Below are 56,032 nucleotides of genomic sequence, written 5' to 3' on the forward strand. Positions count from 1 at the left end.
CGCGCGGCGTGTGGGGGGTGGGGGGGGCGGGCGCGGGCGGCGGGGGGGGCGCAGGCCCCCGGGCTGCTGCCCGCTCGGGCGGGGCGGGCAGCGTCGCTGCGGGCAGGGGGCCCGGATCCGGCAGGGTGATCCTGGCCAGCCCGCAGAGCTGGTCCTCCGTCGCGTACGGCAGACGGAGCTCGCCGGAGGCGGTCCACAAGGCGGTGCCCGGGACCCAGCCCAGCGGCGGTGGCAGATGGCGAAGTTCGCGGTCCCCGGGCCGCCAGACGCCGAGCCACATGCCCGCCGGTCCGTCCAGCCGCAGGGCCACCCCGCAGCGTTCGGGGGTCAGCACCTGGCCGGGCTGGACGGCGAGCGGGGTGAGCGTCGCGCCGGGCACCCTCAGCGAGAACCGCACCGGGCGCAGACTGCCCAGCACACCCCAGCCGAGACGGTCCTCGCCGGGCGCGTCCGAGCGGACGAGCAGCAGACCGCTGTCCGGATCCGCCAGCAGCAGGCGGTCGTTGCTGTCGTCCGTGATCTGCAGCAGAGGGGTGACGTCTCCGGCGCGCGAAAGGTCGACGGCCACGGTCTTCGTACGGCCGTCGAGTTCGCGGTCCAGTGCCAGCAGCGCCCCGCCGCGGTCCAGCCAGCGGCCGCCCGTGCACCGGCCGGGCACCTCGGCGGCCAGGGCCGGGCCCGGCCCGCCGCCGTGCACCAGCCACACCTTCGTCGAGGCGTCGCCCGGGGCCAGCGCGTACACCTCGCCCCGGTCCACGGCCGGCGGGACGAGTAGCAGCTCCTCCGCCTCGACCGCCCCGCACTGCTGCTCGCCCGTGGCCGGTCCCGAGGGGTAGAGCAGGGAGAGCTGATGCCTGCCGTCGGTGAGCCGGCGGATCAGCACCCGGCCGTCCGGCAGCGGCAGGACCGTGCTCTGCGAGTCCTCGGGCTGCGCACAGGGCAGCGGCACGGTGTACGGCTCGGGGCCGCCCAGCGTCCACCGCTCCGGGTACCAGTTCTCGGCGCGGTCCGTGGCCAGACAGGCGGCGTACGAACCGTCCGCCGCGATCGTGAACCCCGTACGCCGTGCCGTCGTGCCGTCGTCAGCTGTCGTCTCCAGGGCTGCCGTCGTCGTCATGCCGGCTCCACCTCCCGGTGCCCGAACGTAGGGTTCGCACTTCCAGACGAACAACGCGAGTCGGTGACCTTCACACATAAGGGTGGCGGTTGGAGCGTTTGGGCTGCGGGGGTTCGGAAGGGTGTGCTTCGGCAGAGGGCGGTTGTGAATCCGCGTGTCCCGTGTGATTAGGTAAGGCTCACCTAAAGAGCCTTGATCTGGAGAGTTCCCGATGTCCGTACGCCGCCGAGGCATACCCGCCGTCGCCGTGGCCGTCGCAGCCGCCCTGTCCCTCGCCGCCTGCGGGTCCTCCGGATCCGACAGCGGTACGGAGGGCAAGCCGGCGCACGACAAGAAGTCGGTCGCCCAGGGCGGCGAGGACTTCTCCTCCGCCGCGAAGGAGACCGCCGCCCTCGGCACCGACGCGAAGCCGGGCGAGTGGCCGCGCACCATCAAGCACCGGATGGGCGAGACCGTCCTCGAGTCGGAGCCGAAGCGGGTCGTCGTCCTCGACGTCGGCGAGCTGGACAACGTCGTCTCCCTCGGCGTGCAGCCCGTCGGCTACAGCCCCACCGAGGGCGACGACGGCATCCCCGGCTACCTCGCCGCCAAGGCGGGCGAGCCGAAGTCCGTCGGCACGATCAACAACCTCAACCTCGAGGCGATCGCGGGCCTGAAGCCCGATCTGATCCTGGGCAGCGAGCTGCGGGCCGCGGACAAGTACGACGCGCTGTCGAAGATCGCGCCGACCGTCTTCTCCATCCGCCCCGGCTTCACCTGGAAGGAGAACTTCCTGCTGAACGCCGCCGCCCTCGACAAGACCGCGGAGGCGGAGCAGCAGCTGGCCGCGTACCAGGCCGAGGCGGAGAAGCTCGGCGCGGACCTCGGCGCGGACAAGCCGACCATCACCATGCTCCGCTTCATGCCGGGCAAGATCCGGCTGTACGCGAAGGCGTCCTTCATCGGCACGATCCTCGAGGACGTCGGGCTGCCGCGGCCGAAGAACCAGCAGATCAACGATCTGGCGGCGGAGATCAGCCCGGAGCGGATCGACGAGGCCGACGCGGACTGGATCTTCACCGGCGTCTACGGCGACCCGAAGGCCACGGCCCGCACCCAGGCCCAGGGCAACCCCCTGTGGAAGAACCTCGGCGCGGTCAAGGCCGGCCAGGCGAAGGACGTCCCGGACGAGACGTGGTACCTCGGCCTCGGCGTGACCGCGGCCCACGAGGTCCTCGCGGACCTGCGCGAGCAGCTGGTCAAGTAGCCGGCGCCGGGGCCGCGGCCCCGGACCCCACCCCCGCCCGCCCTGGTTGTCCACAGGTGGGCGGGGGTGTCGGCGGTGGGGGCGGTAGCCTTGGGCCGTGCCCGTTCTGCAGGAAGTCATCGCCGCCCTCGAAGCACTCTGGCCCCCCGACCGGGCCGAGTCCTGGGATGCCGTCGGCACCGTCTGCGGTGACCCGGAGGCGGCCGTCACGCGCGTCCTGTTCGCCGTGGATCCCGTCCAGGAGGTCGTCGACGAGGCCGTGAAGCTGGGCGCGGACCTGCTGGTCACGCACCACCCGCTCTATCTGCGCGGCACGTCCACCGTGTCGGCGGCGACCTTCAAGGGCCGCGTCGTCCACACGCTTATCAAGAACGACATCGCGCTGCACGTCGCCCACACCAACGCCGACCGCGCCGACCCCGGCGTCTCCGACGCCCTCGCGGGCGCGCTCGGTCTGCGGATCACCGGGCCGCTCGTCCCCGACGAGACCGATCCCGGCGGCAGGCGCGGCCTCGGCCGCGTCTGCGAGCTCGACACCCCGATGACCCTCGCCGCCTTCGCCGACCTCGCCGCCGCCCGGCTGCCGCGCACCGCGCAGGGCATCCGCGTCGCCGGCGACCCGCACCGCGAGGTGCGCACGGTCGCCGTCTGCGGCGGCTCCGGCGACAGCCTCTTCGCCGATGTACGACGTGCGGGCGCCGACGTCTATCTGACGGCCGACCTGCGCCACCACCCGGTGTCCGAGGCCCAGCAGCAGGGCCTCTCCGGCGACGGCCGCCCGTTCCTGGTGGACGCCGCGCACTGGGCCACCGAATGGCCCTGGTGCGAGCAGGCCGCCGCCCAGCTCGACCAGATCTCCGACCGGAAGGGCTGGGACCTGCGCGTGCATGTCTCGTCCCTGGTCACCGATCCCTGGACGGCTCTCTCCGTCCCGCCCTCCAGCCCTCCTCACTCCACGGAGCATCTCGCTTGAACGCCGCGCCCGCCGACCAGATCCGCCTCCTGGACGTCCAGGCCCTCGACGTCCGGCTGACCCAGCTCGCGCACAAGCGCAAGAACCTGCCCGAGCACGCAGAGATCACCGGCCTCGAGGCCGACCTCAAGCAGCAGCGCGACCTGCTGATCGCCGCCCAGACCGAGGACTCCGACACGGCCCGCGAGCAGACCAAGGCCGAGCAGGACGTCGACCAGGTCCGCCAGCGCGCCGCCCGCGACCAGAAGCGCCTCGACTCCGGCGCCGTCACGTCCCCCAAGGACCTCGAGAACCTGCAGCGCGAGATCGTCTCCCTCGCCCGCCGCCAGAGCGATCTGGAGGACGTCGTCCTGGAGGTCATGGAGCGCCGCGAGTCCGCCCAGGAGCGCGTCACCGAGCTGACCGAGCGGGTGAGCTCCGTCGAGGCGAAGGTCGCCGACGCGACCACCCGCCGCGACACCGTGGTGTCCGAGATCGACGCCGAGGCCGGCACGGTCGGCAAGGAGCGCGAGGTCATCGCGGGCTCGGTGCCCGCAGATCTGCTGAAGCTCTACGACAGGCTGCGCCAGCAGCAGGGCGGTGTCGGCGCGGCCCGGCTCTTCCAGAAGCGCTGCGAGGGCTGCCGCCAGGAGCTGGCGATCACCGAGCTCAACGAGATCCGCGCCGCCGCCCCCGACACGGTGGTGCGGTGCGAGAACTGCAGCCGCATCCTGGTCCGTACGCCCGAGTCCGGCATCTGAGCGCTCGCGTCATGGGCAGGCGTTTCATCGTGGAGGCGGACGGCGGCTCCCGGGGCAACCCGGGGCCCGCGGGCTACGGCGCCCTGGTCCGTGACGCCGCGACCGGCGGCGTACTGGCGGAGGCCGCCGAGTACATCGGGGTCGCGACGAACAACGTCGCCGAGTACCGCGGGCTGGTCGCCGGTCTGCGGGCCGCGCGCGAGCTGGACCCGTCCGCGTCCGTACAGGTGCGGATGGACTCCAAGCTGGTCGTGGAGCAGATGTCGGGCCGCTGGAAGATCAAGCACCCCGACATGAAGCCGCTCGCCGCCGAGGCGCGGGAGGTCCTCCCCGCCGGGCAGGTGTCGTACGAGTGGATCCCGCGCGAGAAGAACAAGCACGCGGACCGGCTCGCCAACGAGGCCATGGACGCGGGCAAGCGGGGCGAGCAGTGGTCACCGCGGGCCTCCTCGGCCGCGCTGCAGGTCGCCGAGGAACCCGAGGCGGAGGAGGCGGAACCCGCGCCCCGGCCCGTCGGCTGGGCGGCGGACCTCGGGACGCCGACGACGCTCGTCCTGCTGCGGCACGGGGAGACCCCGCTGACCCCGCAGAAGCGGTTCTCCGGTACGGGCGATCCGTCGCTGTCCGACGCCGGCCGCCGGCAGGCCGCCTCGGTCGCGTCCCTCCTTGCGTCGCGCGGCACGGTGCAGGCGATCGTCAGCTCGCCGCTGGCCCGGTGCCGGGAGACGGCCTCGGTGGTCGCGGGCCGGCTCGGACTCCAGGTGCGGGTCGAGGACGCGCTGCGGGAGACGGACTTCGGCGCGTGGGAGGGGCTGACGTTCGCGGAGGTCCAGGAGCGCCATCCGGACGATCTGGCGGCGTGGCTGAAGTCCTCGCAGGCCCAGCCGACGGGCGGCGGCGAGTCCTTCGCCGCGGTCGCGCGGCGGGTGGCGGTGGCCCGGGACAAGCTGCTCGCGCGGTACGCGGGCAAGACGGTGCTCGTCGTCACGCATGTGACGCCGGTGAAGACGCTGGTGCGGCTGGCGCTGGGGGCGCCGCCGGAGTCGATGTTCCGGATGGAGCTCGCGGCCGCGTCGCTGTCGGCTGTCGCGTACTACGGGGACGGCAACGCGTCGGTGCGGCTGCTGAACGACACGGCACACCTGCGCTGAGGCGGGTGGCGCCCCCGCGCCCCCGCCCGGTCAGCCCAGGGACGCCGCCTCCGCGGCCAGCTTCTCCACCCGGGCCCAGTCCCCGGCCGCCAGGGCGTCCGCCGGGACCATCCACGAGCCGCCCACGCAGGCGACGTTGGGGAGGGCGAGGTAGGACGGCGCCGAGGCCGGGGTGATGCCGCCCGTGGGGCAGAAACGGGCCTGGGGGAGGGGGGACGCCAGGGACTTCAGGTATGCCGTGCCGCCCGCGGCCTCCGCCGGGAAGAACTTCAGCTCGTCCACCCCCAGCTCCAGCAGCCGCACGACCTCCGACACGGTCGACACCCCGGGCAGGAACGGCACTCCCGTCGCGCGCATCGCGTCCAGCAGCCCCTCGCTCCAGCCGGGGCTGACCAGGAACCGCGCACCAGCCTCGACCGCCCGCGCCGGGTCCCCGGCCCGCACCACGGTGCCGGCGCCGACCACGGCGTCCGGCACCTCGTCCCGTACCGCCCGGATCGCGTCCAGGCCGGCCGCCGTCCGCAGCGTGATCTCGATCGCCGTCAGCCCGCCCCGTACCAGCGCACGCGCCATCGGGACGGCCTGCACGGCGTCGTCGATGACGACGACGGGGATGACGGGGGCGATGGTGAGGACGGAGGTGGGGGCGGTGGCGCTCATGCCGGTCATCCTGCCCGGGTGGGAAACGCCGTGCAACGCGCGTTGCGCGGGGTGCAACGCGTCAGGGGCGGTCCGGTACGGCGCTCACCGGCGGCCCAGCGTGGTGGTCCCCGGTGCCGCTCGGTGGCCGAGGCCCGTGCGGTACGCGTCGAGCGCCGCCTCCGTACGGCCCGCGCGGCGGAAGAGGTCGCCCAGCAGCCGGCAGAGGTCGGCGAGGTCGCCGGCCGCGCCCGCGTTCTCCAGCAGGGACAGGGCGAGGACGTAGTGCTCCTCCGCCGTCTCGTCCGCGCCCCGGTCCTCCGCCATCAGGCCCAGCAGCCGGTGCGCGGCGGCGGCGTGCACGGCGCCGAAGTCCTGGCGGGCCGGGTCCAGCAGGCTGGTGAGCAGCTCCTCGGCCTCGTCCGCCTTGTCGCGGCGGCGCAGTACGTCGGCCAGCTCCACCTCCACCTGCGTGGTGTACAGCACGGCGCGCTTCTCCGCGAGCATGGCGCGGGCCGTACGCAGCTCCTGCTCGGCCAGTTCGAGGTTGTCGTGCTGGGCGTGGACGTAACCGCGCATCCAGTGGCAGTGGGCCAGCTCGGTCCGGATGTGCAGCTGCTGGTACAGGTCGGCGGCCTTGGCGAGTGAGGCGTCGGCCTCCGCTATCCGGCCCTCGGCGATCAGCGTGCGGGCCACCGCGCGGTGCAGGGACGCGATCGCGGCGGGGTCGGAGACCTTCGGGGCCAGGGCGAGGGCCAGTTCGGCGGCCTGGGCGGCGCGGGCGTGGGAGCCGAGGTCCATGTACGGGCCGATGGACGCGGAATGGAGCAGGAGCAGGGCGTCGGGGTCGTTGAGACCGGCGACGTTCAGCTCCTCCAGGGCGGTCTCCAGGAGGTAGATGGAGTAGCGGAGTTCACCGGCGAGCAGATGCGCGACCGCGCGCCCGCGTACGGCGCGTGCGCGCTGGGCGGGCGGGGCGTCGGCGAGGAGGCGCTGCGCCTCCTCGAAGTGCGTGCGGGCGTCCCGCAGCTCGCCCATCTCCATCGCGCAGTGCCCCAGCCCCATCAGGGCGGTGGCCCGTTCGTCGTCCAGGCCGAGTTCGGTGGCCTCCGCGAGCAGCTGCGCGTAGCTCTTCGACGCCTCCGCCGGGTCGCCCGTCGCCAGGGCTCGCTGCGCGTCGGTGAGCTTGGCGCGCAGCACGGTCGCCAGCTGGGCGGGGCGGCCGGTGGCCAGCTCCTCCGCGGAGACGCCGAGGCGTTCGGCGAGATGGCGCAGGGCGGCGGGGGAGGGGTTCACCTTGCCGGCCTCGAGTGTGGAGACGTAGGCCGCGCTGTACGCCGGCTCGGCCAGCTGGCGCTGGGTGAGGCCGAGTTCCGTACGCAGGCGCAGGACGCGTCTGCCGATTTCGGCGGGGGTGTCGCCGCCCAGGGCCGGCAGCTGCTGTTCGGCGGTCATGGCGCCGTCCTTCCTTCCTTCCATCCGTCCGCGCGTCGCGCTGCGCGCTTTAGCGTCCGGGCGGTTGTGTGCCCCGCGGCCCCCCGTGGCCGGTGCGCGTGAGGGCAACTCTATGCAGCGCGGCTCCGTGTGGCACGGGGCCGGAGCGGATCAGTTGGCGAAATCGGCGCACGTGTCGGTACGCGTCCCGCCTTCGGCGGTTGCGGGTGGGCGGGTTGCGTCCGCGGCCGGCGCCGCCCCGCGCCTTCGGCGCCTCGTCCGGCCTTTGCCGGGTGGGCGGTTTGCGTTTGCCGCCGGCGCCGCCCCGCGCCTTCGGCGCGGGGATTGCCCCCACCCACACGCCACCCGTCACCGTTCCGCCAGGTCACCGTCGGCGCCTGGGAGGCCAGGTCGCCCTCGGCGTCTGGGGAGGCGTGCGGTCCCCTCTTGCCTGGTCGCCCTCGGGTGCCTGGGGAGGCGTGCAAGTTCCTTGTCCGGTCGCGCCCGGCGTCGCGGGTGGACCGCAGGTCCCGTGCCCGGGCGCCCCCGGCGCCGCGGGCGGGCCGCAAGTCCCGTGCCCGGCCGCCCCCGGCGCCGCGGCAGGGCCGCAAGTCTCCCCGTATCTCCGGGGATTGACATGTGCATAGGGCGGGCCTAGCTTCTAGTGCGCGCTTAAGTGGCAGTTAAGTGTATTTACTTGGCCGTTTAAGCGTCCGCGGCAGCAAGCCGCAGCCACCCCGCCCGCCCCCCCGGAGGACCCCCGTGCACATACGCCTGGGAAGGCCCGCCTCCGCGGGTCTTGTCGCCGTTGCCCTCGCCCTGATCGGTGCCGCCCTCGCCCCCACAGCGACCGGCGCCGTCTCCGGCGACCGTACCGCCCGCGTCGAGTACTTCACCGACGGCGGGCACGGCCGTACCAAGGACGTGCCCGTCCGGGCGCCGCACCGCGACAGCGCGCGGCCGCTCTCCGCCGTCGAGGCCGCGGCCGACGGGGCCGTGACGCCCCTGTCGCAGACCGGGTCCACCGGCGAGCGGCTCGACGTCGCCGTCATCGGCGACGGCTACACGCTTGCCGAGCAGGACGGCTTCCTGGCGGACGCCCGCGCCCGCTGGGCCGAGGTCAGCGCGATCGAGCCGTACCGCAGCTATACCGGCCTGATGAACGTCTGGGCCGTCGGCGCCGTCTCCAACCAGTCCGGCATCTCCGGCGACCCGACCTCCGACGTCGTACGCGACACCGCCCTCGGCAGCTACTTCTGGTGCGACGGCATCGAGCGCCTGATCTGCGCCGACCTGGACAAGGTCAAGTCCTACGCCGATCTCGCCCCTGCGGCCGACCTGGTGGTCGTCATCTCCAACTCCGCCAAGTACGGCGGCGCCGGCTACCAGGAGCTGCAGGACGACTACGGCTACGCGGGCGTCTCAACCCTCTCCTCCGACAACGCCCGCTCCAGCCTGATCGCCGCGCACGAGATCGGCCACTCCATCGGCTTCCTGGCCGACGAGTACACGTACCCGACCTACGGCACGTACCACGGCGGCGAGGTCCCGTACCCCAACTCCTCCGTGCTCACCGCCGACCGGATGGCCGCCCGGCAGACGAAGTGGCACCGCTGGCTGGGCGAGGCCGATCCGTCGGGCGGCACCGTGGGCACGTACGAGGGAGCCTTCTACCACCCGCTGGGCATCTACCGCCCCACCCAGACCTCGATCATGCTCACGCTCGCGAGCACGGAGTTCAACCTCCCCAGCCGCGAGGCACTGATCGCCGGCTTCTACGACTACGCCGTCCCCCTCAGCGGCGCCTCCGGCGGCGCCACCGCGACGGACCGCGACACCCCGGTCTCCGTCACCCTCGCCCCGCTCACCCCCGGGCTGTCGGACCTGCAGGTCCGCTGGTACGTCGACGGCCGCGAGGCGACCGCGGCCCGCGGCGCCACCCAGGTCGTGCCGGGCGACCTCGGCGTCCCAGCCGGCGACGGCCGCACCCACGCGGTGCAGGCCCGGGTCACCGACATGACGGCGTCGCTCCGCGACCCGGACCTGCGCGCCGGTACGACGGCGACGCGGACGTGGCTGGTGACCGGCTGACCCCGGGCGGGGTACGCGGAACGATCCGACGCGGTACCCCGCCCGCGACCGCTCACCGGCCCCACACCGGCGGCTCACCCCAGACGCCGCTCCAGGAACGCCAGCGTCGCCCGCATCGACGCCGGCCACTGGGGGCCGAACGTGTGCCCCTCGCCCCGGTAGACGCGCAGCTCCACGTCCTTGCCGGCGCGTTCGAGGGCCGCCACCGTCTGCCGTGTCCAGCGGATGGGGCAGCTGGTGTCCTGTGTGCCGTGGTGGATCAGCAGCGGTTCGGTGATCCGGTCGAAGTACGTGGCGGGGGAGACCTGCCGCCAGAACTCCGGGTCCGACCGGGGCGTTCCGTGCTTGCGCTCGATGCGGCCCACGACCGGGTCGTCGTTCGGGCGCTGGAACCGGTCGATGTTCTCCTCCGGCCGGGAGCTCACCGGCGCGAACACCACCGCCGCGTCCACCAGTCCGGGCGCCGCGACCAGCGTGTTGTACACCACGCCGCCGCCCATGGAGCGGCCCAGCAGGCCGATCCGCCCGCCGTCGATCTCCGGGCGGCCGGAGGCGCGCAGCGCCAGGACCGCGCCGATCACGTCCTTCGTGTAACCGAGGCGCAGGTCGACGTCGTTGTCCGGATCCTTGTCGGAGCCGGCGTGGTTGCGGTAGTCGGTGTGCAGGACGACGTAGCCGTTGCGGGCCAGCAGGTCCTGTTCGCGGGCGAGTCCGCGGCCGGTGGTGTAGATGTCCGGGTCGATGTGCCCGTGGGTGAGCACGAGCGCGGGGAACGGGCCGTCGCCGCGCGGGATGTTCATGATGCCCGAGATCGTCAGGCCGTCGGTCCGGTACGTGACCTCGTAGCCCGTGTACGAGCCGGTGCGCACCCGTACGCGGCCCAGCCGCAGGTCCGAGCCGTCGTGCTCGTGCTCGATCAGGGCCGGGATCGACACCGGGTCCACGGGACCCGGCGACGGCGAGGGAGACGGAGACGTAGACGGTGACGCGGACCGGCTGGGCGGTGCCGTGGTGGGCGCCGCGTCCGTCCCGCCGCCGTCCGTGCAGCCGGTGGCGACCGCCAGGGCCAGCCCGGCGGCGGTGTGGGCCACGGTCCGCAACCGCATACTCCCAGTATCGCCTTCGGGCTCGGCACGCCCGAAGGGGGCGAGGCCGAATGTCACCGAACGTACATCCACCCCCGTCCCCCAGGCCTCAGAGCTCCCTGACCACCACGTCCAGCTGCCAGGCCCGCCCGCCCCGCGCGGGCGCCTGCGCCTCCACGACGTACCCCAGATCCCGCAGCGCCTCGACGAGCTCCGCCGGGCGGCGCGGGCGGATGCCCTCGGTGAGCAGGGAGCGGACGATGCGGCCCTTCGTCGCCTTGTTGAAGTGGCTGACCACCGACCGCTTCTCCACGCCGTCCACCAGCTGCGCGTGCAGCACCCGCACCGTCGCCGTCCGCTCCGCCGGCGCGCCCTGCGGCTTCCACGCCGCCGCGTACGCCGAGGAGCGCAGGTCCAGCACCAGACCGCCGCCCGCCGCCTCGGGCAGGACGTCGGCCATCGCCGTACGCCAGTACGTGCCCAGCGCGCCCGTCCCGGGCAGGCTGACGCCCATCGAGCAGCGGTAGGCCGGGATGCGGTCGCCCACCCGGACCGCGCCCCACAGGCCGGAGAAGATGAGCAGCTGGGCGCCCGCCCGGCGCTTGGCCGCCGGGCTGAGGGACGCCAGGTCCAGCGCGTCGTACAGCACCCCGCTGTAGATCTGGCCCGCCGGGCGGGTGGGTGCGGTGCGCAGCGCGGCGTTCTTCGCGACCTCGCCGCGCAGCCCCTCGCTGAGACTGAGCGCCTGCACGGCCTTGTCCTCGTCCCCGCGGCACAGCGTCACCAGGGCGTCCAGCACGGCCTCCCGCGCGGGCGCCAGCCCGGGCAGGGACAGCGAGCCGGGGTCGAGCGGCGCGCCGCGGCGGCCGGCGGCCTTGCCCTCCGAGGGCGGGAGGAGCACTAGCACGGGGTTCTCCTTGAGGTGTTCGGTGTCGCGCGCCGGGACGAGTCTGCCGTACCGGGGCATGCGTACGCGCACCTGGGTCAGCCGGGGAGCCAGGTCCACCGGTCCCGTTTAGGGTGATATGCGTGCCCCATCGTTTGATGCGCTGCAGCGCTGCCGCCGCCGACACAGCGCTCACCCGCGCCCTGCGTGAGCTGCGCGTCCAGGCGCAGGTGCCGTCCGGTTTCCCGCCGGACGTGCTCGACGAGGCGGAGGCCGTCGCCAAGGCCCCCGCCCTGCCGGAGCGGGACGCCACCGACATCCCCTTCTTCACCATCGACCCGGCCGGCTCGATGGACCTCGACCAGGCCATGTACCTAACACGCGCCTCCTCCGGCGGCTACCGCGTGCTGTACGCCATCGCCGACATCGCCGCCTGGGTGCGGCCGGGCGGGGCCCTGGACACCGAGGCGCACAAGCGGGTGACCACGCTCTACTTCCCCGACGAGCGCGTCCCCCTGCACCCCCCGTCCCTCTCCGAGGGCGCCGCCAGCCTGCTGCCCGACCAGACCGCGCCCGCCCTGCTCTGGCAGATCGACCTGGACTCCACCGGCGAGGTCAAGACCGCGAGCGTCGAGCGCGCGCTGGTGCGCAGCCGCGCCCGGCTGGACTACGACGGCGTGCAGAAGGACATCGACGAGGGCACCGCCGAGGAGCCCCTGGCCCTGCTGCGCGACATCGGCGTGCTGCGCGAGGAGCAGGAGCGCGCCCGCGGCGGCATCTCGCTCGGCGTACCGGAGCAGGAGATCATCGCCCGGGACGGCGGCCGGTACGACCTGGAGTACCGCGCGCCGCTCCCCGCCGACGGCTGGAACGCCCAGATCTCCCTGCTGACGGGCATGGTCGCCGCCGACATGATGCTCCGCGCCGGCACCGGCGTGCTGCGTACGCTGCCGCCCGCCGCGCCCGCCGCGCTGGCCTATCTGCGCCGCGTGGCCCGCGCTCTGGACGTCGACTGGCCCAAGGACCGCGACTACACCGACGTCATCCGCTCCCTCAACCCGCAGCGCGCCAACCACGCCGCGTTCCTCCAGGAGTGCACCGGCCTGCTGCGCGGCGCCGGCTACACCGTGTTCGACGGGGCGCCCCCCGAGGCCCGCGAGCACACGGCCGTCGCCGACGAGTACGCCCACGCCACCGCGCCCCTGCGCCGCCTCGTCGACCGCTACACCGGCGAGCTGTGCCTGGCCGCCTGCGCCGGACAGGAGCCGCCCGACTGGGTGCGCGAGGCGCTGCCCGCCCTCCCGGAGGAGATGGCGCAGGGCACGACGCGGGCGAACAAGCTGGAGCGCGGCTGCGTCGACCTCGTCGAGGCCGCGCTGATGAGCGACCGGATCGGGGAGGAGTTCGACAGCCGGGTCGTCGACGTCGACGAGCGCAGACCGACGCGCGGGACGGTCCAGTTGTACGAGCCCGCGGTCATCGGCCGCGTCGACGGGCCCGAGCTGCCGCTGGGTCACCGGCTGCGGGTGCGGCTGGTCTCCGCCGAACCGGGGGTCACGCCCGTGCGCTTCGCGCCGGCGGAGAGCGCCGACACGGCGGACCTCGGGTCGTCGGCGTAGAACCGGAAGGCGCTCGCCTCGCCCCGCTGCCCCAGCGCCCGGGTGAAGGGGACGGGTCCGGTGAGCCGGACGGTGACGTTCGTCTGGCTCGCCACCGCGAGGTCGGCGGTGCCGTCCTCGGCCGCGGAGAGCAGCGGGCGTTCGGGGTAGCGGCGGTCGAGGTGCGCGGAGGCGATCAGCTCCGCCGGTATCCGCACGTCCACCAGCGCCCCGTACCGCAGCCGCAGTGAGCCGTCCGCGCCGATGACGTGCGGCCGTACGACGCAGGAGGCGTGCAGGGCGACGATGAAGTACAGCCCCCACACGTCGAGCACCGTCACGACGAGGTGCACCGCCGGCCACCGCAGCAGCGCGAAGTACAGCGCCACGGTCTCGACGACGGAGACGAACAGGAAGCCGAAGACCACCATCGCCTGGCCGGCGGTGTACTTCACCGTCGTGCCGCCCGCCGGCACGCCGTGCGGCCCCCGCCTGGCCAGCCACCGCAGGCAGCTCGTCCCCAGGTTCACCTCGTGCACGGTCAGCTTGACGACGGCCGCCGGCACGGTGTCGGCGACGGCCGCTCGCAGCGCGGAACGGCTGTCGGTTCCGGCGGCGCGGTGCCGGCGGTAGTCGAGCGTGAGAAGGGTGCCGCCGCCCGCCAGGAGGGCGAGCATCGCCAACTCGACGCCCGCTCGCAGCGGCGAAGGGACGTCGATCCGCCCGACGAGGCAGACGATGACGACCAGCTCGAGGGGGAGCAGGGCCACGCACCCCCAGCGCACGGACCTGCGGAGGGCGGTGACCTGGCGCCGATCCGCAGTACCGGGGGCGGTCACCGGTCCGCCTTCCGCGGCAGGGGGGCCGGGGGCGGTCATCGGGCACGCTCCCGCAGCAGCTCGATGGTGCGGCGTACGGCGGCCTCCTGCGCGGGTGCGAAGTCCGCGAAGAACGCCTCCGCGAAAGCGCCGCCGACCTCTTCCTCGTCCTCCGGAACGGACAGCACCTCCGGCGGGATGGTCGCGACGATCGCCCGCGCCGTCCGCTCCACGCGCGGATCGTCCACGGCGGCGTCCGCCAGCTCGTCGAGCCGGTGGTAGACGTCGTACGCCCGCCGCATCGCGTCGGGGTCGGAGTCCAGGGCCCGCATCATGCCGTGCAGCCAGTCGCCGCCGCCGTGCCCGGTCGTCTCCAGGAAGGCCAGCAGCTCCCGCTCCTTGGCCGCCATGGCCGGCTCGGGGCCGGGCAACTCGGCGGAGGCGCGGGCCATGGTGCCGAAGAGGGCGGCGAGTTCCGGGGAGACCGGTGCCTCGGCGGGCAGCCGCCCGTCCGCCTCCGCCTGCTTCAGCAACAGCGCCAGCCGCTCGCGCCGCTGCCGGATGGCCTTCTCCTGCCGGGCCAGATCGGCGTCCAGCTCGGCCAGCACCTCCACGAGGTCCTTCCCGGCGTCGTCGGCGAGTACGTCCCGTACCTCGTCGAGGCTCAGCCCCAGCTCGGAGAGCCGCCGGATCCGGGCGAGCTCGACGGCGTCGCGCAGCGCGTACTCGCGGTAGCCGTTGGGCTGCCGCGGGGGCTCGGGCAGCAGCCCGATGCGGTGGTAGTGCCGCACGGCGCGCGTGGTGATGCCGGCGAGGGCGGCGAGCTCTCCGATTCGCATGACACCAGTAGAAACGTTGTCGCTGCGACAAGGTCAAGCGGCTCGGGTGCGTGGGGGGTGCGCCTGGCGGAGGCTTGACCGGCTAACGGTGTTAGCCTTACCGTATGGCTAACACTGTTAGCCGAACGGCCTGCCACCCGGAAGGGACCCCGCCCATGAGCACCGCGCCCCTCGCCCCCGCCGCCCGCACCCTCCCCGCCCTCCGGCTCGCCCGGCGGCTCGCCTGGCTGGCCAACGCGCTCTTCTGGAGCGCCTTCGCCGTCCTGGAGGGCGTCAACCACGGCTGGCTCGCGACGGCCTTCGCCGTCTTCTTCTTCATCGCCCCGGACCTGACGTTCCTCGTCGGCGCCAAGGACACCGCCGGTCTCGTCCGCGGACAGCTGCCGGCCCGCACCGTGCCGTACTACAACGCCGCGCACCGCGCCCTGGTCCCCGTCGCCCTGATGGCCCTGTACGTCGTCGTCCCGGTCGTCTGGGCGCCCGCCTTCGCGGCGCTGTGCGGCTGGCTGGCCCACATCTCGTACGATCGCGCCCTCGGCTACGGACTTCGTACGAAGGAGGGCTTCCAGCGTGGCTGACGCACCGGACGGGCTGGGCCCGCGGGCCCGCCAGATCGTGGCCGCCGCCCGCGCGCTGCTGGAGGAGGAGGGCGCCGACGCGCTCACCATGCGCCGGCTGGCGGACCGCCTCGGCATCAAGGCGCCCTCGCTCTACAAGCACTTCCCCGACAAGGCGGCCGTCGCGACGCAGCTGACGGCGGTGGCCTTCACGGAGCTGGCCGCTGCCCTGGAGGCGGCCGACGACGACTCCTTCCCCGCGCTGGCCGCCGCGTACCGGGCGTACGCCCTGGCCCACCCGCATCTGTACACCCTGTCCACCGACCGCCCCCTGCACCGCGACGAGCTGCCCCCGGGGGTGGAGGACCGGGCCGCCGCCCCGCTGCTGCGCGCGGTGGACGGCGACGCGGACCGTGCGCGGGCGGCCTGGGCGTTCGCGCACGGCATGGTGGCCCTGGAGCTCGCCGGGCGCTTCCCGCCGGACGCGGACCTGGACGGGGCGTGGCGGGCGGGGGCGGCCGCGTTCACGCCGTGACGTGCGCCTCCACCCGGACGGGGAAGCGCACCGAGTTGGCCACGAACGACCGCTCCACCGCCACGGCGTGCAGGGCCCTTGCCCGCTCGGCCGTCGCCGGATCCGCGACCGTCACCCGGGGCCGCAGCACCACCTCGCCGACGTGGTCCGTGTCCCCCTCGACCAGCAGACCGGTCGCGGTGTCCTCGTACGACGTGACGACGACGCCGTCCGCCGTACACAGGTGTAGGTACCAGAGCAGATGGGCCTGGGCGACGGCGGCGGTGAGCAGTTGCTCCGGATTCCAGCGGTCGGCGTCCCCGCGGAACGCGCCGACGTCCGCGCTGCCGGGGATCGGCGGCGGACCGGCGGCCGTGATCTCGTGCGCGCGGGGGTACGCCTCATGGGAGCGGGTGCCGCTGTCGGGACCGCCCGACCAGCGGACGCGGATCTCGTACGGATACTCCGTGGCCACGGCCCCCGAGCGTAAAGCAGAATGCGCCCCATGGGGGCCGCCGCACCGCACTCCGCCCGCACCGGTGGGTCCGGGGACACCGCGACCTGGACCCGGGCCGAACTCGGCCCCGGCCAGGCCCTCGACCTGATCACGGCCCGCTTCACCACCCACCGCTACGCCCCGCACTGCCACGACGAGTTCGCCCTCGGCATCTGTACGGGGGGCAGCTCCACCATCGACTACCGCGGCGCCCGCCACCGCGTCGGCCCCGGCAGCATCGTGCTGCTCGCGCCCGGCGAGGCGCACACGGGCGGCCCGACGGCCGGCGACGGGTACGCGTACCGGGGGCTGTACCCGACGATGCCGCTGCTCACCGAGGGCGTGACGGCGGCCGCGCACTTCCGCGAGCCGGTCATCGACGACGCCGAGCTGGCCGCGGCGCTGCTCGCCGCGCACCGCTCGGTGAGCGCGACGGGGGAGCGGTTGGAGGCCGAGTCGCGGCTGCCCCCGCTGCTGACGGCACTCTCGCGCCGCCACGGCCGGGCCACACCGGTACGGGACGTCGTACCGGGCACGCCGGGCATCGCCCGCGCGGTGCGCGACCGGCTCGCCGACGAACTGCGGGCCCCGCCGTCCCTGGCCGAGATCGGCACGGACCTGGGCCTGTCGCGGTACCAGGTGCTGCGCGCGTTCCGGGACGCGATGGGGATGCCGCCGTACGCCTGGCTGGCGCAGCACCGGGTGACCCGCGCGCGGGCGCTGCTGGCGGCGGGGGTCCGCCCGGCGGAGGCGGCGGCGCTGGTGGGCTTCGCGGACCAGGCGCATCTGACGCGGTGGTTCCGCCGGGTGGTGGGGGTGACGCCGGCGGTGTACCGGGCGGGGGTGGCGGGGCGCGGGTGAGGGCGCGCAACGGCGTTCAAGACGGGGGCGCGGGTGAGGGTGCGCAACGGCGTTCAAGACGGGGGCGCGGGGCGCGCCGGACGCTGACCGTATGACTGCGCGTGGCTGGTTCCTCTTCTCCCTGATGGGCGTGCTCTGGGGCATCCCGTACCTGATGATCAAGGTGGCGGTGGACGGCGTGTCCCCGTCGGGCGTCGTCTTCGTCCGCTGCCTGCTGGGTGCCGCCCTCCTGCTGCCGTTCGCCCTGCGCGGGGGCGGCTTCCTCGCGACCGTACGGGCCCACTGGCTCCCCATGCTTGCCTTCGCGTGCATCGAGATCATCGGCCCGTGGTGGACGCTGACGGACGCGGAGAGGCACCTCTCCAGCTCGCTCGCGGGCCTGCTCATCGCCGCCGTCCCGGTCCTGGGCATCGCCCTCGCCCGTCTCTTCGGCGACACCGAGCGCCTCAGCGCCCGCCGCTGGCTGGGCCTGCTGCTGGGCTTCGGCGGGGTCGCCCTGCTGGCGGCGCCGGAGCTGAGCGGCGGCTCGGCGTGGGCGATCACGGAGGTCCTGCTGACGGCGCTGGGCTACGCGACGGCGCCGCTGATCATGACGCGCTGGCTGAAGGACGTCCCGACGCTGCGCCTGATCGTCCCGTGCCTGCTGCTGGCGGCGGCGGTGTACGCCCCGGCGGGCATCGCCGGCCGGCCGGCCGAGGTGCCCTCGGCGGCGGTCCTGACCTCGCTGGCCGGCCTCGGCGTCTTCTGCACGGCGCTGGCGTTCGTCGTGTTCCTGGAGCTGATCAAGGAGGTCGGCCCGACCCGGGCGGTGGTCTTCACGTACGTCAACCCGGCGGTGGCGGTGGCGGCGGGGGTGGCGTTCCTGTCGGAGCCGCTGACGGCGGCGATCGTGAGGTCGTTCGGGCTGATCCTGACGGGGTCGGTGCTGGCGACGTCGTCGCAGCAGGAAGGACTGGCTGACCAGGACGTACCGGCTGTGCCACGATCGAGGGAACGTGACGGACTCCGCAGCTTGCGGGACTCGCGGGATGCCTAGCCTTGCGGCGATCAAGGAAGGGGTGTGACATGAGCGCCATGGCACACGAACCGCTCACGCAGGAAGAGGTCCTGCTGGAGGGCTTCCTCGCACTGGACGCACCCGAGGGTTTCCGGGTCGAGCTGCTCGAGGGGGAGATCGTCGTGACACCGCCGCCGGATGGAGAGCACGAGGACTACATCAACACGATCGTCAAACAGCTGATCAGACGGTCCGCGACGGAGGTCGACGTCTCCGGCAACAAGGGCCTCAAGATCCCGCGCGGCGGCCCGTGTCCGAAGAACCACGTGATCCCGGACCTCACGGTCGCAGCCACTGACCTGCGCCTCTTCCGTGATGCCGACCCTTGGATGCCATGCGACGGTGTCGCGCTGGTCCTCGAAGTGACGTCGACGAAGGCCGATCGCGACCGGACCGCCAAGCGCCACTGCTACGCCCGCGGCGCCATCCCGCTCTATCTGCTCGTGGACCGGGAGCAGTCGTCGGTGACGCTGTTCTCCGATCCGGCGGGGGAGGACTACCTCCAGCTCTCCACCGTCCCCTTCGGCAAGAAGCTCACCCTCCCCGCACCCTTCTCCTTCGACCTGGACACCGCCGAGCTGGCGTGACGGAGCCCCGCCCGGCCGAGGGCCGTGATCTCTGCGGGTACCATGGCTCGTACGGCGGACGAGCCGGCCGGGCGGCCGCGTCAGCCCCTTACGGGGCTGCCGAGGAACGTCCGGGCTCCACAGGGCAGGGTGGTGGCTAACGGCCACCCGGGGTGACCCGCGGGACAGTGCCACAGAAAACAGACCGCCGGGGGCTTCGGCCCCCGGTAAGGGTGAAACGGCGGTGTAAGAGACCACCAGCGCCCGAGGCGACTCGGGCGGCTAGGTAAACCCCACCCGGAGCAAGGTCAAGAGGGGCCATCGACAGATGACCCTGCGCGAGCGTTCGAGGGCTGCCCGCCCGAGCCCGCGGGTAGACCGCTAGAGGCCGGCGGCAACGCCGGCCGTAGATGGATGGCCGCCTCCCCCGGCGCCGCAAGGCCACGGGGAGACAGAACCCGGCGTACAGGCCGACTCGTCCGCCGCCAGCTGGGACTTGATCTCTGGGAAGGGCCTCCGACCTCCGTCGGAGGCCCTTCTGAGTGCCTTCACGGGGATGGTTCCAGTTCAAGGCGCTCCCCCTCTGTACACAGGTGGTGCCGGAGGTGAGGATGTGGCGCATGAGTAACGTGAGTGCGGTATGACCGCCGTGGTGGACGCCGAGATCGCGGCGCTGCTTCGTTGTCTGCAGGTGCAGCGGAAGCATGTGCTGGGTGTGTTGGACGGGCTCGATGACGAGGCGTTGCGGCGGTCCGTCCTGCCTTCGGGCTGGAACTGCCTGGGGATGGTGCAGCATCTCGCGCTGAGCGTCGAGCGGTTCTGGTTCCAGGCCGTGGTGGCGGGGGACAAGGACGTCATCGCCGGGCTAGAGGGGATGGACAGTCCGTGGCGGGTGGCGGAGGGGATATCGGCCGCCGGCGTTCTGGAGCGGTATCGGGCCGAGGCGTCCCGGGCGGACGCGATCATCGCCGCCGCCGCCGGTGACGACGCCCTGGCCTGGTGGCCGCCCAGCACCGACGAGACCCACGGCGAGCAGTATCTGCACACCGTGCGGGACGTTCTGCTGCACGTGATCACCGAAACCGCGTGCCATGCCGGCCACCTCGACGCGGTACGCGAACTCGTCGACGGCCGGCAGTGGCTCGTGAACACCTAGACCGCCGGGTCATCCTCGCCGTGAACGGACCTCTCCGCTTCAGCGGGCGCCACTTACAATTCATCGCGCCGCAACCCCGCCGCCCCCGCCGAGAGGTAGTTCCGTAGATGAAGCGCATTCTGCTCAGATCGGGCAAAAGCCCCTTTGTGTCCGTTCCTCTTGAGCAGGCGCTGCAGGACGACGTCATCGGGACCAACTCCGGCAACCTGATCTTCAGTGACGCCACTCACAAGCTGCTGCTCCTCGACGGCACCGACGTCGTCTCCAACGGGATATCCACCGACGTCAACGCCGCCGCGCGGATAAACGCGGACTTCGACGTCTTCGTCGTGCCGCTCGCCAACGCCTTCCGGCCGAGCTTCGAGTCCAGCCTCAAGCGGTTGACGACGCTGATCGGCAAGCTCAGGATCCCCGTCGTCGTACTCGGTGTCGGTGCCCAGGCCCCGCCCAGCTACGACGCCGCGCGGCTCGCGCCGATCGAGAAGTCCGTGCGGGCGTTCGTCGACGCCGTCCTCGACCGGGGGCCGTCCATCGGGGTGCGCGGCGAGTTCACGCTGCAGTACCTGAACGGTCTCGGCTACCGCGACGTCGAGGTCATAGGCTGCCCGTCGATGTTCATGAACGGTCCCGAGTTCAAGGTGACCAAGCGGGTCGAGGCGCTCACCCCGGACTCGCGGATCTCGGTGAACGGCGCGCACAGCGCACACCGTCTGATAGGGCCCATCATCAGCGCGGCCCACCAGCGTTACCCGAACCTGCGCTTCGTCGGCCAGAACACCATCGAGGCCCTGCAGCTGCACTGGCGGGACGAGTCCCGGCCCGGCACCAACGCGATCACCGCGCTGCCCACCAACCCCGCGCACCCCATGTACCAGGAGGGCAAGGCGGCGGTCTTCGTCGACCCGGTCACCTGGATCGACGATCTGCGCGGCTACGACTTCTCCTTCGGCACCCGCATCCACGGCAATATCGCCGCGCTGCTCGCCGGTACGCCGGCCACGGTGCTGTGCCACGACGCGCGGACGCTCGAGCTGTGCCGGTACTTCGGCATCCCGCACCGCCTGCTGGCGAAGACGCCGCGCGACATCGACCCGGCGGAGCTGTACGACGAGGCCGACTTCTCGGAGCTGACGGGCGGGCACCCGGAGCGCTTCCGGCGCTTCGCGGACTACCTCGACCGGCACGGACTGGAGAACACCTTCACGCACGGCGACGGCGGAGCCGCGTACGACGCGAAGCTGGGCGAGCTGACCTTCCCCGGTCCCGCCGTGCCGTGGACCGGACCGGAGGCCGCGGATGTGAGCGTGCGCCTCAACTGGCTGCGCGCGCGGCAGGACGCACTCGAAGCGCGTTACCTGACCCTGGAGAAGGGCTTGTCCGCGGCGGCCCCGGCCCAGGCGAAGCCGGCTCCCGGCAGGGACGCTCCGGGCAGCGCCGTCTACCGGCGCGCCCGCCGCGTGGTCGGCCGCTCCCTGAAGCGGACGCTGGCCCGCGACTGAGCGCGGCGGACCGACGGGGTGGCCCAGGCCCCGCCGGTCCTGCCTCACGTCACCCGAGGGCGCACGTGCCGCCGTTGAGGGTGAAGGACGGCGGTGGTGAGTTGGTGCCGCTCCAGGAGGCGAGGAAGCCCACCGTCACCGAGCCGCCCGCCGGGATCGAGGCGGTGTACGGGGCCGGCGTCACCGTCACCGACGCGCCGCTCTGGGCGGGGGTGCCGCCCCACATCTGGGTGATCCGCTGCCCGTCGGGGAACGCGAACCCGAGCGTCCAGCCGTTGATCGCCGTCGTCCCCGTGTTGCGGATCGCCAGCTCGCCCTGGAAGCCGTCCGGCCAGCTGCCCACGACCCGGTAGCCGACGGAACAGGCGGTGGCCGGGGCCGTCCCGGTGGTGAGGCCCACCGTCGCCGAGCGCGGCGAGCGGTTGCCGGCCGCGTCCCGGGCGTAGACGGCGAAGGTGTACGCCGTACCCGCGCTCAGGCCGGTCACCGTTGTACCAGTGGTCGTGGAGGACGCGACCTTCGTCTCCGTACCGCCGTCGACGCGGACGACGTCGTACGCCGTGACGCCCACGTTGTCCGTGGCCGCCGGCCAGCTCAGGGCCGCCGAGGTGGACGTGACGGTGCCCGCCGTCGGGGCGCCCGGAGCCGTCGGGGCCTGGGTGTCGGGGGAGCCGCCGCCGTAGACCGTGGCCTCCTTCGCGGTCTGGGCGATGCCGTTCGCGCCGTGGAAGATCCGCTCGCCCCAGCCGCTGAGGCGGTTCGGGTCGAAGCCGACGGCCAGGTCGAGGACCGGGTCGGTGTTGCCGCTCCAGGACCAGGCGAGATAGCCGAGGTCGAGCTGCTCGGCGGCGGCCATCATGGTGTCCTCGTCGGGGTCGCCCCACTGGTCGGCGGGTCCGCCGAACTCGCCGATGACGAGCGGGAGTCCGGCGTTGACGAACGCGTTGAGGTAGTCGGTGATCTCCGCGGCGGTGTCGAAGACGCTGTACATGTGGATGGAGAAGACGAGATTGCCGGTGGTGTCCGCCGCGTAGACCGACTGGGCGTTGGCGCGCATGACGCCCTGCCAGTCCTGGCCCCAGTTGGGGGCGTCCACCATGATCGTGTGCTGGAGGCCGGCGGCGCGCAGCTTCTTCACCGCGGCGATGGTCGGATCGGTCCAGCCGGCGGGATTGGTGTTGCCCCAGGGCTCGTTGCCGATGTTGACGATGACGTAGTCCTCCTGGCCGGCGAGCACGTCCTTCAGGCCGATCCAGTAGTCGGCGGCGTGGTCGAGGGTGCCGGCCGCCGCCTCCTCGCCGTAACCCGTGGTGTCGTGCACCTCCAGTACGCAGATGAGGCGGTTCGCCTTGCAGTCGGCGATGACGGCGGCCACGTCCGCGGGGGAGTTCCTCGTCCAGCGGTAGCCGTCGGAGAGGACGACGCGGACGGTGTTGGCGCCGAGCGCCTTGATGTCCCTCAGGGACTGGGTCTGCGTCGGGTACCAGGTGTGGGCGTGGTTGACGCCGCGCATGACGTAGTCGTTGCCGTTGGCCTCCAACAGGCGGCCGTCGGTGATGTGGAGGCCGGTGGCCTGCGTGGCCTCGGCGCGGGCTGCGGGCGGGTGCACCAGGCTGAGGGCGAGGAGGGCCAGGGCGGTGGCCAGGGTGGTCAGGAGGGCGAGCGGGGCCGGCAGTGGTCGGCTGACGGCCGTGCGCTGTGTGGTTCTCACTTGCGACTCCAGTAAGTGAGCGCGGAGAGGGCAGGCCCTGTTCGGGACAGGGGCCTGGGAGCGCTCCCATGAACTCATTGCGGCGCGTTCACGTCAAGATGTCGTGGGTGGGGGTTGGCTGGGGTGGGGTGAGGTTCGTGTCCGGGGGAACGCGCGGTCCGCACCGTCCCGTACCACGTTACGGTGGCAGCGTCTGTGAGGTGGAGGGAGAACGCGGCGTGGAACAGGGCGTCTTCGTGGCCGCCGTGGGTGAGGAGGCCGCCGGGTTCGCGGAGGAGCCGGAGCGGCGGCGGACCGTGGCCGCCGCCTGGCAGGGCGCGCTGCAGATCCGGCGGGCGCTGGGCCTGGCCGGGACCGGGACGGCCGGCACGCCCGCGCCCTGGGAGCGGTCGCGGCCGGTGTGGGCCGTGGCGCTGGCGCTGGAGGCGGCGGGCGTGACCCCCGCGGCGAAGGACGGCGCCGGGCGCTGGACCCGGGCCGGCTACCGCGTCCGGCCGGCGGACGCGGAGGGCGTTCCCGGGAGCGTACGGGTCGAATGGCAGGGTCCCGCGGACTCCCCGGCCCGCCGGGAGGCCCAGGAACGGCTCGCGGAGTGCGCGGGGCACCTCGCGGCGGCGGGGTGGCGGGCGGAGGAGTACCGGGGGCGCGCGGGGAGCCGGTTTCTGGAGGTCGTGGCGGGGGGCTGAGGGGGAGGGTTGAGGCGGGTCAGTCCTTGCGGCCCGTGACGGCCACCGTCACCCCGAGCCCGATCATCGTGAAGCCGCCGACGCCGCCCACCATCGCCAGCCGGCGCGGGGAGCGGGCGAACCAGTCGCGGGCCGTGGCGGCCGTCAGGCCCCAGACGCTGTCCGCGGTGATCGCGATCGCGTTGAAGACGAGACCCAGCAGCAGCATCTGCGCCGTCGCGTGCCCCGCCGCACGGTCCACGAACTGCGGCAGCACCGCCGCGAAGAACACGAGCGTCTTCGGGTTGGTCACACCCACCGCGAAGCCCTCCCACAGCGTGCGCGCCGTGCTGGGCGCCGGCGGCACCGCGCCGCTGAAGGCCGCGCGCAGGGAACCCCGTTCACGTACCGCCTTGATGCCGAGATGGACGAGGTAGGCCGCGCCGGCCAGCTTCAGCGCGGTGAAGACCAGCACCGACCGCTCCACGATCGTCCCGATCCCGAGGGACACGGCGACGACCAGCACCTGCGCGCCCGCTGTGTTCCCCACGACCGTGGTCAGCGCGGCCCGGCGGCCCTGCGCCAACGCGCGGCCGACGACGAACAGTACGCTCGGGCCGGGGATGATGATCAGCAGGAACGACATGGCGGAGAAGGCGAGCAGCCGGTCGGTGGAGAGCATGCGCGGAGCGTAGACCCGGCGGATCGGGGGCGTCTTCCGGTTTTTGCCCGGCGATCATGCGCGGTGACGGGTGGAGGGGTGGGTGCGGTGGGTGCGGTGGGTGTGGTGAGTGCGGTGGGTGCGGTGAGTGTGGCGGGCGTGTGGGTGTGGTGGGCGTGATGGGGGCGTACGACTGGGCCGGGCAGGTGGATCACGCGGTGCGCTTCGACTGGGGGCCGGAGGGCGCGGGCCGGCTGGCGGACGGCTCCGGCTGCCTGGTGGTGGTCGACGTGCTGTCGTTCACCACGGCCGTCGGCGTCGCGGTCGAGGCCGGCACGCGTGTGTTCCCGTACCCGTGGCGCGACACTCCCCCAAGCTCTCCGCTTCGCTCCGAGCAGGGGGTGCCCCCAGCCGCCGTGTTCGCCGAGCGGCACGGGGCGGCGCTCGCGGTGGGGCGGCGCCAGGTCACCGAGCGGGCGCCGTGGTCGCTGTCACCGGCCGCGCTGCGCCGGGCGCCGTTCGTGGAACGGCTGGTGCTGCCCTCGCCCAACGGCTCGGCGATCTCCGCGGCGGCCGGTGACGCGGTCGTCGTCGCGGCGTCCCTGCGCAACGCGGCGGCCGTGGCCCGGTGGCTGCTCGGCGCGGGGTACGCGACGCCGGAGCGCCCGGTGAGCGTGGTCGCGTCGGGGGAGCGGTGGCCGGACGGCAGCCTGCGGCCCGCGCTGGAGGACCTGCTCGGAGCGGGCGCGGTCATCACCGCCCTGCGGGACGGCGGGGCCGCGTTGCTCTCCCCCGAGGCGGTGGCGGCCGCCGCGTCGTACGACGGGACGCCCCGGGTGGCGGAGGCGGTGACGGCGTGCGCGTCGGGGCGCGAACTGGCCTCCGGCGGTTTCGCCGAGGACGTGGCCGTGGCGGTGGAGGTGGGCGCGTCGGAGGTGGTGCCGGTGCTGGGGGACGGGGTGTTCGCGGCGGTTGAGCAGGGTTGTTGACGGGATTACGGTGCAGGGGCGGGCCCCGGGGGTCAGGCCGGTTCGGCCGCGCCCGCGAAGCGGATGCTGGTCAGCGGGGCCTGGACGTGCCAGCCCAGCGATTCGTAGAGCCCGCGGCCGGCGACCGTTGCGCCCAGGACGCCCGTCTGCGCACCCGCGTTCCGGGCGGCGGCGCCGAGCGTGTCCATCACCAGGCTGCCGAAGCCGCGACGGCGGTGGGCCGGGCTGGTCTCGATCCGGTCGAAGACGGCCGTCGGGCCCGTCGGGGCGACCTGGCCGCGGGCGGCGAGCGAGCCGTCCGGCGCGGTGAGCAGCGCCTGGGTGACGCCGCCGCGGGTCCATGTGCGTAGGCGGAAGCCGTCGGGGATGGTGGTGGGGGTGGTGGGCTGGGTTTGGCTGGTGGGCTGGGTGGGCTTGGTCGGCTTGGCAGGCTCGGTGAGCGCGGTGTGCATCAGGTAGCCGGGTGGGGCGAACTCCCAGCCCGGGGTGAGCCAGGGTCGTACGGTCTCCTCGTCGACAAAGACCTTCAGCCACATGCCACGTGCGGCGGACGACTCCGCGAGCTTGCGTACGACGTCCTCGGTGGGGGATGCGATCACGTGCCGGGTGACCTGGTCGAGCAGGCCCACGTCGATGGTGAAACCCCAGTCGTGCGGCTGGGGTTCGGCGGCCCCGCGGGAGACGGACCAGCCGTGGACCCATGCGGTGATCAGGCCGGGGGTGGTGTGCATGGGGGCTCCTCGCTCTGGTTTGTGTGACGGAGGGCGTACGGCGGGGGGTGCGGGTTACGCCGCGCTCGTCGCTTTGCTGAGGCCCGCCGCGGCGAAGGGGTGCGCCTTCATACCCAGGCGTTCGTACGTCGCGATGGCGGAGGCGTTGTCGGCGTGGACCATGAGGCCGGCGCGGCCGTACCGGGTGACCAGGTCGTGCAGGACGAATCCGCACACCGTGCGGGCCAGACCGCGCCCGCGGGCGTCGGGGTGCGTGACCACGCCGGCCAGCAGGCCGCAGTCCGCGGCGGGCCACGCCTCGGCGGCGACGGCGAGCGGTCGGCCGGCGTCGTCCAGTACGCCGGCCCAGCGGTGGACGCCGGGGCGGCCCGGCTGGGCGTACGAGTCGGGGAAGTGCGCGTCGAACAGCGCGCCGACGGCGGGTTCGGCTCCGGCGTCGAGCCACCGCGGCCCGGTGGGCGGGGCGTCCGGGACGGCGTCGGTGTCCATCCACCGGAACTCGCTCACGGGCTCGAGCTCGCTCATCGCCGCCACGACGGCGCGCACGAGCGGCGCGGGCCCGAACGCGCGGTACGCCGGTCCCGCCTCGGCGAGGGCGTGCCGCACGAGAACCGCGACCTCGTGCGGCTCCCCGGCCACGGCGAGCCGGTCGCGCCCCGACAGGCCGGGCGATGCGACGGCCACGGCGCCGTTGTGCCGCCAGGCGCGGACACCGTCGCCGAAACGGTCGCCTGGGCGGCCCTGGGCGGCCCAGAGGAGGTGAGAGTCACGGGGGAGGCGGGAGGGACGGGGGATCGATTCCACGGGGAGATACGTATCAGGTGGGTGGGGGTGCGCGCTGTGAGCTGCGGCTCAGGGTGGGGGGTTGGGGTGGTTGGTGGGTGGGTGGGCGGTTGTGGACTGGTGGCTCTGTGGCGGGTGTTCGTGGCCGGTTGTCGTGGTGGATCGCAGTGATTCTGCGGCCCCAAGGGGCCTTGCCGGGCGGAGCGGGAGGGGACGGCGCCATGGCGCCGCCCAGGGGGCGGCTCCGCTGGCGCTGCGCCGGTGCGGAGCGGGGCGGCTCCGCTGCGCTGCGCCGGGGTGTGTCGTCCGGTGGGCCGGTGGGGTTGTGCCGGCTCCGCTGCGCTGCGCCGGCTGATGCGCAGCGAGCGGCTCCGCTGGCGCTCCGCCGAGGGATGCCATCGGTGACCGGTTGTCAGTGGGCCGACTCCGCTGCGCTCCGCCGGCAAAAGCGCCCCATGCCAGCGTGACCGGCCCCCTCTTCAGCCGGTCCGGCGTTTGAGGACTTCGGGCGAAGCCCGAAGCGCGTCAGCCGGTGCAACCGCACCCCCAGCCCGTCCGGCGTTTGAGGACTTCGGGCGAAGCCCGAAGCGCGTCAGCCGGCGCAACCGCACCCCCAGCCCGTCCGGCGTTTGAGGACTGAGGCGCGCAGCGCCGAACCGCGCCGCAGGAGCCAGCGGGACCGGAGGCATCCGAGCGTGACCGGCACCGATCCCAGCCCGTCCGGCGTTTGAGGACTGAGGCGCGCAGCGCCGAAACGCCAGCGGCCCCATGCGACGGAATCCCCCGTGCGGGTGTCGCGACGACTCGCGAGGCGTGAGACGCCGGCGCGCGGGGACGTCACCGCGTATGCGATCCGTACTCCCGGGCATCGCGCCCGACGTGCCCGACGCCGTGCGGCGTGCCATCGATGTGGGCGGAGGCGGGCTGCTCACCGGACCGCCCGTGCTCGCGCTGCGGGGGTTCGACGCCGTGCCGTACATCGGCGCGTTCCGCGACGTCGCACACGTCGCCCCGCACGTGTACGGGCCCGGGCGCACGCCCGGGAGGGCGCTGCCGCGCGCCGTGCGGGTGTGCGGGCTGCCGACCGTGCCCGTGAGCCGGGCCGTGGCCGACACCGTGCCGCTCCTCGGCGACGAGGCGTGTGCGGGGCTGCTGGCCGAGGCCGTGCGCGAGCGGCACGTCACCCGTACCGCGCTCGTGCGGGAGCTGCGCACGGGCGGGCACTACCGCCGGCCCGCCGTACGCCGCACCATGCGCGCGCTGTTGGGCGACGGCGTCGGCCGCTTCCCGCCAGAGGCCCGCCTGCGTCGGATCGCCGCCCTGCCGGGGCCCGTGTCCTGGGACGCCGAGTTGTGGGCCGACGACGAGGTCGTGGGCGTCGCGGACGCGTACTGGCCCGCCGCGGGTGTCGTCGTCGAGACGGTCGAGGCCTCCGAGACCGCCCGTCACGCGGACACCCTCCGCGCCCTCGGCCTCATGGTGCTGCGCATCGAACCCCGTTGCCGCTACTCGGTCGAGACCCTCCACGCGACCCTGCTCGGCGGGCCCTACGGCACCGCCCCGGTGCGTGCGGCGGTGCGCGCCGTGCCCTGTTGACCGGTGCGTGGGTTTGGCTGGGAGCAGGTCGCTGACCTGCGGAGATGTGGCTGGAGTGGCACATGAGGTAACGGCGGGCTTTGCTGTAACCAGGAGCGCAAGTGGAGGGAGCCGATCGTGGACATCTCGATGCGCCGCTCCGCGGTGTCGCTGCTGGCGGCCGGTGTGCTGGCCGGCGGCGGCCTTCTGGGGTTCTCCGGTAGCGCCGTCGCGGCGACGCCGCAGGCGAAGGGGACGTATGCCGGGCTGCCGGCCTGCCCCGACGGCGGTACCAGCTGCGGTGGATGTGACTGGGACTGGTGTGACGGCGGTGACTGGCAGTGGGAGTGGAACTGGAATTGGAACTGGGGCAACAACTCCCAGCCTCCGCCGCCTCCCAAGCCCCCTCCGTCGCCGCCGCCGCAGCCCGATCCGGGTAGTTGGGGGCGCGTGATCTCGCATACGACGCTCAATATCCGTCAGCAGCCCACGACTGACAGCGGTGTCGTCGGCTCGCTGGAGCCTGGTGACGAAGGCCCCGTCTACTGCATGACCGAGGGGCAGTCGGTCAACGGTAATCAGTGGTGGTACTGGGTGGGTGCGGGGTGGTCGAGTGCGACTTATATCCAGGTGAGTGGGCCGGTCGCCAACTGCTGATGCGTGCGGTGTGGTTCGGCGCCTCAGTCCTCAGGCGCCGGACGGGCTGAGGCGGTAGTCCGGTCGCGCTGCAAGCGTGCGGTTTGCGCTGGCGCCTGCGGCGCGGTTCGGCGCTGCGCGCCTCAGTCCTCAAGCGCCGGACGGGCTGGAGCGGTGCCGGTCGTGCTGCAAGCGTGCGGTTTGCGCTGGCGCCTGCGGCGCGGTTCGGCGCTGCGCGCCTCAGTCCTCAAACGCCGGACGGGCTGGGTGGGGGCCGGTCCGCTTCGCGCCTCGTGTGAGGTCGTCATCCGTCCGATATCCGGCCGTTCACGTCCGTTTTGCGTTCTTGACGCTCCGTCTCGGGGCGGGGATCCTCATGGGCACGTCAACCTACTCCACTTCTGGGAGTGCCCATGTCCTTACGTCGTGCGCACAAGCTCCGTACCACGGCCGGGGTGCTGACCGCCCTGGCCGTTGGCGTGCTTGCCCCCACCGCCGGCGCACCCGCAGCCACCGCTGCCCAGGTCGTCGCGGCGCCCGACATCCCCGTCGCCAACGTCAAGGCCCATCTCGCGCAGCTGCAGTCCATCGCCACCGCCAACGGCGGTAACCGGGCGCACGGCCGGTCCGGGTATCTGGCCTCGGTCAACTACGTGAAGGGGCAGCTCGACGCCGCCGGATTCACCACGGTCGTCCAGCAGTTCACGTACAACGGCAGCACCGGCTACAACCTGGTCGCCGACTGGCCCGGCGGTGATCCGAACCAGGTGCTGATGGCCGGCGCGCATCTCGACTCCGTGACCTCCGGGCCCGGTATCAACGACAACGGGTCCGGTTCCGCGGCCGTGCTGGAGACCGCCCTCGCCGTGTCCCGGGCCGGGCTGCAGCCCACGAAGCACCTGCGGTTCGGCTGGTGGGGCGCGGAGGAGTTGGGGCTCGTCGGCTCCAAGTACTACGTCAGCAGCCTGCCGGCCACCGAGCGGGCGAAGTTCAGCGGCTATCTGAACTTCGACATGATCGGCTCGCCCAACCCCGGCTACTTCGTCTACGACGACGATCCGGCGCTGGAGAAGGTCTTCAAGGACTACTTCGCCTCCCTCGGCGTACCGACGGAGATCGAGACCGAGGGCGACGGACGCTCCGACCACGCCTCGTTCAAGAACGCCGGCATCCCCGTCGGCGGGCTCTTCACGGGCGCGAGCCGGCTCAAGACCTCCGCCCAGGCGCAGAAGTGGGGCGGTACGGCGGGTGTGGCCTTCGACCGCTGCTACCACTCCTCCTGCGATACGGCGTCCAACATCAGCGACACCGCGCTCGACCGGGACAGCGACGCCCTCGCGTACGCCGTCTGGACCCTCGGCACGGAGGTGCCGGTCCCGCCCGGGCCCTCCTTCGAGAACACCGCGGACGTCACCATCCCCGACAACACCACCGTGACCTCCCCGGTCACCGTCAGCGGCGTCGGCGGGAACGCGCCCGCCGCGCTCAAGGCGTCCGTCGACATCAAGCACACCTGGCGGGGCGACCTGGTCATCGACCTGGTGGCGCCGGACGGTTCGGCGTACCGGCTGAAGAACTCCAGCTCCAGCGACTCGGCCGACAACGTCCTCGCCACCTACACCGTCGACGCCTCGTCCGAGACCGCCGACGGCGTGTGGCTGCTGCGCGTCCAGGACGTGGCCACGTACGACACCGGCTTCATCGACAGCTGGAAGCTCACCTTCTGATTCGCCGGGAGCCGGACGTCTGTCCCTGAGGTCCCCCCGCCGGGGTCTCGAACCCCCGCGCACACCGAACCGCCCGGCGCCTTGAGCGCCGGGCGGTTCCGGATGTACGCGACCGGGTGTCCGGTGTCGGTGGCCCGCCCCCGCGGGGCGCGTGTCAGTGGCCCGCCCCCTCCGGCCGCGCCTTCAGCGGCATCATCAGCGCCGCGGCCGCCGCCAGGACGAACGCGCCCGCGGAGAGGAGCATCGCCCACTGGCCGGCGGCGGTCCAGCCGTCCGAGGCGGCGGTCGAGAAGAACACCGTGCCCAGCGCCGCGACACCGATCGACGCGCCCAGCTGCTGGTTGGCGTTCATCACGCCCGAGGCGGAGCCGGTCTGCTCCTCGGTGACGCCGGCGATGGCGATGTCGAAGAACGGGCCGACCGCGATACCCATGGCGAAGCCGGTCAGCAGCAGGGGCGCGAGCAGGTCCCAGGAGGACAGCGACGTGCCGCCGGTGTGGATCGTCCACGCCAGCCAGGAGACGGCGGCGCCCATCATGACCAGCCCGGCCTGCAGGGTCTTGCGGCCGAACTTCGGGCCGAGCACCGCGCCGGAGAGGATCGCGCCGACCACCATGCCGGCGGCCCACGGGATCATGCTCGTACCGGCGTGCATCGGGCTGAAGCCGAGGCCCAGCTGCAGGTACAGGGTGAGGATCAGCATCAGGCCGGACATCCCGGCGAAGAACAGCGTGCCGACCCCGAGCGAGGAGACGAACGCGCGGTTGGCGAACAGGCCCGGCTCCACCAGCGGGGAGCCGCCGCGGGCGGCGAGCCGGCGCTGGTACCAGCCGAACAGGGCGAGCACCGGGAGCGCGGCGGCGAGTGCGGCGTAGCACCAGGCGGGCCAGCCGAGTTCGCGGCCCTGGATCAGCGGGAAGATCAGCAGCAGCATGCCGGTGGAGAGCAGCGCCGAGCCGGGCAGGTCGAGCCGGGAGCCGGACGCGGAGCGGCTCTCGGGGAGCACCCGGAGCGCGGCCAGGAGGGCGAAGACGCCCAGCGGGACGTTGATCAGGAAGATGGTGCGCCAGCCGAGGCCGAACAGGTCCGCGCCGGTGAGCCAGCCGCCGAGGACGGGGCCGCCGACCGCGGACAGACCCATGATCGGGCCGAACGCGCCGAACGCGGCGGCCAGTTCCTTCGGCGGGAACATCTGCTTGATCAGGCCCAGGCCCTGCGGGACGACGAGGGCGGCGAACAGGCCCTGTGCGGCGCGTGAGGCGATCAGCATCTCGGCGTTCACGGCCGCGGCGCACAGCGCCGACATCGCGGTGAAGCCGAAGGTGCCGAGCAGGAACATCCGCTTGCGGCCGACGATGTCGCCGAGCCGGGCGCCGGTGATCATCAGCACCGCGAAGGCCAGGGTGTAGCCGGCGGTCGTCCACTGGATCTGGGTGTCGCTGCCGCCGAAGTCGGCCCGGATCGAGGGCGAGGCGATCCCGACGATCATCGCGTCGAGCAGGTCCATGATCTCGACGGCGAGGATCACCGCGAGTCCGAACCAGCGCAGCCGGTGGGCGGCGGACGAGGGCTTCTCGGTGTCGGCGGGGGCGGTCGCCGCGTCGGGTGCGGGGAGGGTTTCGGTGTCGTTCATCGCGGGGTCCTTCCGCGGATCGAGCGCCGTTCGTTCGGCGCGAACAGTGTTCGTTCGGTTGCGAACACTGTTTTACGTGCGAACGGTGTTCGTGTCAAGTACGGTGTTCGTATGACCTCGGTACCGGAACCCCCCTGGCTGCGCCGCAAGAAGCCCGCCGCCCCCGCCAAGCGCGCCCTGACCAGGGACGCGATCGTGGACGCGGCGATGCGGATCGTCGACGCGGAGGGCGTCGACGCCCTCTCGATGCGCCGCGTCGCGCAGGCCCTCGACACCGGAGCGGCCTCGCTCTACGCCCATGTCGAGAACAAGGAGGAGCTGCTCTCCCTGCTCCTCGACCGGGCCCAGGAGGGGATGACCGTCCCGGCTCCCGACCCCGGGCGGTGGCAGGAGCAGATCAAGGAAGTCGTACGGGACGGCCGCCGCCGGCTCGCCGCGCACCGGGATCTGGCGCGGGCGGCGGGGGAGGTGCCGCTCGGCCCGAACCAGATGATCATCGCCGAGGGGATGCTCGGCATTCTGCGGGCGGCCGGACTGCCCCCGCAGGTGTGCGCGTACGGGGTGGACGCCCTCGCCCTGTACCTGGTGGCGATCGTGGTGGACGACGCGGCGCGCGACCTGCGCATCGACGCCGTGACCGACGAGGAGCGCAAGGCCGCCCGGGTGGAGTTCACCGGCCGGATCCGCGACTACTTCCACTCCCTGCCGGAGGCGGACTTCCCGAACACCCGGGCGCTGGCCGGGGAGCTCACCCGGGATGTGGGCGACGAGCGGTTCGAGTTCGGGCTGGACCTGCTGGTGACCGGCCTGGAGCGGCACGCCTGAGGGTGGGCCGGGCGGGTGTTCGGCCGGGGGCGGGAGCCGGGTGCTCCCGCCCCCGTCGTACGCCCCGGAGCCTGAACCGTTATCGACGTACCAACCGGTCGGTATTGACAGGCGGGTCGAGTGACGGTGTGATTCCTCCCACCGAATTCCGCCCAGGAGGACCGCAATGGCGCCGTCCCAGTTGCACGAACTCGACGCACTCGCCCAGGCCGCGGCCGTGCGGTCGGGCGAGGTGAGTCCGGTGGAGCTGGTCGACCACCACCTGGACCGGATCGAGCGGTACGGCGATCGGCTCGGCGCGTTCGTCACCGTAACCGCCGAGTCGGCCCGTGACCAGGCCGTACAGGTCGAGCGCCGGCTGCGGCGGGACGGGCCGGACGGCCTTCCCCCGCTCTACGGCGTCCCCACCGCGATCAAGGACCTGACCGCCACCGCGGGCGTGCGCACCACGTTCGGCTCGAAGGCCTTCGACGGCTTCGTCCCGGACGAGGACGCCCACGCGGTCCGGTTGCTGCGCGAGGCCGGCACGATCAGCCTCGGCAAGACCAACACCCCCGAGTTCGGGCTCGCGGGCTACACCGACAACGAGGTGGCCGGCCCCGCCCTCAGCCCCTGGGACACCACCCGTACGGCCGGCGGATCCAGCGGCGGCGCCGCCGCGGCGGTGGCCGCGGGCCTGGTGCCCTTCGCGCACGGCAGCGACGGTGGCGGCAGCATCCGCATCCCCGCGGCATGCTGCGGGATCTTCGGGCTCAAGCCCTCCCGGGGCCGGGTCGGCAACGGTCCCTTCGGCAGCGACGTCACGGGCTTCACCGTCCAGGGCCCGCTGTCCCGGACGGTCCGCGACGCCGCCGCGATGCTCGACGCGCTCGCCGTACCGCAGGCCGGCGATCCGTACTGGGCGCCGCCGCTGCCTGATGGAGAAACCTTCCTGCAGTACGCCGGACGCGAGCCCGGGAAGCTGCGGATCGCGGTCTACGCCGACCCCGGACTCCCGGAGATCGAGGTGGACCCGCAGATCCTCGCCGTCCACCGGGAGGCCGCCGAGCTGCTGGCCGCGCTCGGCCACGAGGTCACCGAGATCGAGAACCCCTTCGGCGACACCCTCCGGGACACCTTCATGACGGTGTGGGCCACGCAGTCGCTGCTGACCAAGACGGCCGCCGAGGACGACCTGCGCCCCCTCAGCCGGTGGTGGCGGGAGATCGGCCGGGGTCTGACGGCCGAGCAGTTCCTCGACGCCATGACCGGCGTCCACCAGGGCTCGCGGCGTGCCGCCGAGGCGCTCGACCCGTACGACGCCGTGCTCACCCCGACGCTGGCGATGCGGCCGCCCGCCCCCCGGTGGTTCCAGGAGGGCGACGCGCTCGAGGAGGCCCGCCGCCAGACCGGACTCAGCTGCTTCACCGCCGTGTTCAACGCCGGCGGCCAGCCCGCCGCCGGCCTGCCCCTGGGGCGGGACGCGGACGGTCTGCCCGTCGGCGTGATGCTCGCCGGCCGCCCCGCCGGCGAGGCCCGGCTCCTCTCGCTGTGCGCGCAGCTCGAGGCCGCACGCCCATGGACGGAGAACCGCCCGCCCGCCTTCCCCTGACCCCCGCCCGCGCTCCGCCGACCCCCCACCCGCGCCCGCCCGGGCCACCGCCCGCGGCCGGCTTCCCACCGAGCAACGCATCCCCGCGCACGCGCCCACCGGCACCCCGGTGCGCCTGCGTCGTCACGGCATCCCCCGACACATGAACAGGCACGGCCCGCGCCGCGGCCTGTGCTTGTCGCGCCCTCTTGGAGGCTTGATATGGCACGTTCGGTCAAGACACACGGCGTGGCCCGCGCCGTCGCACTCGTCGCGCTGCTCGGCATGGCGGCCTCCGCCTGTACGACGAGCAGCGGCGGCAGCGGCGGCGGGGGCGGCAAGGAGGGTTCGGGCGGCGGCTCGGCCGGTCTGCAGCTCACCGCCGACCCGACCACGCTGGACCCGGCCAAGGGCACGGCCGTACAGGACCTCGTCATGGCCCGCTTCATGTACGACTCGCTGGTGCGCCGCGACGACGGCGGCACGGTCGTCGGCGGGCTCGCCAAGAGCTGGCAGATGCCCTCGGCGTCCGAGGCCGTCTTCACCCTCAACGAGGGCATCACCTGCACCGACGGGACGAAGCTCACCGCGACGGACGTCGCCGCCTCGCTGCGGCGGCTCGCCGATCCCAAGGCGGGCGGCTACCCCGCCTTCGGCGCCGGCAACACACCGGAGATCAGCGCGGACGACGCGGCCGGCACGGTCTCCGTCAAGCTCGCCAAGCCCTACTCCGACCTGCTGTACGGCCTGGGCACACCGCAGGCCGGCATCATCTGCCCGAAGGCGCTGAAGGACGAGGCGCTGCTGAAGTCCGGGGGCAAGGGCGCGGGCACGGGGCGCTGGTACCTGACGAAGACGGTCGCCGGCTCCGCGTACACCCTCACCGCCCGCGACGGCTACGACTGGGCGCCGCGGTACGGGAACAGCCCGCAGGGCGAGGCGCCGGCGACCCTCACCATGCGGATCCTGCCCAACGAGTCCACGGCCGCCAACGAACTGCTGGCCGGCTCCCTGGACTACGCGGGCATCACCGGCCCCGACGCGGCGCGGCTGGCCGCGGCCAAGGACAAGGTCAGCCTCGTCCCGGCGCCGCTGGTCCGGATGATGGTGGTGTTCAACGAGCGCGCCGGCCACCCCGGCGCGGACCGGGCCTTCCGCGAGGCGGTGGGGGCCGTGCTGGACCGCAACGCGTTCAACCAGACGCTCACCAAGGGCTCCGGCGACGTGCTCGCCTCCATCGCGGACAAGGCGGTGCCGTGCGCGAGCACGGACGAGTCGCTGCTGGTGAAGCCGGACCCGGGCGCGGCGAAGAAGGCGCTGAAGGGCGTGCAGGTCACCGTGGTCGGCACCAACGCGGTCGCCGCGGGCGCGGGCAACGAGTTCGTCCAGGCCGCGCTGAAGGCGGCGGGCGCGGACGTCTCGCTGCGCAACGTGGACAACACGACCTGGGGCACCGAGGTGCTCGGCAACAAGGGCGACTGGGACGTGACCGTACTGCCCAACGTCAACGTCACCAATCTGCTGACCCACCCGGCGAGCATGCTCGCCGGCGCCGAGCCGCCCGCCGGGCGGAACTTCGGCGGCGTGGACAACGCGGAGTTCGCGGCCGGTTTCGGCGCCGCGATGGCCGCGACCGACCCGGCGGCCAAGTGCGAGGCGTGGGGCCGGGCGCAGAAGGCGCTGCTCACCAACCGCGATGTGCTGCCCCTCGCGGCGATCAAGGTCTTCTACACGACCGGCAAGCGTGTGGAGATGGCGGCCCCCGACGGGGTGCTCGACATGAGCACGGTGCGCCTGAAGAAGTGAACCGGGCCCCGGGTCACCGCCCTTCGCGGCGGTGACCCGGGGCGCCCGCCCGGCGGGAGCCGGGGACGCGCGACGAAACGTACGACCGAAGTGAGCACCCCCGAGGAGGGCGGCCCGTGGCCGAAGCAGTTGTCGTCTCCGAAGCCGGTCCGCCGGCCCCCGCCGCCGCGCGGCGGACGCGGTCACCCTGGCCGGCGTTCGCCCTGCGGCGCGCGGTCGGGCTGGCCGCGGTGCTGGTCACGCTGGTCGTCGGCACCTTCCTGATGGTCAAGCTGATGCCCGGCGATCCCGCGCAGGCGCGGGCCGGGGCCGGCGCCACCCCCGAGCAACTGGTGCAGGCCCGGCAGGAGATGGGGCTGGACCGGCCCGTCCTCGCCCAGTTCGGCGACTACGTGGGCGGGCTGCTCCGCGGCGACCTCGGGGACTCCTTCCAGACAGGCCAGCCCGTGGCGAAGATGATCGGCGACGGTATGCCCTTCACCGCCCAGGTCGCCGTGCTGGCCATGGTCGTCGCGCTGGTGGTGAGCGTGCCGCTCGGGATGGCCGTGGCCGTGGTCTGCCGGGGCGGCCGGCGCGGGCCGCTGGACACGCTGTTCACCGGAGTCACCGCCCTCGCCCAGGCCGTCCCCGAGTACGTGCTCGGCACGCTGCTGGTCGTGGTGTTCGCCGTGCGGCTGGAGCTGCTGCCCCCGTCGGGCGCCGACAGCCTCGACGCGTTCGTGCTGCCCGTGCTCGCCGTCAGCATCGGTCCCATCTGCACGCTGGCCCGGATCGTACGGCGGGAGACGGCGTCCGTGCTCACCACGGACTATCTGCGCACCGCCCGCGGCCGCCGGCTCCCGGCGCCGCGGCTGTACGCCCGGCACGCCCTGCCGAACCTGCTGACCAGCACCCTCACCGTGGGCGGGCTGATCCTCACCGGCCTGCTCGGCGGCACCGTCATCGTCGAGTCCGTCTTCGGCATCCCCGGGCTCGGCCTGGCCTCCTTCAAGGCGATCATCGCCCGCGACTACCCGGTCATCCAGGGCATGGTGCTGGTCATCGGCCTGCTCGCCGCCCTGCTGAACCTCCTCATCGACATCGTCCTGGGCCTCCTCGACCCGCGGACCCTCAACGCGAAGGCAGGCACCGCATGACCACCGCCGCGCCTGACGGCCGCCGACCGCGGCTCACCCCCGGCCTCGTCGCGGGCCTGGTGCTGATGGCCGTCCTCGTCGTCCTCGCCGCCGCCGCGCCCTGGATCTGGGGCGAGGAGGCCGAGGCGCTCGGCGGCATGCCGCATCTGGGCGCGAGCGCCGACCACTGGTCGGGCACCGACCCGCAGGGACGCGACGTCCTCGCCCGTACGCTGGTGGCCACCCGTACGACGCTGCTGATGTGCTTCGGCGCCACCGCGATCGCCGCCGCCGGCGGGATCGGACTGGGCGCCGCGATCTGGGTCGCCGGGCCGCGGGTGCGCGAGGCCGGGCAGCGGCTCGTCGACGTGCTCATCTCCTACCCCGCCGTGCTGCTGGCGATGATCGTCGCCGCCGTGCTGGGGCCCGGCGCCGGCACCTCCGTGGTGGCCATCGGACTCGCAACCTGCCCGGCGTTCGCCCGGCTGACCACGAACCTCGCCGCGAACACCGCGAACCGCGACTTCGTCTCCACCGCCCGGCTGCTCGGCGTACCGCCGCTGCGGCTGCTGCGCCGGCACATCGTGCCGAACATCGCCGAACCGCTGCTCGTGCTGGTCTCGGTGGCGTTCACCGTCGCGCTGAAGGCGCTGACCGGGCTGTCGTTCCTCGGCATCGGCGTACAACTGCCGTCGTACGACTGGGGGAAGCTGCTCGCCGACAACCTGCCCGACATCTACAACAACGCGGCGCCCGTACTCGCCCCCTGCCTCGCCATCGTGGTGGCGGGCCTGGCGGGCGGCCTGATCGGCGACGGGCTGGCCGCGGCGATGAACCCCTCGGCCCACCACGACCGCCCGCGCGGCGGGCGGGCCCGGGTCGCGGCGGCGCTGGCGGGCGCCGCCGTGCCCGCGCCCGCGGCGGACGCCGTCGCGGTCGCCGAGGACCTGACCGTCTCGCTCCCGGACGGCACCCGGCTGGTCGACGGGGTGTCGCTGAGCATCGCCCCCGGGGAGATCGTCGGCGTGGTCGGCGAGTCGGGCTCCGGCAAGTCGCTCACCGCGATGTCCCTGGCCCGGCTGCTGCCCGAACCGCTGCGCGCGGACGCGGCGGCGCTGCGGGTCGGCGACCTGGACCTCACCGGGAAGCCGCCGGCCCGGCGGCTGGCGACCGAGATCGGCATCGTCTACCAGGACCCGTCGTCCTCCTTCAACCCCGTGCTGAAGCTGGGCGGCCAGCTGACGGAGACCCTGCGGGTGCACGGGGGCGTCTCTCGCACCGAGGCGCGCACGCGGGCGGTGGAGCAGCTGCGGCGCGCCCACGTCACCCAGCCCGAGGCGCGGATGGGACAGCATCCGCACGAGCTGTCCGGCGGCCAGCGGCAGCGGGCGATGATCGCCTCCGCGATGCTCACCCGGCCGAAGCTGCTGATCGCCGACGAGCCGACCACCGCGCTGGACGTCACCGTCCAGGCCGAGGTGCTGCGGCTGCTGCTGGCGGCCAACGAACGCGACGGCACGGCGATCCTGCTGATCTCCCACGACATCGCGGTGGTCTCGTCGGTCTGCGACCGGGTGCTGGTGATGTACGCGGGCCGGCTGGTCGAGGAGCTGACGGCGGAGCAGCTGCGCGCGGGCGCCGCCCGCCACCCGTACACCCGGGCCCTGCTCGCGGCCACCCCGTCGCTCGACGAGGACAAGCCCCTGACCCCGATCCCGGGCCGCCCCCCACAGCCCGCCACCCGCCCCCCGGGCTGCGCCTTCGCCCCACGCTGCGGCCTGGCGACGACCGTATGCACGGAGGAGCGCCCACTGCCGCGGCAGACGGAGTCGGGGTCGGCCGCCTGCCACGCACTGGGGACGGAGAGCGGGGCGGGGCTGGATCAAGCCCGCCCCCAGGCAATGGGGGCCGACAGCGGGGCGGGACCGCATCAAGCCCGTCCCCACGCGCTGGGGGTGGAGAGCGGGGCGGGACCGCATCAAGCCCGCCCCCACGCGCTGGAGGCGGAGAGCGGAGACGGGCCGGATCAAGCCCGCCCCCACGCGCCGGGGGCCGACAGCGGGGCGGGACCACATCAAGCCCGTCCGGCGTTTGAGGACGAGCGCCGCCAGGCGCGATCCGCGGCCGCAGGCCGCGAGGCGGTTCCGGGGCAGAGCCCGATCGACGCCACACGGCTGGCGCAGGCCGGCGACACGGAGGGAACGCCGCGATGACACCCGTACTCGAACTGGACCGGGTCAGCGCAGGCTTCGGCTGGGGCCCCCGCCGCAAGGCGGTCCTGCACGAGGTCAGCCTCACCCTCGAGGCAGGCCGCACCCTCGGCCTCGTCGGCGAGTCCGGCTCCGGCAAGTCGACCCTGGCCAAGGCCGTCGTGGGCCTGGTGCGGCCCGCGTCCGGCCGGATCCTCGTCGACGGGGAGGACCTGGCCGCCGCGGGCCGCGACCGGATCGCGGCGCTGCGCCGCCGGATCCAGCTCATCCCGCAGGACCCCTACGCCTCGCTCAACCCCCGGATGACCGTCGGCGACGCCCTCGCCGAGGCCATCGACCCGCGCCGGGGCCGGGCCCGCGACCACCGCGAGGCGATCGCCGGCCTGCTGGCCCGGGTCGCCATGGACGCCGACGCCGCGGACCGCTACCCGCACGCCTTCTCCGGCGGCCAGCGGCAGCGCGTCGCCATCGCCCGGGCGCTCGCGGTGCGGCCGGAGGTGATCGTGGCCGACGAGGTCACCTCGGCGCTGGACTGCTCGGTGCAGGCGGAGGTGCTGGGCGTCCTCGGGGAGCTGCGCCGTGAGACGCGGCTGACCATGCTGTTCATCTCGCACGACCTTGCCGTCGTACGGCATGTGTCGGACGAGGTCGCGGTGATGTCCGGGGGCCGGATCGTGGAGTACGGGGAGCGGGACGCCGTCTTCTCGGCGCCGGCCCACGCTTACACCCGGCTGCTGCTGGAGAACGTGCCGGACGGGCGCCCGCTGCACACGACGGCGGCTCAGCCGAACGGGTGACAGCGCGCGTTCCGGTTGCCGCCGCCGCGGGAGGGGGCTAACGTACAACCTGATGGTTGTAAGTCAGGAGTCCGCCGCCGAGCGCGCCGACCGCCTCTTCCACGCCCTGGCCGACGGGACGAGGCGCGAGATCGTCGTGCTCACCCTGGCCGGTGAGCACTCGGTCTCCGACCTCGCCCGCCGCTTCCCGATGAGCTTCGCGGCCGTCCAGAAGCATGTGGCGGTGCTGGAGCGGGCCGGCCTGGTCGTCAAGCAGCGGCACGGACGGGAGCAGCGCGTGCGCGGGAACGCGCAGGCGCTGGCCGAGGTCCGTGAGCTGCTGGACCGGCTGGAGGCGGTGTGGCGCGGACGCATGGACCGGATCGGCGAGATGCTCGCCGGGCCCGGACCGGCGGACAGCGAGGAGGACGCATCATGGCCGTGACCGATGTCAAGAAGGACCTGGAAGCACGCACGCTGACCTTCACCGCCCGCTTCGCCGCGCCCCCGGCGCGGGTGTGGCAGGTGTGGGAGGACCCGCGGCAGCTCGAGCGCTGGTGGGGTCCGCCGACGTACCCGGCGACGTTCGTCGACCACGAACTGAAGCCGGGCGGTGAGGTCCTGTACTTCATGACCGGGCCGGAGGGCGACAAGCACTACGGGTGGTGGCGGGTCACCTCCGTCGACGCCCCGCGCGAACTGCGGTTCAGGGACGGCTTCGGCGACGAGACCGGCAAGCCCAGCTCCGAACTGCCGGAGACGGACGTGACCGTGCGGCTCTCGGCGGACGGCGACGCGGCCACGGTGATGACCGTGGAGAGCGTCTACGGCTCGCGCGAGGCCATGGAGCAGGTGCTCTCCATGGGCATGGAGGAGGGCATGACCCTCGCCGTGAACCAGATCGACGCGCTGCTGGCGGACTCCGCCGCCTGAACGTGCTGACCGCGCGTCATCAGCCCAGGTCGCGGCGGGCGGCTCCGGCTTCCGGTCGACACCCGGTTGGAGTAGGGGTTTCATTGGGAAATGTCGCCCTTGACTGCCTGACGGCAGACCCGCGGCGAGGGCACGTAAGGGACGACCGGCGGCGCAGTGGCGCCGCCGGGGCGCGTCCCGGCAGAGAGCGAGGCCCGCGCGTGCAGCGCGGGTCTCGCGTATGTCCGGAACGGTTCCGCACCGTGCGTCCGGATCGATTCCGCACCGTGCGCCCGGCCGGGCGGGCGCCGCCCGGCGCCCGTAGCATCGGGGTGAACCTCGCAGAGAGGACGCAACCGGTGAAATCCATCTGGAAGGGTGCCATCTCCTTCGGCCTCGTCAGCATCCCCGTCCAGCTCTTCTCGGCCACCGAGGAACGCGGCGTGTCCTTCAAACAGGTGCACGCGACGGACGGCGGCCGGATCCGCTACCGGCGGATCTGCGAGCTGGAGGACGAGGAGGTCGCGTACTCCGACATCACCAAGGCGTACGAGACCGACGACGGCACTCTCGTCATGCTGACCCCGGAGGAGCTGGCCGATCTGCCGCTGCCCTCCAAGAAGATCATCGATGTCGTGGGGTTCGTCCAGGCGGAGGAGTTCGACCCGATCCAGTTCAACCGGGCCTACTACATCAAGGCCGCCGACGCCGCGGCGGCCAAGCCGTACGTGCTGATGCGCGAGGCCCTGGAGCGCTCCGGCCGGGTCGCCGTGGTCAAGGTCGCGCTGCGCAGCCGCGAGGCGCCCGCGCTGCTGCGGGTGCACGACGGCGTGCTGGTGCTGCACACCATGCTGTGGCCGGACGAGGTCCGCTCGGCGGAGGGCATCGCGCCCGACAACAAGGTGACCGTCCGCAAGCAGGAGCTGGAGATGGTCGACTCGTTCATGGAGGCGCTCGGGGGGTACGACCCCGACGAGTTCACGGACGAGTACCGCGCGGCCGTCGAGGCGCTGGTGGCCTCGAAGGAGGGCGAGGGCCCGCCCGTCGTGCACGAGGAGGCGGCGGAGAAGCCGGGCAAGGTCATCGATCTGATGGCCGCGCTGGAGGCGAGCGTCAAGGCCGCGAAGTCGGCGCGCGGGGAGGAGCCCGCCGCGGCGGAGAAGGCCACCGTGAGCAGGATGCCGGCGAAGAAGGCGGCGGCCAAGAAGACGGCGGCCAAGAAGACGGCGGCCAAGAAGACCGCCGCGAAGAAGACCACGGCCAAGAAGGCGGCCGCGAAGAAGTCCACCGCCAAGAAGGCCGCCAAGAAGACCGCTTCGAAGAAGGCGGCCTGATCCCCCGTGGCCGGACGGGCGGTTGACGCGGGATGACGACGGTCACCGAGGTCGAGGGCCGCCGGCTCAAGCTCAGCAACCTGGACAAGGTGCTGTGGCCGGCCCCCGGTTACACCAAGGGCGAGGCGCTGCACTACTACACGCGGATCGCCGGGGCGCTGCTGCCGTATCTGCACGACCGCCCGGCCTCCTTCCTGCGCTTCCCCGAAGGGGTGGAGGGGCAGCGCTTCTTCGCCAAGAACGTGCCGCCCGGCGCGCCGGACTGGGTGGCCACCGCGGAGATCGAGGGCAAGTCCTCCACCGTCCGCCACGTCCTCGTCCAGGACCTGCCGACCCTGCTGTGGGCGGTGAACCTGGCGGCGATCGAGATCCATGTGCCGCAGTGGCGGGTCACGGAGCCCGAGCTCTCCGACCGGATCGTCTTCGACCTGGACCCCGGGCCGCCGGCCACCGTCGTCGAGTGCTGCCAGGCAGCGCTGCTGCTGCGGGAGGCGCTGGCGGAGGACGGACTGGACGCCTGGCCGAAGACCTCGGGGTCGAAGGGCCTGCACCTGTACGTGCCGATCGAGGGCGCTCCGTCGGCCGACACCTCCGCGTACGCGAAGGCGCTCGCCGTAAGGCTGGAGGAGCGGCACCCCGAGCTGGTCCTGCACCGGATGACCAAGTCCCTGCGGCGGGGCAGGGTGTTCGTCGACTGGAGCCAGAACAACCGGGCGAAGACGACCGTCGCGCCCTATGTCGTACGCGCGAAGGAGCAGCCCACGGTGTCCGCCCCGCTGGGGTGGGACGAGGTGGAGGCGTGCTCCGCGCCGCAGGAGCTGGCGTTCCTGCCGGACGAGGTGGTCGAGCGGGTCGAGGAGTACGGCGATCTGATGGCGCCCGTGCTGGAGGAGCGGTTCCGGCTGCCCGGTTGAGCAGAATCGGGTCCGAAATGCCGGATTACTCCGTTCGTGGCACAGTGGGAGCACCGTCATGAGGAGGAAACCGCCATGACAAAGGGCCACAGGCAGCGCGAGAGCGGCAATCCCGCCTATCGGGCGGCGATCGAGGCCAGGAACGAGCGCTACAAGGACTCACAGCGTCAGGCGGGGATGTCCGCGCACTTCGATGCGAAGTCGCACAGCAGCCGGACGAATCCCCAGGCTCAGCGCCGCTCCGCTCAGCGGGAGCGCGGATAGACGCTGTGAGGCGTGCGGGGCGGGTCGCTCAGGCGGCCCGCCCCCGCTGCCCGTCCGGGGGGTCCCCGGCGTCTGGCGGCAGCGGCTGCTTGTCCGTCCGCAGCCCCCGCCACACCGGGTGCCGCAGCCGGCCGGCCGGTGTCCACTCGGCGTAGCCGACCTCCGCCAGCAGCACCGGCTCCACCCAGTGCACGTCGCGGCTGTACACGTGCCGGTCGTCCAGCGGGCCCGTGAACGGGCTCGTGTCGCGGGCCAGACCGTCCAGCAGCGGCTGCAGCGTCTCCAGGGCCCGCTCGGAGAAACCGCTGCCCACGCTGCCCGCGTACACCAGCCCCCGCGGTGACTCGAGGCCCACCAGCAGCGCGCCGAACGTGCCCCGGCGGTGGCCCCCGCCCTGGGTCCAGCCGCCGATCCACACCTCCTCGGTGCGGACGTTCTTGATCTTGAGCCAGGCGTCGCTGCGCCGGTCCGGGTGGTAGGCGGAGGCCAGACGCTTGGCGATGAGTCCTTCGAGATGGTGCTGCCGGGTGAGTTCGAGCGCCTCCTCGCCGTGCCCCTCCCAGTACGGCGGCGCGGCCCAGTGCGGGGCGTCCAGGGCGAGGTCCGCGAGCAGTTCGCGACGGCGTCGGTAGGGGTCGCGCAGGGTGGAGCGGCCGTCGAGGTGGAGGACGTCGAACACCATGTAGTCCACCGGCACCTCGGCCGCCAGCCGGCTGATCTGCTCCGCGCGGGTGAGGTTCATCCGCCGCTGCAGGGCGGCGAAGGAGGGGCGGCCGTCCGGGCCGAGGGCGACGAGCTCGCCGTCCAGCACGCAGGGCGGCAGTCCGGCCGGGGGCGGGGCGAGTTCCGGGTACTGGGCGGTGACGTCGTTGTCGTTGCGGGACAGCAGGGTGAGGGAGCCGTCGCCCGGTACGTACGCGACGGCCCTGATGCCGTCCCACTTCAGCTCGTAGCCGTACCCCGCGTCCGCCGCGGGGGAGGGCAGCGCCCCGGACACGGCCAGCATGGGCCTGATCCGCGGCAGCTCCGCTGCCCTCCCGGGTGTTTCGTCGCGGCGTCCCGCCATACGGAGAAACTATGCGCGGCCGGGGGCTATGTCCTGCTGGAGGGGTGCGAGGGTGTCGCCGATCCGCCCGATCGTCTCGCTCGGTACGCCGAGCGAGTCCAGGGTGTCCACCAGATGGCCGACGACGCGTCCGAAGTCGTCCGGGGTGATCCCCAGGCCCTCGTGCGCCTTGGCCATCGGCCGGCCGTTGTAGCGCGCCGGGCCGCCCAGCGCGGCGCCGATGAAGGCCCGCTGGTGGCCCTTGAGCCGCGCCACGTCGATGTCCTCGAAGTACCCCGTCAGGGAGGGGTCGGCGAGTACCCGCTTGTAGAAGTCGTCCACGGCTGCCGAGACCGCGGCCTCGCCGCCGATCGAGTCGTAAATGCTCATGGGGCAGAAGTATCTAGCTCATAAACCGGTTCCGGAAGGTCGAGTTGTGGCGGGAAGTGGACACACTCGACTGACAGGCGGTCCTTTTGGGACAGTTCACCGGGAGCGGATCCCGGTTCCTCCGCTCCGGTCCGCATACCGAGGGGGAGGCGACGATGCCCGAGTCCCGCGCCGAAGCGGCCGGAGCAGCCGGAGCAGCCGGAGCAGCCGGACCAGCCGGCTCCGCCAGGCTGACCGCGCGTGAGTGGGGCGTGCTGCTGGTGCTGTGCGGCGCGATCTTCCTCGAGGGCATCGACGTGGCGATGCTGAACGTCGCGCTGCCCTCGATCCGCGCCGACCTGGGGCTGTCCACCGGGACCCTCAGCGGCGTGGTCAGCGCCTATGTGCTGGGCTACGGCGGGTTCATCCTGCTCGGCGGGCGCGCGGCCGATCTGCTGGGCCACCGCCGGATGTTCGTGACCTGGCTGGTCGTCTTCCTGGCCTTCTCCGGGCTCGGCGGGTTCGCCACCGAGGGCTGGATGCTGCTGCTCGCCCGGTTCGTCACGGGGGTGGCGGCGGCGTTCCTGGCGGCCGCCGGGCTGGCGCTGGTCTCGTCCGGCTTCCCGGAGGGGCCGGTCCGCACCCGGGCGATCGCCGTGTACGCGGGGACGGCCGCGGCCGGGTTCTCCCTCGGCCTCGTCGCGGGCGGCGTGCTCACCTCGTTCGGCTGGCGGTGGGTGTTCTTCGCGCCGGTCGTGCTGTCGGCGCTGATCCTGGCCGCCACCCTGGCGCTGGTCCGCGACACGGGGAGGCCGGCGCGGCCCCCGGGCGGCTTCGACCTGGCCGGGGGCCTCACCGTCACCGGGGCGATGCTGCTGCTGTCGTACGGGGTGGTCCGGCTGGAGCATCCCGGTGACGGGCCGGGCCGCACCGCCGCCGTGTTCGCCGCGGGGCTGGCGCTGCTGGGGCTGTTCGTCGTGGTCGAGCGGCGGTCCGCGGCGCCGCTGGTGCGGCTGGCGGTGCTGCGCTCGGCGCCGCTGGTGCGGGTCAACGCGGCCGCGCTGCTGTTCCTGGCCGCCTTCGCGGGCTTCCAGTTCGTGGTCACCCTGTACTTCCAGGAGATACGCGGCTGGGGCACGATGCGCACCGGGCTGGCCATGCTGGTGCTGGGCGTCGACGCGGTCCTCGCGCCCCTGCTGACACCGCGCCTGGTGCAGCGCTTCGGCGTCACCCGCGTGACGCTGAGCGGCTTCGTCAGCGCCGCGGCCGGCTACGCGCTGTTCCTGCCCGTCGGGGCGGACTGGTCGTATCCGGCGATGCTCCCGGCGCTGTTCCTGCTCGGGCTGGCCTTCGCCCTGGCGTACGGGCCGCTCACCATGGCCGCCACCGACGGGGTGGCGGAGGACGAGCACGGGCTGGCGGGCGGACTGCTGTACACCTCCACCCAGTTCGGCATGGCGCTCGGCCTGTCGGCCGTCACCGCCGTCAGCGTCGGCGCCGGTGCGGGGCTGGAGGGGCTGCGCGCCGCGCTGGCCGTCCCGCTGGGGGTGGCGGCGCTCGGCGTGCTCGTCGTCGCGTCGGGCCTGCGCCGTCCGGCCGTACGGCGGGAGGAGGCGGTCAGCCGCGCCCGATGAACGGCATCGACGTCGCCATCACCGTCGCGAACTGCACGTTCGCCGCGAGCGGCAGCGACGCCATGTGCAGCACGGTCCGCGCCACGTCCGCGACGTCCATCAGCGGCTCCACCGCCGTACTGCCGTCCGCCTGCCTGGTGCCCGTGCGCATCCGCTCGGTCAGCTGCGTGGCCGCGTTGCCGATGTCGATCTGGCCGCAGGCGATGCCGTACTTGCGGCCGTCCAGCGACAGGGACTTGGTCAGGCCGGTCAGCGCGTGCTTGGTCGCCGTGTAGGCGACCGAGTCCGGGCGCGGGGCGTGGGCGGAGACCGAGCCGTTGTTGATGATGCGGCCGCCGCGCGGCTCCTGCTCCTTCATCAGCCGGAACGCCGCCTGCGCGCACAGGAACGCGCCGGTGAGGTTGGTGTCCACCACGTCCCGCCAGTCCTCGACCGCCAGCTCCTCCAGCGGTACGGCGGGACCGAACCGGCCCGCGTTGTTGAACAGCAGGTCCAGCCGCCCGTACCGCTCCCGTACGGCCGCGAACAGCGCGTCGACGGCCGCCGGGTCCGTGACGTCCGTGGGCACCGGGGTGACCGCGCTGTGGTGGCCGGCCAGCAGCGCCGTCCCGGTGAGCGGATCCGCGCGCCGGCCGGCGAGCACGACGTCCCAGCCGGCGTCCGCCAGCGTGAGCGCCACCGCCCTGCCGATCCCCGACCCCGCACCGGTGACGACCGCGACCTTCGACAGCTCCTGCATGCGATCACCATACGGCGGGAGGTGACGCACACCTCACCCCCGGGACGGCCTCCGGGGCCGGGGACGGACCCCCAGTGGTCCAGTCCACCGCGCCGCGGCTGAGAGAATGGGCCCTCGCCCGTGCCCTCCCCCCCTTCGCTGGAGCACCCATGCCTGACAGCGGTCCCGACCGCATAGCGCCGACCGCCGAGCAGACCGACGTACCCGGCAGCCCCGCCCTCGCCCCCCGCAGGCGGGCCGGGCTGCTGATCGTCCTGATGCTCGGCGGGCTCACCGCGATGCCCCCGCTGTCCATGGACATGTACCTTCCCGCGCTCCCCGCCGCCGCCGGCGAACTGCACAGCACCGCCGCCCAGATCCAGCTCACCCTCACCACCTGCCTGGCCGGGCTCGCACTCGGCCAGCTGGTCGTGGGCCCGCTCAGCGACCGCTTCGGCCGCCGCCGCCCGCTGCTCGCCGGGATGCTCGTGTACGTCGTGGCCACCGCCGCCTGCGCGGTGGCGCCCGACGTGGCGACGCTGACCGGGTTCCGGCTGGTCCAGGGGCTGGCCGGGGCGGCCGGCGTGGTCATCGCGCGGGCCGTGGTGCGCGATATGTACGACGGGCTGGAGATGGCCCGCTTCTTCTCGTCCCTGATGCTCGTCTCCGGTATCGCGCCGATCGCCGCGCCCGTCCTCGGCGGCCAGGTGCTGCGCTTCACCGACTGGCGCGGGGTGTTCGTGGTGCTGGCGGTGATCGGGGCCGCGATCACCGCGGTCGTGGCGCGCAGGCTGCCCGAGACGCTGCCGCCGTCCGCCCGCCACTCCGGCGGCTTCCGCAGCACGCTGGGCGCGCTGCGCGGGCTGCTCGCGGACCGCCGCTTCACCGGCTACCTGCTGTCCGGCAGCTTCGCCTTCGCGGCGCTCTTCGCGTACGTGTCGGCGTCGTCGTTCGTCGTCCAGGAGATCCACGGGGCGTCCGCGCAGACCTTCAGCCTGCTGTTCGGCGCGAACGCGCTGGGGATGGTGGCCGTCGGCCAGGTCAACGGGCGGATCCTGGTGGGCCGGGTCAGCCTCGACCGGGTGCTGGCCGTCGGCCTGGTGCTGGTGGCGGGGGCGTCGGCGGCCCTGCTGCTGATGGCGTGCGGGGTGTTCGGCGACCTCGGGCTCGCGCCCTTCGCCGCCGGGTTCTTCGTGCTGATGTCGTCGCTGGCCCTCGTCATGCCCAACGCCAACGCCCTCGCCCTGATGCGCGCCAAGGACGCCGCCGGCTCGGCGTCCGCGCTGCTCGGAACGTCGGCGTTCCTCACCGGGGCCATCGCCTCGCCGCTCGTCGGCGTCGCCGGTGAGCGGACCGCGGTGCCGATGGCGGTGGTCCAGGTGACGTGCTCCGCGCTGGCGGGGCTCGCGTTCCTGGCGATGTGCGTGCGCACGCCTAGACTCGTCCGGTGAGTGAGACCGAGGACGCGCTGCGGCGCACCCTGGCCGGCGCGCTGGACGGGCTGCCGGCGCGGCAGGCGGCGCAGGCCGTGGACCGGCTGATCGAGAACTACCGCGGCGCCACCCCCACCGCCGCGCCCGTGCTGCGCAACGCCGCGGACGTGGCGGCGTACGCGGCCTACCGGATGCCGGCCACCTTCGAGTCCGTACGCGCCGCCCTCGGCGCGCTGCGTACGGCGGCGGGGGACTGGGCGCCCGCGAGCCACGTCGACATCGGCGGCGGCACCGGCGCCGCGACCTGGGCGGTGGCCGACGCGTGGCCCGCCGAGCGCGACACCGTGGTCATCGACTGGGCGGAGCCCGCGCTGGAGCTGGGCAAGCAGCTCGCCGCCGGCTCCGGGCTGCCCGCGCTCGCGGGCGTCGAGTGGCGGCGGCAGGTCGTCGGTACGGGGCTGGAGCTGCCGGACACGGACCTGGTCACCGTGTCGTACGTCCTCGGGGAGCTCACCGGGCCCGACCGCGCCGCGGTCGTGGACGCGGCGGCCGACGCCGCGCAGGCCGTGGTGGTCGTCGAGCCCGGTACGCCCGACGGCTACCGCCGGGTCATCGAGGCCCGCGGCCGGCTGATCGAGGCCGGGTTCACCGTCGCCGCGCCCTGTCCGCACGACGGCACGTGCCCGATCATGGCCGCCGCGAACCCGGCGGAGCCCGCCGTCGACTGGTGCCACTTCGCCGCGCGCGTCCAGCGCAGCTCGCTGCACCGCAAGGTCAAGGGCGGGGCGCTGGGGCACGAGGACGAGAAGTTCTCGTACGTCGCCGCGGTGCGGTTCCCGGTGCGGCCGGCCGCGAACCGGGTCGTCCGGCATCCGCAGATCCGCAAGGGGCTCGTCATGCTGCGGCTGTGCACGGCGGAGGACGGGCTGGCCGGGGAGAACGTCTCCAAGCGCCACGGGCCGCTGTACCGGGCGGCCCGTGACGTGGAGTGGGGGGACGCGTGGCCCCCCGGGGATCTCACACTCTGATCTCCAGCGTGCAGCACTTCACGCTGCCGCCGCCCTTCAGCAGCTCTGTCAGGTCCAGCGGTACGGGCTCGTAGCCGCGGGCCCGCAGCGGGGCGCACAGGCCCGCGGCGGCCTGCGGGAGCAGGACGTGCCGGCCGTCGCTGACGGCGTTCAGGCCGAAGGCGAGCGCGTCGGCCTCCTCGGCGATGACCGCGTCGGGGAAGAGGCGGGCGAGTGCCTCGCGGCTGCCGGGGGAGAACGCGCCCGGGTAGTACATGACGTCCGTGTCGGTGGAGTCGTCCAGGACGCACAGGGCGGTGTCGAGGTGGTAGAAGCGGGGGTCGACGAGGTCCAGGCCGATCACCGGGCGGCCGAAGAACTCCTGTGCCTCGGCGTGGGAGGCGGGGCTGGCGCGGAAGCCGCGGCCCGCGAGGAGGAGGTTCCTCGTGACGGCGAAGTCGCCCTCGCCCTCGTTGACGTGCTCGGGGATGCGGATGTCGGCGTAGCCCTGCGCCTGGAACCACTTGCGCTGGGCCAGTGCCTCGCCCGCGCGCTGCGGGAAGGCGAAGCGGGCGGAGAGGACGCGGCCGTCGATGACGGTGGCGCCGTTGGCGGCGAAGACCATGTCGGGCATGCCGGGTTGCGGCGTGAGCAGCTCGACGGTGTGGCCGAGGGAGAGGTACGTGCGCTTGAGGTCCTCCCACTGGGTGAGGGCCAGCTGCGGGTCGACGGGCTTCGCGGGGTCCATCCAGGGGTTGATGGAGTAGCTGACCTCGAAGTGCGTGGGTGGGCACATGAGGTAGCGGCGGGGCGGGGCAGTGCGCAATGAGGGCTCCTCACATGGTCGGGTTATTCCGGTACGTGCATCGTGGCGCCTGGGGCGCCGTTTACGCAGGCTTCGCGTGAGGGTTTCGTGTCGCGTTCATCCCGGCGGGGGCGCCTCGCGCGCGCGGGCGCGCTCTGCGGGCCGCTCCGCGCGGGGTGGCCCCGCGGGTTGCGTCGCGCTGCGGGGGCTCCGCCCCCGGACCCCCTCCGCGGGCTGCGCCCGCATCGCGCCTGGACGGCGCTCGGCCTCAAACGCCGGCCGGGCTGGGCGCGGGCCGTGCGCCCCGATGCCTGGCGGCCGGTGTGTCGGCGCTGCGCGCCTCGTCCTCAAGCGCCGGCCGGGCTGGGTATGGGCCGTGCGCCCTTGTGCCTGGCGGCCGGTGTGTCGGCGCTGCGCGCCTCGTCCTCAAGCGCCGGACGGGCTGGGTGTGGGCCCTTCGGCCTTGTGCCTGGCGGCCGGTGTGTCGGTGCTGCGCGCCTCGTCCTCAAGCGCCGGACGGGCTGGGTGTGGGCCCTTCGCCCTTGTGCCTGGGCGCCGGCGGTTTGCCCCTGGCGAGGGATCCCCGGCGGGGAACCTCCCGGCACGGAACCCCGGCGGGGAACCTCCTGGCACCGAACCCCGGCCGGGACCCCCGGCACCGAACCCCGGCCGGGACCCCCGGCACCGAACCCCCGCCGGGACCCCCGGCACCGAACCCCCGCCGGGACCCCAGCACGGAACCCTCGCCGCGGAACCCCGGCCGGTAACCCCCGCCACGGAGCACCCGGAGGGCAATCCCCGGAACGGACACCCGGGCATGACCCGCAACGGCCGTCGGAAGGGACCCTCCGGGGCAGGGGCGGCTCTGGACATGGGCAGCCCACCCGTAGCACCAGCTCCTCCGGTCCCGGCAGGGGGTGGCCCAGTTGCACAGCTCACTGACACGGATCAGCATCCGCGGAGATCCCCCCGGCAGGGACCAGCCCTCCGCTAAGGACCAGCCCCCGGACAAGGGGCACCCCGGCAGGCCCCAGCCCCCGGCAGGGACCGGTCCCCGTGGGCAGCGGGCCGCTTGTTGGGGGTCACGGGTCGGAATAGCTCGGGCTACATTCCGGTGTCGGCTGCGGGGGCGGGCGTGGGCGGAGGCGGGGTTCGCCTGGGCGCGGGCCCGCGGGGTGCGTACGGGTTCCGCCAAGTGTGGCTGAGAGGGCTGTCCGATCGTGGCAGCATTGGCCTACCGGCCCCCGGGCTCGACGACCCGGCCGCCGGTCGCGGTGGCGTGAGGTGAGGGGAGCCGAGGACTTATATGGCACGGACGAGCAGGATCCCGCAGTGGCTGCAGCGCCGGAGCAGGTCTCAGGGCGCGGATCCGGCGGGAGCGGCGGCCGAGCGGGAGGGGCTGGTTCTGGCCGCCGCCCGTGCGGGGCTGCCGGTGGCGCCCGCCGCGCACCCCGAGGGTTACGGCTGCTCCTGTGACCGTGTCGGCTGTCCCACGCCCGCCCGGCACCCCGTCTCCTTCGCCTGGCACACCCAGGCCAGCACCGACGCCCAGCGCGTCGGGCAGTGGCTGACCGGCCACCCCGAGGCCAACTTCATCGTCGCCACCGGCATCACCGCGGACGTCCTCGACGTACCCCTGGAGGCCGGCCGCGCCGCGCTCGCCGCGCTGGAGGAGGCGGGTGTGGAGCTGGGCCCCGTGGCCGCCGACGCGTCGCGGATGCTCTTCTTCACCACCACCCGCGGCACCCCCGAGGACGAGGACGAGTGGTGGCCGTGCGAGCTGGACTGCCATCCGGAGACCATGGCGGAGCACCCGGGACTGCGCTGGCACTGCCGCGGCAGCTACGTGCTGCTGCCCCCGTCCCGGCTGCCCGACGGCGCCACCGTGGGCTGGCTGCGGGGCCCCGAGCTGCCGCTGCCCGACGCTCTGACGCTGCTCGAGACGCTCACCGACGCCTGCGCCACCTACGCCGGTTCGGAGGCGGCGGAGGAGGACGCGCGCGCGGCGGCCGGCTGGTTCTGACGTAATCCCAGACGGATACGCAACGAGGCCCCGCACTCCCGGAGACGGAGTGCGGGGCCTCGGCGTGAGCGCTACTCGCCCTGCGCGCCCGCCGTCGCCGGCGCGGCCGACGGCGTCGCCGCCGGGGTCTTCGCCGGGCGCAGGAACAGGTACAGCGTCGGGACCAGGTACAGCGTCCAGAACGTCACCTGCAGCCAGGTCGGATCCGGCTGGAAGTTGAACACGCCCTTCAGCAGCGTCCCGTACCAGCTGCCCGAGTCGAAGGCGTCGATGGTGAACGCCTTGTCCGCCAGCCCGGGCACGAAGTCCGCCTCCTGCAGATCGTGTACGCCGTAGGCCAGCACGCCCGCGGCGACGACCACCAGCATCGCGCCGGTCCAGGTGAAGAACTTCGCCAGGTTGATGCGGAGCGCTCCGCGGTAGAAGAGGTAGCCCATGACGACCGCCGTGGTGATGCCCAGCAGCGCGCCCAGCATCGGCTGGTTGGAGCCCTCGGAGCTGGTGCGCACGTTGGTCCAGACGAAGAGCGACGTCTCCATGCCCTCACGGCCCACGGCCAGGAAGGCGACGAGGACCAGCGCGCCGCGCCCCATGTCGAGCGCGGAGTCCAGCTTGCCGTGCAGCTCGGCCTTCAGATGGCGCGCCGTGCGGCGCATCCAGAAGATCATCCAGGTGACGAGCCCGACCGCGATGATCGACAGGGTGCCGCCGAGCAGTTCGGTCGCCTCGAAGGTGAGCTCGTTCTCGGTGAGCTGCAGCGCCGCCTGGAAGAGCACGGAGAGCGCGACGGCCAGGCCGATGCCCAGCCAGACGGGCTTCAGCGCCTCCTGCCGCCCGGTCTTGACCAGGTACGCCACCAGGATGCAGACGACGAGGCTGGCCTCCAGCCCCTCGCGCAGCCCGATCAGATAGTTTCCGGCGAACATCCGTTACGCCCCCTTCCCGGTGCCCTCGAACAGCGCCCTGCCCCACCAGTCGTCCTTGCCGGCGACCCCCGGCGGGACCGCGAAGACCGCGGAGCCGACGTGCTGCAGGTACTCCATCAGCGCGTCGTTCTTCGCCAGCTTCCCCTGGACGGGGATGAACGCGTCCCGCACGTCCCGCTGGTAGGCGAGGAAGAACAGCCCCGCGTCCAGCCGGCCGAGACCGTCCGTGCCGTCGGTGAAGGAGTAGCCGCGGCGCAGCATCATCGCGCCGTTGTTGGAGTCGGGGTGCGCGAGCCGCACATGGGCGGTCGGCAGCATCGCCTTCAGCAGCGGCTCGTCGTGCTCCTTGACCTTGCCGAACGGCGCGCCCTCGCCCTTGTCCCGGCCGATGATGTCCTCCTGCTCCTGCAGGGAGGTCCGGTCCCAGGTCTCGATGTGCATCCGGATCCGGCGCGCGACGAGGTACGAGCCGCCCGCCATCCAGCCCGGGCCGTCCTTCTCCGACACCCACACGTGCCGGCCGAGCTTCGCGGTCTCGGTGCCGGCGATGTTCCGGGTGCCGTCCTTGAAGCCCATCATGTTGCGCGGCGTCTGCGCGTCGGGCGTGGTGGAGGAGGTCTTACCGAAGCCCAGCTGCGACCAGCGGACCGTGACCTTGCCGAAGCCGATCCGGGCCAGGTTGCGGATGGCGTGCACGGCGACCTGCGGGTCGTCGGCGCACGCCTGGACGCACAGGTCGCCGCCGGAGCGGGCCGCGTCGAGGTTGTCGCCGGGGAAGAGCGGCAGGTCCACCAGGGCCTCGGGGCGGTTGCCCGTCAGCCCGAAGCGGTCCTTGCCGTCCTTCTCGAACAGGGTCGGCCCGAAGCCGATGGTGAGCGTGAGCCGCGAGGGCTTGAGACCGAGCGCCTCGCCGGTGTCGTCCGGCGGCGCCTCGGCCAGGGAGCTGATGGCCCCCTCGCCGACCTCGCGCCCGGCGGTCATCCGCTCGGCGGCGCGCGTCCAGTCCTTCAGCAGCTGGACGAGCTCCTCGCGGTCCTCCGTCTTCACGTCGAACGCGGCGAAGTGCAGCCGGTCCTGGACCGGCGTTGCGATCCCCGCCTGGTGTACGCCGTGGAAGGCGACGGCCGCACCCTCCGCCGCGGCGCTGACCGTGCGCGGGCCGTCGTCGCCGGACGCGGCGAGGGCCGCCCCGCCGGCCGCCGCGGCGCCGAGCGCGAGGCCCGCGCCGCCCCAGCCGATGAGGGAGCGGCGGCTGGGCGCCTGGCGCGGTTCGCCGGGGGCGTCGGCCTGGGCCGTCGTGGTCTCGTTGGTCTCGTCGGACATGGGTCCGTCCACCTCTCGCTGACCGTACCGGCTACTTGACGACTGCCGCGGCGAGCTTCGACAGGGGCTCGGCGAGCGCGTTCACGCCGTCGGAGAGCTCCTTGCGCCCGGGGTCGCCGACGGTGTCGTAGGACACGAAACCGTCGCCCTCCTTGTACTTCGCCAGCAGCGCGAACAGCGCGCCGAACTGCTTGTCCAGCTCGGCCGCGAGCGCCGGGTCGTTCTTGGCGGCGACGGGCTTGAGCAGGTCGTAGGACTTCTGGGCGCCCTCCACGTTGGCCTGGAAGTCGACCAGGTCGGTGTGGCTGTAGCGCTCCTCCTCGCCGGTGACCTTGCCGGTGGCGACCTCGTCGAGGAGCTCCTTGGCACCGTTGGCCATGCTGGTGGGGTTGATGTCGGCGGAGCCGACCCGCTCCTGCCAGTCGGTGAGGTCCTTCATCAGCAGGTCGGCGAGCTGCTTGTCCGCGTCGGTGATCTTCTTGTCCTGCCAGAGGGACTTCTCCAGCTTGTGCCAGCCGGTCCACTCCTGGCCGGCCTCCAGCCCGTCCTCGCGGACGTCGACCTTCGGGTCGATGTCGCCGAAGGACTC

Annotated in this window: 52 protein-coding genes and 1 other RNA gene (1 of these 53 cut by a window edge); 33 read left to right on the forward strand and 20 right to left on the reverse strand. The window is 73.4% G+C overall.

The genetic code is table 11. The features are described from left to right. Positions 1–1,117, reverse strand: a 1,117-nt coding sequence (locus AB0M28_RS14295) for a hypothetical protein (protein WP_365403113.1), incomplete at its 3' end; no start/stop codon positions are given. 211 nt (positions 1,118–1,328) lie between these two features. On the opposite strand from AB0M28_RS14295, the gene AB0M28_RS14300 reads away from it, so the two are divergent. From AB0M28_RS14300 to AB0M28_RS14315, 4 genes are all read left to right on the forward strand, one after another. Beyond that, on the forward strand, positions 1,329–2,363 hold the full coding sequence (locus AB0M28_RS14300; protein WP_365403116.1) for an iron-siderophore ABC transporter substrate-binding protein: 1,035 nt from the start codon (positions 1,329–1,331) through the stop codon (positions 2,361–2,363). A 97-nt stretch (positions 2,364–2,460) separates the two neighbouring features. Beyond that, positions 2,461–3,336 (forward strand): Nif3-like dinuclear metal center hexameric protein, encoded by an 876-nt coding sequence (locus AB0M28_RS14305; protein ID WP_365403119.1) that lies wholly within the window; start codon positions 2,461–2,463, stop codon positions 3,334–3,336. After that, positions 3,333–4,076, forward strand: a complete 744-nt coding sequence (locus tag AB0M28_RS14310) for a C4-type zinc ribbon domain-containing protein (protein WP_365403122.1) — start codon at positions 3,333–3,335, stop codon at positions 4,074–4,076. Before AB0M28_RS14305 ends, AB0M28_RS14310 begins: the two co-directional genes overlap by 4 nt. An 11-nt stretch (positions 4,077–4,087) precedes the next feature. Further along, positions 4,088–5,227, forward strand: a complete 1,140-nt coding sequence (locus tag AB0M28_RS14315) for a bifunctional RNase H/acid phosphatase (protein ID WP_365403125.1) — start codon at positions 4,088–4,090, stop codon at positions 5,225–5,227. A gap of 30 nt (positions 5,228–5,257) precedes the next feature. Here AB0M28_RS14315 and eda read toward each other — a convergent pair whose 3' ends face one another. Together eda and AB0M28_RS14325 are read right to left on the reverse strand one after the other, a co-directional pair. Next, positions 5,258–5,887 carry a bifunctional 4-hydroxy-2-oxoglutarate aldolase/2-dehydro-3-deoxy-phosphogluconate aldolase gene (gene eda / locus AB0M28_RS14320; RefSeq protein ID WP_365403128.1) on the reverse strand — a complete coding sequence of 210 codons (630 nt, stop codon included), beginning with the start codon at positions 5,885–5,887 and terminating at the stop codon, positions 5,258–5,260. Between the two features lie 84 nt (positions 5,888–5,971). Next, positions 5,972–7,321, reverse strand: a complete 1,350-nt coding sequence (locus tag AB0M28_RS14325; RefSeq protein ID WP_365403131.1) for a helix-turn-helix domain-containing protein — start codon at positions 7,319–7,321, stop codon at positions 5,972–5,974. Positions 7,322–8,062: 741 nt separating this feature from the next. Here AB0M28_RS14325 and AB0M28_RS14330 point away from each other — a divergent pair. Then, positions 8,063–9,391: a M64 family metallopeptidase gene (locus AB0M28_RS14330; RefSeq protein WP_365403134.1), complete on the forward strand. Its 1,329-nt coding sequence runs from the start codon at positions 8,063–8,065 to the stop codon at positions 9,389–9,391. A gap of 74 nt (positions 9,392–9,465) precedes the next feature. On the opposite strand, the gene AB0M28_RS14335 is transcribed toward AB0M28_RS14330, so the two are convergent. Together AB0M28_RS14335 and yaaA are read right to left on the reverse strand one after the other, a co-directional pair. Beyond that, complete coding sequence (locus AB0M28_RS14335) at positions 9,466–10,497, reverse strand: alpha/beta fold hydrolase (RefSeq protein WP_365403137.1); 1,032 nt, start codon at positions 10,495–10,497, stop codon at positions 9,466–9,468. An 88-nt stretch (positions 10,498–10,585) separates the two neighbouring features. Beyond that, entirely contained in the window at positions 10,586–11,383 is a 798-nt protein-coding gene (gene yaaA, locus AB0M28_RS14340; protein ID WP_365403279.1) for a peroxide stress protein YaaA, read from the reverse strand. Positions 11,384–11,505: 122 nt separating this feature from the next. Here yaaA and AB0M28_RS14345 point away from each other — a divergent pair, with 122 nt between their 5' ends. Then, positions 11,506–12,981, forward strand: a complete 1,476-nt coding sequence (locus AB0M28_RS14345) for an RNB domain-containing ribonuclease (protein WP_365403140.1) — start codon at positions 11,506–11,508, stop codon at positions 12,979–12,981. Here the strand turns inward: AB0M28_RS14345 and AB0M28_RS14350 are convergent. Both AB0M28_RS14350 and AB0M28_RS14355 read right to left on the reverse strand, forming a co-directional pair. Continuing rightward, positions 12,876–13,730 (reverse strand): hypothetical protein, encoded by an 855-nt coding sequence (locus tag AB0M28_RS14350; protein WP_365403143.1) that lies wholly within the window; start codon positions 13,728–13,730, stop codon positions 12,876–12,878. The genes AB0M28_RS14345 and AB0M28_RS14350 overlap by 106 nt on opposite strands. A 104-nt stretch (positions 13,731–13,834) precedes the next feature. Next, positions 13,835–14,617 carry a MerR family transcriptional regulator gene (locus AB0M28_RS14355; protein ID WP_365403145.1) on the reverse strand — a complete coding sequence of 261 codons (783 nt, stop codon included), beginning with the start codon at positions 14,615–14,617 and terminating at the stop codon, positions 13,835–13,837. 155 nt (positions 14,618–14,772) lie between these two features. Between AB0M28_RS14355 and AB0M28_RS14360 the strand changes: the two genes are divergently transcribed. Further along, complete coding sequence (locus tag AB0M28_RS14360; RefSeq protein ID WP_365403148.1) at positions 14,773–15,195, forward strand: DUF4260 family protein; 423 nt, start codon at positions 14,773–14,775, stop codon at positions 15,193–15,195. A gap of 13 nt (positions 15,196–15,208) precedes the next feature. Beyond that, positions 15,209–15,709: a helix-turn-helix domain-containing protein gene (locus AB0M28_RS14365; protein ID WP_365403282.1), complete on the forward strand. Its 501-nt coding sequence runs from the start codon at positions 15,209–15,211 to the stop codon at positions 15,707–15,709. Here AB0M28_RS14365 and AB0M28_RS14370 read toward each other — a convergent pair. After that, positions 15,699–16,163, reverse strand: coding sequence for an OsmC family protein (locus AB0M28_RS14370; RefSeq protein ID WP_365403151.1), 465 nt, complete (start codon positions 16,161–16,163; stop codon positions 15,699–15,701). The genes AB0M28_RS14365 and AB0M28_RS14370 overlap by 11 nt on opposite strands. A gap of 30 nt (positions 16,164–16,193) precedes the next feature. Between AB0M28_RS14370 and AB0M28_RS14375 the strand changes: the two genes are divergently transcribed. The 6 genes from AB0M28_RS14375 (at position 16,194) to AB0M28_RS14400 (ending at position 21,323) form a co-directional block, all read left to right on the forward strand. Further along, on the forward strand, positions 16,194–17,045 hold the full coding sequence (locus AB0M28_RS14375; RefSeq protein ID WP_365403154.1) for an AraC family transcriptional regulator: 852 nt from the start codon (positions 16,194–16,196) through the stop codon (positions 17,043–17,045). 91 nt (positions 17,046–17,136) lie between these two features. After that, positions 17,137–18,081 carry a DMT family transporter gene (locus tag AB0M28_RS14380; RefSeq protein ID WP_365403157.1) on the forward strand — a complete coding sequence of 315 codons (945 nt, stop codon included), beginning with the start codon at positions 17,137–17,139 and terminating at the stop codon, positions 18,079–18,081. A gap of 29 nt (positions 18,082–18,110) precedes the next feature. Next, positions 18,111–18,689 carry a Uma2 family endonuclease gene (locus tag AB0M28_RS14385; RefSeq protein ID WP_365403160.1) on the forward strand — a complete coding sequence of 193 codons (579 nt, stop codon included), beginning with the start codon at positions 18,111–18,113 and terminating at the stop codon, positions 18,687–18,689. 59 nt (positions 18,690–18,748) lie between these two features. Next, positions 18,749–19,150: RNase P RNA component class A (gene rnpB, locus AB0M28_RS14390), an RNA gene on the forward strand. Positions 19,151–19,308: 158 nt separating this feature from the next. Continuing rightward, positions 19,309–19,824: a DUF664 domain-containing protein gene (locus AB0M28_RS14395; RefSeq protein WP_365403163.1), complete on the forward strand. Its 516-nt coding sequence runs from the start codon at positions 19,309–19,311 to the stop codon at positions 19,822–19,824. A 146-nt stretch (positions 19,825–19,970) separates the two neighbouring features. Continuing rightward, complete coding sequence (locus AB0M28_RS14400; protein ID WP_365403166.1) at positions 19,971–21,323, forward strand: polysaccharide pyruvyl transferase family protein; 1,353 nt, start codon at positions 19,971–19,973, stop codon at positions 21,321–21,323. A 49-nt stretch (positions 21,324–21,372) separates the two neighbouring features. Here AB0M28_RS14400 and AB0M28_RS14405 read toward each other — a convergent pair whose 3' ends face one another. Then, positions 21,373–22,932, reverse strand: a complete 1,560-nt coding sequence (locus AB0M28_RS14405; protein WP_365403285.1) for a cellulase family glycosylhydrolase — start codon at positions 22,930–22,932, stop codon at positions 21,373–21,375. 320 nt (positions 22,933–23,252) lie between these two features. Between AB0M28_RS14405 and AB0M28_RS14410 the strand changes: the two genes are divergently transcribed. Then, positions 23,253–23,720, forward strand: a complete 468-nt coding sequence (locus AB0M28_RS14410) for a hypothetical protein (protein WP_365403169.1) — start codon at positions 23,253–23,255, stop codon at positions 23,718–23,720. Positions 23,721–23,739: 19 nt separating this feature from the next. Here the strand turns inward: AB0M28_RS14410 and AB0M28_RS14415 are convergent, their stop codons facing one another. After that, entirely contained in the window at positions 23,740–24,381 is a 642-nt protein-coding gene (locus AB0M28_RS14415; protein WP_365403172.1) for a LysE family translocator, read from the reverse strand. Positions 24,382–24,539: 158 nt separating this feature from the next. Here AB0M28_RS14415 and AB0M28_RS14420 point away from each other — a divergent pair, with 158 nt between their 5' ends. Continuing rightward, positions 24,540–25,349, forward strand: a complete 810-nt coding sequence (locus AB0M28_RS14420; RefSeq protein ID WP_365403175.1) for a 2-phosphosulfolactate phosphatase — start codon at positions 24,540–24,542, stop codon at positions 25,347–25,349. A 32-nt stretch (positions 25,350–25,381) separates the two neighbouring features. Here the strand turns inward: AB0M28_RS14420 and AB0M28_RS14425 are convergent, their stop codons facing one another. Both AB0M28_RS14425 and AB0M28_RS14430 read right to left on the reverse strand, forming a co-directional pair. Continuing rightward, positions 25,382–26,080 (reverse strand): GNAT family N-acetyltransferase, encoded by a 699-nt coding sequence (locus tag AB0M28_RS14425; protein WP_365403178.1) that lies wholly within the window; start codon positions 26,078–26,080, stop codon positions 25,382–25,384. Between the two features lie 54 nt (positions 26,081–26,134). After that, a complete protein-coding gene (locus tag AB0M28_RS14430; RefSeq protein ID WP_365403181.1) occupies positions 26,135–26,764 on the reverse strand; it encodes a GNAT family N-acetyltransferase in 630 nt (209 codons plus the stop codon). A 945-nt stretch (positions 26,765–27,709) separates the two neighbouring features. On the opposite strand from AB0M28_RS14430, the gene AB0M28_RS14435 reads away from it, so the two are divergent. From AB0M28_RS14435 to AB0M28_RS14445, 3 genes are all read left to right on the forward strand, one after another. After that, complete coding sequence (locus AB0M28_RS14435; RefSeq protein ID WP_365403182.1) at positions 27,710–28,459, forward strand: hypothetical protein; 750 nt, start codon at positions 27,710–27,712, stop codon at positions 28,457–28,459. A 117-nt stretch (positions 28,460–28,576) separates the two neighbouring features. Further along, positions 28,577–29,095: a hypothetical protein gene (locus AB0M28_RS14440; protein ID WP_365403184.1), complete on the forward strand. Its 519-nt coding sequence runs from the start codon at positions 28,577–28,579 to the stop codon at positions 29,093–29,095. Positions 29,096–29,487: 392 nt separating this feature from the next. Beyond that, entirely contained in the window at positions 29,488–30,801 is a 1,314-nt protein-coding gene (locus AB0M28_RS14445; protein ID WP_365403187.1) for a M28 family peptidase, read from the forward strand. A 154-nt stretch (positions 30,802–30,955) separates the two neighbouring features. On the opposite strand, the gene AB0M28_RS14450 is transcribed toward AB0M28_RS14445, so the two are convergent. Continuing rightward, entirely contained in the window at positions 30,956–32,434 is a 1,479-nt protein-coding gene (locus AB0M28_RS14450) for an MFS transporter (RefSeq protein WP_365403190.1), read from the reverse strand. Positions 32,435–32,545: 111 nt separating this feature from the next. Between AB0M28_RS14450 and AB0M28_RS14455 the strand changes: the two genes are divergently transcribed. From AB0M28_RS14455 to ligD (AB0M28_RS14500), 10 genes are all read left to right on the forward strand, one after another. Continuing rightward, positions 32,546–33,259, forward strand: coding sequence for a TetR/AcrR family transcriptional regulator (locus AB0M28_RS14455; RefSeq protein WP_365403192.1), 714 nt, complete (start codon positions 32,546–32,548; stop codon positions 33,257–33,259). Between the two features lie 166 nt (positions 33,260–33,425). Continuing rightward, a complete protein-coding gene (locus tag AB0M28_RS14460) occupies positions 33,426–34,850 on the forward strand; it encodes an amidase (RefSeq protein ID WP_365403195.1) in 1,425 nt (474 codons plus the stop codon). A 201-nt stretch (positions 34,851–35,051) separates the two neighbouring features. Beyond that, positions 35,052–36,635, forward strand: a complete 1,584-nt coding sequence (locus AB0M28_RS14465) for an ABC transporter substrate-binding protein (protein WP_365403198.1) — start codon at positions 35,052–35,054, stop codon at positions 36,633–36,635. Between the two features lie 116 nt (positions 36,636–36,751). Further along, positions 36,752–37,771: an ABC transporter permease gene (locus tag AB0M28_RS14470; protein WP_365403201.1), complete on the forward strand. Its 1,020-nt coding sequence runs from the start codon at positions 36,752–36,754 to the stop codon at positions 37,769–37,771. Further along, positions 37,768–39,963, forward strand: a complete 2,196-nt coding sequence (locus AB0M28_RS14475) for an oligopeptide/dipeptide ABC transporter ATP-binding protein (protein WP_365403203.1) — start codon at positions 37,768–37,770, stop codon at positions 39,961–39,963. Before AB0M28_RS14470 ends, AB0M28_RS14475 begins: the two co-directional genes overlap by 4 nt. Beyond that, positions 39,960–40,757, forward strand: a complete 798-nt coding sequence (locus AB0M28_RS14480; protein ID WP_365403206.1) for an ATP-binding cassette domain-containing protein — start codon at positions 39,960–39,962, stop codon at positions 40,755–40,757. The genes AB0M28_RS14475 and AB0M28_RS14480 overlap by 4 nt, the downstream gene beginning before the upstream one ends. 52 nt (positions 40,758–40,809) lie before the next feature. Continuing rightward, positions 40,810–41,181 (forward strand): metalloregulator ArsR/SmtB family transcription factor, encoded by a 372-nt coding sequence (locus tag AB0M28_RS14485; RefSeq protein WP_365403209.1) that lies wholly within the window; start codon positions 40,810–40,812, stop codon positions 41,179–41,181. Further along, on the forward strand, positions 41,172–41,669 hold the full coding sequence (locus tag AB0M28_RS14490; RefSeq protein WP_365403212.1) for an SRPBCC domain-containing protein: 498 nt from the start codon (positions 41,172–41,174) through the stop codon (positions 41,667–41,669). The genes AB0M28_RS14485 and AB0M28_RS14490 overlap by 10 nt, the downstream gene beginning before the upstream one ends. 338 nt (positions 41,670–42,007) lie before the next feature. Next, positions 42,008–42,982 (forward strand): Ku protein, encoded by a 975-nt coding sequence (locus AB0M28_RS14495; protein ID WP_365403215.1) that lies wholly within the window; start codon positions 42,008–42,010, stop codon positions 42,980–42,982. A gap of 32 nt (positions 42,983–43,014) precedes the next feature. Then, complete coding sequence (ligD, locus tag AB0M28_RS14500) at positions 43,015–43,896, forward strand: non-homologous end-joining DNA ligase (RefSeq protein WP_365403218.1); 882 nt, start codon at positions 43,015–43,017, stop codon at positions 43,894–43,896. A gap of 292 nt (positions 43,897–44,188) precedes the next feature. Here ligD (AB0M28_RS14500) and ligD (AB0M28_RS14505) read toward each other — a convergent pair whose 3' ends face one another. Further along, positions 44,189–45,226 (reverse strand): non-homologous end-joining DNA ligase, encoded by a 1,038-nt coding sequence (ligD, locus tag AB0M28_RS14505; protein WP_365403220.1) that lies wholly within the window; start codon positions 45,224–45,226, stop codon positions 44,189–44,191. Between the two features lie 9 nt (positions 45,227–45,235). Continuing rightward, on the reverse strand, positions 45,236–45,595 hold the full coding sequence (locus tag AB0M28_RS14510; protein ID WP_365403223.1) for a group 1 truncated hemoglobin: 360 nt from the start codon (positions 45,593–45,595) through the stop codon (positions 45,236–45,238). A 230-nt stretch (positions 45,596–45,825) separates the two neighbouring features. On the opposite strand from AB0M28_RS14510, the gene AB0M28_RS14515 reads away from it, so the two are divergent. After that, positions 45,826–47,208 (forward strand): MFS transporter, encoded by a 1,383-nt coding sequence (locus tag AB0M28_RS14515; protein ID WP_365403288.1) that lies wholly within the window; start codon positions 45,826–45,828, stop codon positions 47,206–47,208. On the opposite strand, the gene AB0M28_RS14520 is transcribed toward AB0M28_RS14515, so the two are convergent. After that, complete coding sequence (locus AB0M28_RS14520) at positions 47,192–47,947, reverse strand: SDR family oxidoreductase (protein ID WP_365403225.1); 756 nt, start codon at positions 47,945–47,947, stop codon at positions 47,192–47,194. The two genes, AB0M28_RS14515 and AB0M28_RS14520, sit on opposite strands and share 17 nt — an antisense overlap. Before the next feature lie 149 nt (positions 47,948–48,096). Between AB0M28_RS14520 and AB0M28_RS14525 the strand changes: the two genes are divergently transcribed. Both AB0M28_RS14525 and AB0M28_RS14530 read left to right on the forward strand, forming a co-directional pair. Further along, a complete protein-coding gene (locus AB0M28_RS14525) occupies positions 48,097–49,377 on the forward strand; it encodes a multidrug effflux MFS transporter (RefSeq protein ID WP_365403228.1) in 1,281 nt (426 codons plus the stop codon). Then, on the forward strand, positions 49,374–50,387 hold the full coding sequence (locus AB0M28_RS14530) for a small ribosomal subunit Rsm22 family protein (protein WP_365403231.1): 1,014 nt from the start codon (positions 49,374–49,376) through the stop codon (positions 50,385–50,387). Before AB0M28_RS14525 ends, AB0M28_RS14530 begins: the two co-directional genes overlap by 4 nt. On the opposite strand, the gene ddaH is transcribed toward AB0M28_RS14530, so the two are convergent. Continuing rightward, the gene (gene ddaH / locus AB0M28_RS14535; protein WP_365403234.1) at positions 50,377–51,192 is read right to left on the reverse strand and encodes a dimethylargininase; all 816 of its coding nucleotides are present in this window, start codon (positions 51,190–51,192) and stop codon (positions 50,377–50,379) included. The two genes, AB0M28_RS14530 and ddaH, sit on opposite strands and share 11 nt — an antisense overlap. A 1,285-nt stretch (positions 51,193–52,477) precedes the next feature. Between ddaH and AB0M28_RS14540 the strand changes: the two genes are divergently transcribed. After that, entirely contained in the window at positions 52,478–53,194 is a 717-nt protein-coding gene (locus AB0M28_RS14540; protein WP_365403237.1) for a bifunctional DNA primase/polymerase, read from the forward strand. 71 nt (positions 53,195–53,265) lie between these two features. Here AB0M28_RS14540 and efeU read toward each other — a convergent pair whose 3' ends face one another. The 3 genes in view from efeU to efeO are tightly spaced (at most 31 nt apart) and all read right to left on the reverse strand, a layout consistent with a single transcriptional unit that may run on beyond the window. Beyond that, positions 53,266–54,120 (reverse strand): iron uptake transporter permease EfeU, encoded by an 855-nt coding sequence (gene efeU, locus AB0M28_RS14545; protein ID WP_365403240.1) that lies wholly within the window; start codon positions 54,118–54,120, stop codon positions 53,266–53,268. Between the two features lie 3 nt (positions 54,121–54,123). After that, positions 54,124–55,443 (reverse strand): iron uptake transporter deferrochelatase/peroxidase subunit, encoded by a 1,320-nt coding sequence (gene efeB / locus AB0M28_RS14550; RefSeq protein WP_365403243.1) that lies wholly within the window; start codon positions 55,441–55,443, stop codon positions 54,124–54,126. Between the two features lie 31 nt (positions 55,444–55,474). Next, a protein-coding gene (gene efeO / locus AB0M28_RS14555) for an iron uptake system protein EfeO (protein ID WP_365403245.1) crosses the window boundary here: on the reverse strand, positions 55,475–56,032 show its final stretch. 576 nt of this gene lie beyond the right edge of the window; only the last 558 of its 1,134 coding nucleotides appear in the window; the start codon falls outside the window, past its right edge; it ends in the stop codon at positions 55,475–55,477.

It is taken from the genome of Streptomyces sp. NPDC051940 (genome assembly GCF_040680895.1).
Classification (GTDB): domain Bacteria; phylum Actinomycetota; class Actinomycetes; order Streptomycetales; family Streptomycetaceae; genus Streptomyces.

Bases quoted from the DNA above. Each gene is read 5' to 3' on its own strand.
- AB0M28_RS14300 (WP_365403116.1), top strand. From the start codon at position 1,329: ATGTCCGTACGCCGCCGAGGCATACCCGCCGTCGCCGTGGCCGTCGCA.
- AB0M28_RS14315 (WP_365403125.1), top strand. From the start codon at position 4,088: ATGGGCAGGCGTTTCATCGTGGAGGCGGACGGCGGCTCCCGGGGCAAC.
- eda (WP_365403128.1), bottom strand. From the start codon at position 5,887: ATGAGCGCCACCGCCCCCACCTCCGTCCTCACCATCGCCCCCGTCATC.
- AB0M28_RS14325 (WP_365403131.1), bottom strand. From the start codon at position 7,321: ATGACCGCCGAACAGCAGCTGCCGGCCCTGGGCGGCGACACCCCCGCC.
- AB0M28_RS14335 (WP_365403137.1), bottom strand. From the start codon at position 10,497: ATGCGGTTGCGGACCGTGGCCCACACCGCCGCCGGGCTGGCCCTGGCG.
- AB0M28_RS14355 (WP_365403145.1), bottom strand. From the start codon at position 14,617: ATGCGAATCGGAGAGCTCGCCGCCCTCGCCGGCATCACCACGCGCGCC.
- AB0M28_RS14360 (WP_365403148.1), top strand. From the start codon at position 14,773: ATGAGCACCGCGCCCCTCGCCCCCGCCGCCCGCACCCTCCCCGCCCTC.
- AB0M28_RS14375 (WP_365403154.1), top strand. From the start codon at position 16,194: ATGGGGGCCGCCGCACCGCACTCCGCCCGCACCGGTGGGTCCGGGGAC.
- AB0M28_RS14380 (WP_365403157.1), top strand. From the start codon at position 17,137: ATGACTGCGCGTGGCTGGTTCCTCTTCTCCCTGATGGGCGTGCTCTGG.
- AB0M28_RS14385 (WP_365403160.1), top strand. From the start codon at position 18,111: ATGAGCGCCATGGCACACGAACCGCTCACGCAGGAAGAGGTCCTGCTG.
- AB0M28_RS14395 (WP_365403163.1), top strand. From the start codon at position 19,309: ATGACCGCCGTGGTGGACGCCGAGATCGCGGCGCTGCTTCGTTGTCTG.
- AB0M28_RS14415 (WP_365403172.1), bottom strand. From the start codon at position 24,381: ATGCTCTCCACCGACCGGCTGCTCGCCTTCTCCGCCATGTCGTTCCTG.
- AB0M28_RS14420 (WP_365403175.1), top strand. From the start codon at position 24,540: ATGGGGGCGTACGACTGGGCCGGGCAGGTGGATCACGCGGTGCGCTTC.
- AB0M28_RS14425 (WP_365403178.1), bottom strand. From the start codon at position 26,080: ATGCACACCACCCCCGGCCTGATCACCGCATGGGTCCACGGCTGGTCC.
- AB0M28_RS14435 (WP_365403182.1), top strand. From the start codon at position 27,710: ATGCGATCCGTACTCCCGGGCATCGCGCCCGACGTGCCCGACGCCGTG.
- AB0M28_RS14445 (WP_365403187.1), top strand. From the start codon at position 29,488: ATGTCCTTACGTCGTGCGCACAAGCTCCGTACCACGGCCGGGGTGCTG.
- AB0M28_RS14450 (WP_365403190.1), bottom strand. From the start codon at position 32,434: ATGAACGACACCGAAACCCTCCCCGCACCCGACGCGGCGACCGCCCCC.
- AB0M28_RS14455 (WP_365403192.1), top strand. From the start codon at position 32,546: ATGACCTCGGTACCGGAACCCCCCTGGCTGCGCCGCAAGAAGCCCGCC.
- AB0M28_RS14460 (WP_365403195.1), top strand. From the start codon at position 33,426: ATGGCGCCGTCCCAGTTGCACGAACTCGACGCACTCGCCCAGGCCGCG.
- AB0M28_RS14465 (WP_365403198.1), top strand. From the start codon at position 35,052: ATGGCACGTTCGGTCAAGACACACGGCGTGGCCCGCGCCGTCGCACTC.
- AB0M28_RS14475 (WP_365403203.1), top strand. From the start codon at position 37,768: ATGACCACCGCCGCGCCTGACGGCCGCCGACCGCGGCTCACCCCCGGC.
- AB0M28_RS14480 (WP_365403206.1), top strand. From the start codon at position 39,960: ATGACACCCGTACTCGAACTGGACCGGGTCAGCGCAGGCTTCGGCTGG.
- AB0M28_RS14485 (WP_365403209.1), top strand. From the start codon at position 40,810: ATGGTTGTAAGTCAGGAGTCCGCCGCCGAGCGCGCCGACCGCCTCTTC.
- AB0M28_RS14490 (WP_365403212.1), top strand. From the start codon at position 41,172: ATGGCCGTGACCGATGTCAAGAAGGACCTGGAAGCACGCACGCTGACC.
- ligD (WP_365403218.1), top strand. From the start codon at position 43,015: ATGACGACGGTCACCGAGGTCGAGGGCCGCCGGCTCAAGCTCAGCAAC.
- ligD (WP_365403220.1), bottom strand. From the start codon at position 45,226: ATGGCGGGACGCCGCGACGAAACACCCGGGAGGGCAGCGGAGCTGCCG.
- AB0M28_RS14510 (WP_365403223.1), bottom strand. From the start codon at position 45,595: ATGAGCATTTACGACTCGATCGGCGGCGAGGCCGCGGTCTCGGCAGCC.
- AB0M28_RS14520 (WP_365403225.1), bottom strand. From the start codon at position 47,947: ATGCAGGAGCTGTCGAAGGTCGCGGTCGTCACCGGTGCGGGGTCGGGG.
- AB0M28_RS14525 (WP_365403228.1), top strand. From the start codon at position 48,097: ATGCCTGACAGCGGTCCCGACCGCATAGCGCCGACCGCCGAGCAGACC.
- AB0M28_RS14540 (WP_365403237.1), top strand. From the start codon at position 52,478: ATGGCACGGACGAGCAGGATCCCGCAGTGGCTGCAGCGCCGGAGCAGG.
- efeU (WP_365403240.1), bottom strand. From the start codon at position 54,120: ATGTTCGCCGGAAACTATCTGATCGGGCTGCGCGAGGGGCTGGAGGCC.
- efeB (WP_365403243.1), bottom strand. From the start codon at position 55,443: ATGTCCGACGAGACCAACGAGACCACGACGGCCCAGGCCGACGCCCCC.